This is a genomic window from Thermaerobacter composti, assembly GCF_033582035.1.
GTDB classification, from domain to species: domain Bacteria; phylum Bacillota; class Sulfobacillia; order Thermaerobacterales; family Thermaerobacteraceae; genus Thermaerobacter; species Thermaerobacter composti.
In genome coordinates this window covers 461,372-519,042 of the sequence record NZ_CP132508.1, presented here as the reverse complement: position 1 = coordinate 519,042, position 57,671 = coordinate 461,372, and the positions used below count along the sequence as shown (strand labels likewise).

The window sequence follows — 57,671 nt, the reverse complement described above, 5'->3', positions numbered from 1 at the left end:
TCGAAGAAGGTACGGTACAGGCGGGCGTAGAGCCCGCCCCGGGCCAGGAGCTCGGCGTGGGTGCCCGTCTCCACCACCCGGCCGCCGTCCATGACCACGATGCGGTCCGCCCGCAGGGCGGTGGAGAGCCGGTGGGCGACGACGAGGGTGGTGCAGCCGGTAGCCGCCAGCAGGTCCAGGGCCGCGTGGATCCGTTCCTCCGACGCGGCGTCCTGGAAGGACGTGGCCTCGTCGAGCAGCAGGAGCCGCGGGCGGCGGAGCAACGCCCGGGCGATGGCGATGCGCTGTCGCTGACCACCCGAGAGTTGCACGCCGCGCTCGCCCACCGGGGTGTCGTAGCCCCGGGGCAGGGCCTCGATGAACCCGGCCGCGTCGGCGAGCTCGGCCGCCTGCCGGATCGCCTCCGCCGTCGCGCCGGGACACCCGTAGGCGATGTTCTCGGCCACCGTCCCGGCGAAGAGCACGGGCTCCTGCATCACCCAGGCCACCTGCCGGCGCAGGTCCTCCAGGTCGTAGTCCCGGACGTCACGGCCGTCCAGGTACACCCTGCCCCGCTGGGGATCGTAGAAGCGGGGCACCAGGTGGAGCAGGGTCGTCTTCCCCGCGCCCGAGGGGCCCACGAGGGCGATGCGCTCGCCGGGTTCGACCCGCAGGTCCACGCCCTGGAGGACGGGCGGACCCTCGGATCGGTAGCGGAACCAGACGCCGGCGAACTCGAGCGACGCGCCGCGGGCCGGTCGGGTGCCGTTCCCGACGCCCGGCCCGGCCCCAGCCCCGCCCGGTGCCGGCGTCCCGACGGCTCGTACCCGCACCCCGCCGGCGCCGGACCGCGACCGATCGCCACGGGTGACCATCCACCCGGCGGCGTCCCCAGCGCCGAGAGTCCCCTGGGGGGTGGCGCCGCGGCCCCGGGCCACCGGCACCGAACGGGTCCCCCCGCCATCCGCGGGCTGCGCCGTAACGGTCGGCGCAACCGCCCGGTCCGGCTGGTTCGCCCGCCGCGGACGCGGCCGCAGGCCGTCCCCCTCACGGGTCGGGGCGCCCTCGGGAGCCAAGGTCAGGATCTCCTGGACCCGCTCCATGGCCGCCAGGCCTTCCTGCAAGATCAGGTGGAAGTTGACCAGGCTGCGGACCGGAGCCAGCATCATCCGCAGGTAGAGCACCAGCGCCGCCAGCCGGCCCGGGCTGAGCGCGCCGCGGATCGTCAGGTAGCCGCCGACGAACAACAGCACGAGGAGTCCCAGGTTCCCCAGGAGGTCGGCGCCACTCTCCATCCGCCCGATGAACCGCCGCCGCTCCATGTTGAGGGCCTGGTACCGCCGGCTGGCCGCGGCGAAGCGGGCCTCCTCGAAGGGCTCCCCGCCGTAGGCCTTGACCGTGGCGATGGCGCCCACCACCTCGGTGGCCCGGCCCGCCAGGCGGGCCGCCTGGGCCTGGATCTCCCGGCTCAGGCGCCGGATGCGGACCGTCTGCAGGTAGAACCAGGCCCCGGCCGCAGGCAGCAACAGGGCCAGCCCCACGCCCAGGGCGGGTTGCAAGGCGATGACCGTGGCCACCACCGCCAGCACGCCGCCGAACTCGCCGGCCAGCCGCGCGAACACCGCCTGGACGAACCGCTCGATGGCGCCCACGTCGCTGGTCAGGCGGGAGACCACCGCGCCCTGGCGCTCGCGGTGGAAGTAGGCCAGGGGTAGGGATGCGATGTGGCGGAACAGCCGCACCCGCAGGTCGTGGACCACCCGTTGGGTCAGGTCGAAGGAGACGTAGACGGCGGCGTAGTGCACCCCGGCCCGGCCGGCTACGAGGGCCAGGGAGATCAAGGCCCCCCACCCCAGGAGCGCAAGGTCGCGGGCCGGGATGACCACGTCCAGCAGCCACCGCAGGATCTGGGGGATCCCCAGGTCGAGGCCCGACCGGCCAAGGAGCAGCACCACGGCCAGGGCCGCCTGGGCGCGGTGGGGGCGGAGGAGGCGCCGGTAGGCAGCCCAGGCGCTGGGGACGGCGGCGCGCTCGGGGAGCCCATCCGCTCCTTCCCCGCACGGCGTCCCCCCGGGCCGATCGGGACGGGGACCGGCCGCGCGGGGGCTCGACGGACGCGGGCGCCAGCGAGGGACCATGGCGAATTCATTGTACCGCGGCTGCCGGAGCCGGCGCCCCTCCCGGACGGCCGCTGGCGAGGCCCACGTACGTGATGTCCTGGCCCGGCTCCAGGCGGATGAAGCGGGCCTCACCGTCCCAGGTCAGCTTGAGCCAGATGGGCGTCCGGAGGGCGGCCTCCAGGACCCGGGCGGCGCCGGGGTCCAGCGCCGACGGGTCGGGGACGGCCGTCTGGCGGCCGACCACCAGACCGCGCGGGCTCGCGGTCCCGGGGCCGATGTCCACAGGATGGGCCGCGTCGGACCCGAAGTCGAGCCGGCCGGAGTGGATCCACCGCGCCATGGCCTCGTTCAGTCGGGCCGCGGCGACCACCCCGCGGAGCACCCGTCCGCCCCGCGGCTCGATCCAGATCTCGTAGCGCAATTCACGCCACGGCACCCCGGCTTCGCCCGCGGCGGCCCACGCAGGGTCGGGCGCGGACCGGGTGCGGCCATCTCCCAGCGTCACCGTGGCGCGGATGCGCACCGCATCGGCCACCGTCGCGGTGGAGACGAACCGGTCGCGTGGAGGCCACCCCTCCGTGTCGTGGGGGGGCGACGGGCTCCTCCATGGGCCCGCATCCGGGCAGGACGGCCACCGCGGCGGCCGCCATGAGGAGGAGGGCGATCCAGCGGGCCCCGCGCCTGGCACCTCGCCGCAACCGCCGGGCCCGGCGCCTGGGTCCCTTCCGCGTCCGCTGCGACCCTGCCCCTCCCGGCGACGGCCCCATGCGCCCACACTCCCCTGGCTGACCGGTCCGCGGCGGACGCGAGGCCGGCCGTCCTCGTCTGGTTCCACTCCGACGCGGGCCGCGGGCCGACGCCGGCCACGGGCCATGCCCCGGCGGGGGCCGCGGGCGTCCGCCCCGGCGTCGGGCACGGCCCTCCGCCCTGGCGCGGGCCTACCGCGACAGCTCCCCGAGCCGCACCGCCCGCGTGTGGACGGTGGGCACCCACTGGCGGTTCCGCGGCGTGAGCAGCGCCCACAGGACCACCAGGATCCACGAGTACTGGAAGATCGGCAGCAGGGGCAGGAACCGGTAGGGCCGCAGGGGCAGGCGGTCGAGCACCAGTACCAGCAGCGGCCCGATCACCGCGAACAGCATCGTCAGCCGCAGCGGCCAATCCGGCAAGGGCACCCAGCCCCACCGGCTCAGATCGCCACCCGCCAGCACGGTCAGACTCGAAGCCGCCGCGGTGACCAGGAGGTGCAGCGGCCGCGTCAGGTCGAACACGAACTCGAACTTCACCGGATCCAGCTGGCGCACACCCGCCCAGAGCAGCCGCGGCGCGTGGATCAGCATGACCTGCACGTTGCCGCGCGCCCAGCGCAGCCGCTGACGGCACGAGGCCACGAAGCCCGTGACCTTCTCGTCGTAGATCCGCGTCTCGCGGGCGAAGGTGGTCACGTAGCCGTGCAGCAGGGCCTTGGCGGAGAACTCGAGGTCTTCCGTCAGCGTGCGGGCGTCCCACCCGACCCGCTCCAGGACCTCCCAGGCGATGCACATGCCCGTGCCCGCCAGCGCGCCGCAGAGCCCCCAGTTGTGCCGCGCCTGCAGGCGCCAGCGGTTGCTCATCCAGAAGCTGAAGGCGAAGGCGGCGGCGACCCAGCTGTCGTCGGGGTTCTTGGCGTCCACGTAGGCCTGGATGATCTTCTCGCCGGCCGCCAGGCGGTCGTTCATCACCTGCAGGAAGTTGGGCTCGACCAGGTTGTCGGCGTCGAACATCGCCACCGCGTCGTAGCGCCGGCCGAGGCCCGCCAGCCGCTCCAGGGCGTACGCGATGGCGTACTGCTTGCCTCGCCGCCGGGTGTCGAAGCGCTCCCACACGTGGGCGCCCGCCGCCCGGGCGGCCGCGGCGGTGCCGTCGCTGCAGTTGTCGGCGATGACGAAGACGTCATAGAGGTGGCGGGGGTACTCCTGCCGCCACAGGCTCTCGATCAGCGGGCCGATCACCGCTTCCTCGTTGTGGGCGGGGATCAACACCGCGAACCGCATCCGGGGCGCGGTGCGGGGAACCGGACGCGGGTTGCGCAGCCCGCCGAGGTAGACGGCCAGGTTGTAGACCACCACGAAGACCACGGCCGCCTCGAGGCCACGCAAGAGCCACACCGGCCAGACCGGCGCCCCGATGACGGTGGCCGCCGGATCCAGGTACGTCACGGCTCTCCCTCCCCACCCGGCCGGGATGGCCGGAGCCGTCGCCTCCGGCACGGGCTCCCATCCAGGGAATGGAGCGATCCCTGGATCTCTCCCGAAATTCCAGCATACTCCGCCCACCGCGGTCGTCAACGGGGCGGCCCGAGGGCCCTCACGGCCCCAGGGATGGGCGAACCGCCTCCCCATCTTTCGGACGAACCGGGCCGTGCGTCGGTTCCCGGCTGCGCAGGGCCATGGGCAGAGGGTAGTCCACCCGCAACCGGCACCGGTCGGCGTCGAGCTCGAGCCGCAGGATCAGGGGATCCTCCCCTCCGCCGCCCTCGGCGGCCTCGGCTCCCGCCGCCCGCCGCGGCACCGCCTCGAGCGGCCAGCGGGCGGCCACCCACCCGACGGGGACGCGCTCCAGCGGCCCCGCCTGGCACGACCGCGTCGCGGCCGCCAGGACCTGCGACCCCGCCACCAGTTGCCACGTCCATCGACCGGCCACGGCCTCGCCGCTGTCGTTCACGAGCCACACCGGCAGACGCAACGCCGCACCGGGCCGGCCGCGCCGCAGCCAGGCGCCCAGCACGAGGCGCACCGGCCAGCACGCCTGCCGGTAGGCCCGGGCGGCCTCGCGCGGCCGTCCATCCGCCGTGTAGAGGCCGAAGGCCGGTCCCCCGGGGGCATCGTTCAACGCGTACACGAACCCTCCCCTGGCCGGATGGGGACGCCGGCGGAGGATCTCCATGGCATACCTTACGAATGTTGCCTGGCGGGTTTGGTCGAACGCGGGCGCCCCCATCGACGAGACCACGGCCGCGTGGGGCACCAGGCGCAGGCGCCGCTCGATGGCCACGGGGTCGGGTGGCGTGCCAGCAGGCAGGAAGAGGCGCGCATCCCCGCCGCTGCGGGTCCAGGAGGGGACGCCGACCCGCGCCAGCACGGGCCGCCCGGGGTCCAGGGCGCGCAGCCGTCCCGCCAGCTCCCCCACCCGTCGGCCCTCGGCGGACCAGGGCCACTCGGGTCGTCGCACCGGTGGCACCCGCCTCCGCGAGCGGCCGGTCGGCGTCCCCGGCAGCGCCGCCGGCGGCACGGCGGGCTCCTGGGCCACCGCCCAGGCGATGACCGCCGGCCACCGTCCGACGGCATCGACCCACCCGTCCAACTGGGAGGCCAGCGTGGCCGTCGCCTCCCGCGTCACCGGTTCGACCAGCGGGAGGTCCTGCCACACGGCGATGCCCAGGCGACTGGCGGCCTCGTAGAGGGCCGGGTGGGCGGCATGGGCGTAGACCCGGAGGGCATTCAGCCCCAGGGCCCGCGCCCGCCGGACCCAGGCGCGGGCGCGGCGTGGGGTCACGGCCCCCGGCCAGGGCGCGAGGGGGAGGACGCACGCGCCGCGGAACGCCAGGGGCTCCCCGTTGAGGAACCAAGCCTCGGGGTCGCGGGTGACGAAGCGGATGCCGACCAGCGCCTCCAGCTCGGGCCATGGACGCCCGTCCTCGGCGACGGCCCGCGGCGGCACCCCCGCCCTCTCCGCCGCCAGTCCCCAAGGGGCTTGGCCGCCGCCCGGCGAACCCTCCCCGGATCCCGGCGCGAGCGCCGGTTCGAACCACGCACGCAGGCGATACAGGCAGGGACGACCTCGCTCCCACACGGTCCAGAGGCGCGGCGAGGGCAGGGAGAACCAGACCTCCCACGCCCCGCCCGGGGGCGCGGCCTCCACCTCCCAGGCCACCCGGACACCGGGCGCCGCGAAGCCCTCCGGCGTCAGGTCCAGCCAGCAGCGGCCGCGCACCGGCTCCGTCGCCCAGTAGCGGATACGGGCGCAGCCGTGCACCACCGGCAGGGTCGCGGCGGCCTCCGGCCTGGCGGCGACGGTCCCGTCCTCCGGGCGCAGGAACCAGGACAGGCCGGTCAGCACGACGCCGCGGAAGAACCGAAGCCGCACCGGTCCCGTCAAGCCGGGCGGGAGGTAACCGGGCGGGACGGCCTCGGGCCGCGCCCAGGCTCCCCAGCCGACGGGGCTCTCAGTCCCCGCGACCTCGATCTCCAGCTGGTTCGTCCCCGGTCGCACGGCGTCGGTCACGTCCACCGCGGTCGGCACCTGCCCCGCCGCGGGGACCGGGAACTCGCGGTCGTTGAGCCGGACGCGGACCCGTCCCAGTGCGCCGTCCAACTCGAGGCGCGCCGCCATGCCGGTCCATGCCGGGTCCACCTGGACGGTGCGCCGGTAGACCACCACGGGGGACGGCGGCGTCCCCGGGGGCGACGGCGGGTCCCGCGGGACCCAGAGGGTCTGGGGGCGTGCCGCCGTGTCGGGCCGCGCGACCTCCCAGAGACCGGCCAATTCGATCACCCGCTGCCCCACGGCTCCTCGCCGCTCGGCCCGGGCGCCGGGAAGCGGTCCACCGGGGGCATCGCGGCGCGCGTGGATCGTCGGTTCCACGGCCAACACCTCCCTGTGGGGACCCGTGCGTGCGGCTGTCGAGACCCGTGCATGCGGCTGGGTGGGGGCCCGCGCACCCGGCTGGGTCGGGGCCCGTGCACCCAGCTGGGCGGCGGCGCGGCGCGGTGCGCGGCGGCCTGCCCGGGCCGCCGCGCCGCCGGAGCGCCCCGGGGCCCGCTCCTCCCCGGCCGCGGGAAGACCGTCGCCGGGCCCCGGGGAGCGGGCCGCCGGGGATGCGACCCGCTGGCTCACGGGCCCGGATGCCCTCGGGTCGACCGGGGGCCGCCCCCGCGGGGCCCCGCGGGGACAACCCTATGCGCCGGTCCGCGGGATGATGCGGCCCGGGAAGGAAGTCCCTTCCGTGAGGGAGGAGGAGCTGCCAGACCGGCCGAAGGGGGAACGGGCGGCGAGGCCCATCCTAAGGCAAGAGGCAAGGCCCATCCTGGGCCTGGAGCCCCCGATGGACAGGAGCGGGGGCTGGGGGCCGCGCGCCACCCCGAAGGGAGGCGAGACCATGCCCAAGCGGGTCGAGCTCTACGTCCAGCCCGGGTGAGCCGACTGCCGCCAAGCGGAGGAGTTCCTCCGCCAGCGGGGTTGAGAACAGCTAGTGCGTTTCTTATCGTTTCTCGTCCAATGTCATCAAAGTCTTCGCATCCTCTTCCCTCCTCGGCCGGCTCGTTGTCTGAGAACAGATGTTCTGGTACGATGTCCTTGGATGATCTTGGGGGCTTCCCCATGCGTGTGTTGCAGGCGTACCGCTTCGCCCTCGACCCCACACCCCGCCAGGAACGGGCGTTGGCCTCCCACGTGGGCGCCCGCCGCTTCGCCTTCAACTGGGGCTTGGCCCTGGTAAAGGAGCGCCTGGAAGCCCGCGCCCGGGGCGAGGAGGTGGAGGTGCCCTGGACCCTCCCCGCCTTGCGGCGGGAGTGGAACCGGCAAAAGCACGTCGTCGCGCCCTGGTGGCGGGAGAACTCGAAGGAGGCCTATTCCTCCGGTCTGGACGGACTCGCCCGGGCCCTGCAGAACTGGTCCAAGAGCCGCCAGGGTGAACGCAAGGGCCGCCGGGTGGGGTTCCCCCGGTTCCGGAAGAAGGGCCGGGGCCGGGAGTCGGTGCGGTTCACCACCGGCGCGATCCGGGTGGACGACAAGAGCCACGTCGTGCTGCCCCGGATCGGGCGGGTGAAGACCCACGAGCCGACTACGGCCCTGCGCTGGCGCATCGAAGCGGGAACGGCCCGCATCCTGTCCGCCACGGTCGCCCAGGAGGGGGGCCGGTGGTTCGTCAGCTTCACCTGCGAGGTGGAGCGGCCGCCGGGCCGGCCCCGGTTCCCCTGGAAAGTCGTCGGCGTCGATGCGGGCGTCCAGCACCTGGCGGTCCTTTCGACGGGCGAGAAGTGGCCGAACCCCCGGTCCCTTGAAAAGGCGCTCCGAAAGATCGCCCGGTGGAATCGCGCCCTGGCCCGGCGTCAGAGGGGCAGCCGGGGGTGGCACAAGGCCCGCCGCCGGCTAGCCCGGCTCCATGCGCGGGCCCGGAACCTCCGCCAGGATGCCCTTCACAAGCTGACCCACCACCTGGCGAGCACCTACGGCGTGGTGGTCGTCGAACAGCTGCACGTGGCGGGCATGATGAAGAACCGGCGGCTCGCCCGGGTGCTGGCCGATTCCGCCCTGGCGGCGATCCGCCGCCAGCTCCGCTACAAGTGCCCCTGGCACGGGGCGGTTCTGGTCGAAGCACCGCCCTTTTACCCGAGCAGCAAGCGGTGCTCCCGGTGCGGCGCGGTGAAAACATCGCTGCCGCTTTCGCAGCGCACCTTCCGCTGTGAGGAATGCGGGCTCGTGCTCGACCGGGACGAAAACGCGGCGCGGAATCTCGCGGCCCTGGTGGCCGCCGTCGCCGGGAGTGGCCCGGAGACGCAAAACGCCCGTGGACGGGATGGAAGACCTGCCGCAAGGCAGGCGATCCCGGAGGAAGCGGGAAGCCGGCGCCGGCTCATCGCTGGGTAAGACCGGCACCGCCGATCCGCAAGGATCGGCTGCCTGAAACAGATGACGATGTTTCAGGTAACGGCTGGCGGCGGGAGCCGTTGACCGAGGTCCCCAAGCCCACCGCGCTCCCCAGGGCGGCCAGGGGATCGGGGCCGAAGGCCCTGATCCCCTGGCCGGATCCCCTGGCCGTCCCGGACCCCTACCCTGCGCGGGAGGACCCGGCTGGACCGAATCCGCGGTACGCCCACCGCCATCGCCGCCGCCGATCCGGGTCCCGCCCCGTCGTGCCGGCCCGCGCCGCCCGGCGCCGCCGACCGCCTTCGGGGATCGCTGCGCCCGCGCCCGCACCGCCCGGAGCCAGCCGGCGACACCCTGCGGGGCCTCTGCGCCCCTTGGACCCGGCAACGGCCTTCGAGGCCCCTGCGCCCGCCCCGCGCGGAACCGGCCACGCCCTGTGGGGCCCCCCGCCCGCACCGCCTGCACCCGGCAACGCCCTTCGCGGCCCCCGCGCCCGCACCGCATCGCCGGCGTACCGGCGCCGTCGACCCCCGGCCGGGCCCCAGCGCGCGCACCGGCCTGCGGGGATCCTTGCGCCTGCACCCGCCTGCGGGGACCAGGCCGGGTCAGAATACCGGCAGGTACTGGTCCAGCTCCCATTGGTGGACCTGGACCCGGTAGATGTCCCACTCCATCCGCTTCGCCTCGAGGTAGCGGGTGAAGAGGTACTCGCCCAAGGCGTCCCGCACCACGGCGCTGACGCGCATGTCGTCCAGGGCCTCGCCCAGGCTGCCCGGCAGCGGCTCGATCCCCCGGGCGCCGATCTCCGCCGGGTCCAGCTCGAAGACGTTCTCCTCCAGCGGCGGGGGCGGCTCCAGCCGGCGCTCCAGGCCGTCGGCGCCGGCCCGCAGCAGGACGGCCAGCGCCAGGTACGGGTGGCAACACGGGTCGGGGGCGCGCCACTCCAGCTCGCCCGCCTCCCACCCCGCCACCAGCCGTGCCAGCGGGGCGTGGGTCTCCTGGCCCCAGACCACGTACACCGGGGCCTCGAACCCCGGCACCAGGCGCTTGTACGAGTTCACCAGCGGGTTGGTGATGGCGCAGAGCGGCCGGGCGTGCTGCAGCAGCCCGGCCAACCAGTGGCGGGTCAGCGCGGCGCGGCTCCACGGCGCCCCCGGCAGGGGTCGCAGCCGCATCCGCACGTGCAGCCCGGAGCCGTGGCTACCCGTCCGCGGCTTCGGCAGGAAGGTGGCGTGCATCCCGTGGCGCTCGGCCACGGCGTAGACCGTCCGCTTGGCGACCAGGAGGTGGTCGGCGGCGGTCAGGGGCGGCTGCCAGCCCAGGTCGATCTCGTGCTGGGCGGGCGCCACGGCGTGGTGGACGGACTCCACCACGACGCCCATCCGCTCCAGCGCCAGGGCGACGGCCTGGCGCACCGGCTCCCCCGCATCCCGCACGGATAGGTCCAGGTACCCGGCCCGGTCCGGCACCCGCACCTCCGGCCGGCCGCGGTGCCGCCGCAGCAGGTAGAACTCCATCTCGAAGGCGAACTCCACCGCCACCCCGAGGCCGTCCAGGCGCCCCACCGCCCGCCGCAGGCGCTCCCGGGGGCAGCCCTCGAAGGGCTGCCCCTCCCGGGTGTAGATGGCCGCCGGCACCGCCGCCACCCGTTCGTCCGCCGGCGTCCACGGGAGGACGAACACCGCCTCCCCGCCCGCCCGCAGGCGCATCTCCCGCTCCTCGATCCGCATGAACCCCTCCAGGGAGGCACCGTCGACGCGGACGCCGTCGCCCCACGCGGCCGCCGCCTGGAGGACGGGGAGGGTCAGCCCCTTGTGCACGCCCAACACGTCGGCGTAGACCAGCTGGACGAGCTGCACCCCCTGGGCCTGGAGGCGCCGCGCCGGTTCGTCCGGAGGAACCGGCTCAGCCGGCGGCCGGCGCATCGCGCGGTACCTCCTGTGCGCCCGCGCTCAGCCCGGTGCCGAGCGGCGCCGGGCTGAGCGCATCGCCCGGCATGCGGACCTCCCGCAGGCTGCCCCCACCGCCGGAGGGCTCGCCGGAGGGCCACGCCGGCTGCCCGGCTTGACCGGGTCCGCGCCGCTGCCGGCGACGGGCCTGGTAGAGCACGGCCGGATCCAAGGCCGGGTACAGGCAGCGCGCCGTGCCGACCCCGGGGACCGCAGGCGCCGGGCCCCGGAACAACCGGTCGATGCGACCCAGCCCCGATTCGGGGCCCGCATCGGAGTCCGTACGGGCATGCGGCGGGACGGCAGCCGCCGCGCGGGGCGGGGAGGCCGTGGCCTCACCCGGTCGCCCGGCTCCGGCCGCCCTCCCGGCGCCCGCGGCGGCGACCTCCCCGTGGCCACGGGATCCGCATCCCGTCGGGGGGGCGGCCCGCGCCGCGACTGCGCGCCTGCCGGCCGCACGGCGCACCGTCGCGGCCACCGGCACGGGAAGCGACCAGGGCTCGGCAGCGGCCAGGGCGGCGGGCAGATCCGGCGGCCCCATGGTCTCCTCCCGGCCGCGCCGGTCCAGGAGGCGCCGGCGGATGTCGTCCAGATGCAGCCCCTGCTGCAGGAGCCCCTTGATCTCCAGCAGCCGATCGACGTCCGCCTGGCTGTAGCGCCGCTGATTGCCCGCCGTCCGCGCCGGCCGGATCAGCCCCACCTTCTCGTAGTAGCGGATGCGGCGCTCGCTCAGACCCGTCAGGTTCGACACGGCGCCGATGGAATAGAGGGGCAGGTTGCGGTGCCGGGACACGCCAGCCCCCTCCCGTTGCCGTGGGCTCCTTCATACATATGGCGGAGCGGCGCCGGTGTGCCCCGTCGCCGGCTGCGATCCCCCGTACCCCCAAGCGCCGGGGAGCGTCCTCGTGCCCCGCGGACCCCTGCGGCGCGGGGGACCTCCGGCGGGGGACCCCCGCATCCGGCTCCGCCGGTGGTCGGGCTGGAGCCCGCCACGTCTCCAGGGCGCGGCCCCCTGCCGGCGCCGGGGACCGACGGTACCGTGCAGAGCCGGGGCGGCCGTCCCGCGGCCGGCGGTCGCGCCGTCCCCTCGTCCGCCGCCGGGGGACGCGTCCCGGGCCCTCGCCTTGGGCCGCGTCAGGTTCCCTGACACGGCGGGACGTCGGCCCATCCCCGGACTGGCACCCCCACCCCTCCTGGCCCCATAGCGTGTAGCGTCGCGAATCGGTGGCCGACCCGGGACGCCCATGTCACGCCGTCGACCGGCGTCCGGGCCGGTGCCATGGGGGGCATCGGCATGTCGTCGCGGTATGCACGGGTGCGTCGTCTGTTCGCCAGCGGCAACACCGGCCACGGGTTCCGTTCCTACTTCGATGGGATCCCGTGGCCGGAGCCGCGCCGGGTGTTCGTGCTCAAGGGTGGGCCGGGGACGGGCAAGTCGGCGGTGATCCGCCTGGTGGCCGAGGGCCTCATGGAGCGCGGCGTGGCGGTGGAGCTCTTCCACTGCCCGTCGGACCCCGCATCCCTCGACGCCGTCAACGCGCCCGACCTCGGGCTGGTGGTGCTCGACGGCACCCCACCCCATGCCGTGGAGCCGCCGCTGCCCGGGCTCGTGGGGCGCCTGCTCAGCCTCGAGGCCACGGCCGACCGCGACCTCCTGGCGGCACGCCGGGAACGCATCGCCGCCACCGGCCGGCTGGTTCGTCAGCGGTTCCAGTTGGCCCACCGCTACCTGGCGCTGGCCCGGGACGCGCTGGGCCTCTACGAGGACTTCTATGAGCACGCGGGGGCGTTGGACCAGGCGGCGCTGGAGCAGGCCGCCCACGAGATCGAGGCGGCGATCTTCGACGGCCACCACCGCCTGCGGCGGCCCGGACGCCGCGGCCGCGTGCGGCGGTTGTTCGCCAGCGCCGTCACCCCCGAGGGTCCGCGCCACTTTCTCGACAGCCTGCTGGACCCGCTCCCCAGGCGGGTGTTCGTCCGCGGCAATCCCGGCACCGGCTGCGCCGTCCTGGTCGAGCGGATCGCCGCGGCGGCCCTGCGCCGCGGCTACGACATCGAGGCGTACACCTGCGGGCTCGACGGCCGGCGCCTGGACCACGTGATCATCCCGGCGCTGGGTGCGGCGGTGGTCCACAACGCCTATCCCCACACGTACGAGCCCAAGGCCGGCGACCTGGTGATCGACACCGCCGCCTTCGTCGACGTCGAGTCCCTGGAGCGGTATCGGGAAGAGATGGAGGTGGCCCAGGCCCTGTTCGGCCAGGCCTTCGACCAGGGCATCTGGTACCTGCGCCGGGCCCTGATGGCCCACCAGGAGCTGGAGCAGGTCTACGCCACGCCGGAGCTCAGGACCCAGGTGGAGGCGTACGCCCGGCAGATCCTGGCCGAGGCCGACGCCCTGCGCGCCCGGCTCCCCGCGGCGGACGAAGGCCAGCAGCTGGCGTGAGCTGGCGTGATTCGGCGTGGGCCCGACGGCCGGCAGGGACCGTGCGCAGGCGGGCACCGGCGCGGCCGTCGGGGCGACGGGCCGGCGGCCGGCCCCGCGGGGCGGAGCGGGCGACACCCGCATCGGCGGCAGCGGGCGCCGCCCGTGATACGCTAGGGGTGAGGAGGCCGGCCATGGAGAGCGACCTGCAGGTGACGGGCATCCACCACGTCACGATGATCGCCGGCGACCCCCAGGCCAACGCCGACTTCTACGCCGGCGTCCTGGGCATGCGCCTGGTGAAGCGGACCGTCAACTTCGACGATCCCGGCACGTACCACCTCTACTTCGGCGATGCGATCGGACGGCCGGGCACCCTGCTGACCTTCTTCCCGATCCCCGACGCCGCCCGCGGCCGCCACGGCGCGGGCCAGGTGACGGGGGTCGCCCTGGCCGTGCCGCCCGGCGCCCTGGCCTTCTGGGAGGATCGGCTGCACGACTTCGGGGTGGCGTGCCAGCGCACGACGAGCCCCGTCGGGCAACCGGCCCTGGCCTTCACCGACCCCGACGGGCTGCCCCTGGCCCTGGTGGAAGATCCGTCGGCGGTGGCCTGGCCCGGGTGGGCCGACGGCCCTGTCCCGGGCGAGCACGCCATCCGGGCCGTGGCGGGCGTCACCTTGACGGTGCGCGAGGCGGAGCCCACCAGCCGGGTGCTGCGCGCCCTGGGCTACCGGCCCGCCGCCGCGGCCGCGGCGGCCACCGCCCAGGCCGGCCACGAAGCGGATCCCGCCGGGTCGGCCGGCCGGCGGACGGATCCGCCTGCGCCCCCCGCCGGCGGCCGCCCCCGCACCCTCTGGACGGTGGGGGAGGGCGGGGCCAGCCGATGGCTCGCGGTGATCGCCGACCCCGCGGCGCCCCGCGGCACCCTGGGTGCCGGCACGGTCCACCACGTCGCCTTCCGCACGCCGACCGACGAGCACCAGCGACGCTGGCGACGGCGCCTGGACCTGCTCGGCCTGGCGGTGACGCCGGTCCAGGACCGCCGCTACTTCCGGTCCATCTACTTCCGCGAGCCGGGCGGGGTGCTCTTCGAGATCGCCACGGACCCGCCGGGGTTCCTCGTGGACGAGGACCCCCGCACCCTGGGCACCGCCCTGCGCCTCCCGCCGTGGTACGAGCCGGCGCGCCCCAGCCTGGAGCGGTCGCTGCCGCCGCTGCGGCCGCCTTCCGACTTCGCGACCCTCGGCTTCATCCACCGCTTCGTGCCCGCGCCGGACGAACCGGCCGACGCCGCGTCCGACGGCCGCGGGTCGCGGCCCCCCGTCCTGCTCCTGCTCCACGGCACGGGCGGCGACGAGCACGACCTGCTGCCCCTCGGCCGCTACCTGGCGCCCCGGGCCGCGCTGCTGAGCCCGCGCGGCCGGGTGCTGGAGGACGGGATGCCCCGCTTCTTCCGCCGGTGGGCACCGGGGGTCCTGGACCGCGACGACCTGCTCGCCCGGGCGGAGCAGATGGCCGGCTTCGTGGCCGCGGCCGCACGACGGTACGGGTTCGACCCCCGCGGACTGGTGGCGGTGGGCTACTCCAACGGCGCCAACCTGGCCGCGGCCCTGCTCATGGCTCGCCCCGGCCTGCTCCAGGGGGCGGTGCTCCTCCGGCCCATGGACCTGCCCCTCGACGACCCGCCGCCGGGGGCGCTGGCGGGCACCCCGGTCTTCGTCGCCGCCGGGCGTCAGGATCCGGTGGTGCCGGCGGAACAGACCCGGTCCCTGGCCCAGCGGCTGGAGGCAGCGGGGGCGCGGGTCACCCTGCACTGGGCGCCGACCGGCCATGAGCTGGACCAGGGGGAGCTCGAGGCCGCGCGCCGGTGGCTCGAGGAGGTCGGACGGCGATGAGGGCGCCGCGCGCCGGCGGCGACAGCGGCCAGCCCGGCCCGTGGGACCGCGGCCACAGCGACGTCCCCGACCCGTGGGACGACCTGGTAGCCCTCTGCCGGCTGCCCCATCGCGGCACGGCCACCGCCGAGGAGGGCCGGGCCGCCCGGTGGCTGGCGGCTCGCCTGGCGGAGATGGGCTACCAGGTGGACGTCCAGCCCTTCACCGCGCCACGCCACACCCTCTATCTGGGCCCCGGGTTCATCGGCGTCGCTCTCGCCGCCCTGGGGATCGGGGGTGCCCGGTGGCAGGGCCCGGCCTGGGCCCTGGGCCTGCTGGCGGCGGCCGCAGCCCTGGTCCTCCTCCCCCTGTTGGGGGAGCTGGTGCTCTGGCCCAGGGGTTCGCGCCTGAGCCTCGCCCTGCTCGTGCCCCGGGGCGCCTCGCAGAATGTGGTGGCCCGCCTGCCCCGCAGGGGCGGTCCGGCAGCGGGGGCGGCCCGGGGTGCCGTCGGCGGCGGCGCACCCCACCCGGCGCCCCGCCCGGTGCGGGAGCCGGCCGCCCGGCCGCCAGCCGATGTTGCGGATCCCAGCGCCTCCCGGCCCCCGGCCGCTGCTGGGGGATCCGACGTCACCCGGCGGCCTGCCGATGCTGCGGGAGCCGCGGCCGCCCGGCCCCCGGCCGATGCTGTGGAGCCCGGCGCCGGCCGGCCCCCGGCCGGACCGCCTTGGCCGCTCCACGTGGTGGTCACGGCCCACTACGACACCCAGTGGGGCAGCTGGCTCTTCGCGCCCCGCGTGCTGCCCGGCCTCCAGGCGTTCTTCGTCGTCGGCTACGCAGCCTTCCTCGCCGTGCCGCTGCTCCTGGTGGCCCGTGCCGTGGGCCTCGCCGGATCCACCCCCCTGGCGGTGGCCGCCGCGGCGTCGGCGGCCGTGGCCGCGTTCCTCCTGATCAGTTGGCTGGGAGGCCGCCCGGTCAACGGGGCCAACGACAACGGCTCGGGGGTCGCCGTCGCGCTGGCGCTGGCCCGGCGCTGGGCCCGGCAGCCGTTGCCCGGGATCGAGCTGCTCCTGGCCTTCACCGGGGCGGAGGAGACGGGCATGCGCGGCATGGCCGCGCTGCTGGAGCACCCCTGGTTCCCGCGGACCGCGCCCGGCGGCGTCGCCGTGGTCAACGTGGACAACGTGGGCGCCGGCCGCCTGCACTACCTGACCGCCGAGGGGATGCTGCTGCCCGTGCGCTACGATCCCTGGCTGGTCGCCCAGGCGCGGAGGCTGGCGGAGGAGCTGCCGCCGGGCCTGCTCACCCCGGGCCCACGGCCGCTGCTGCCCACCGACGCGCTGGTCGCGGCGGCCCGCGGGATCCCGGCCATCACCTTCCTCGCCACCGGGCCCGGCGGCCGCATCCCCCACTACCACTGGCACACCGACCGGCTGGAACACGTGGACCGCGGGCATCTGGCCGGCGTGGCCGACCTGCTGTGGCAGTATCTGGCGCAACTGGCCACGGCGGCGGATCGGGCCGCGGGCCGCCGCTGATCCCCTCCCGAACCGGGCGCACAACCCGTGTCAGCCCGCCGGCGAAACGGCCGGCGGGCATGCTACCCGTGTCGGCCCTTCGGCGAACCGGCCGGGCCGCGGCGACCGCGGATCCCCTCCGGGGGTGGGGGCGCCCGCGCCGGCGATCGCCTCCCGGCGCACAACGCGCGTTCGCTGGCGCTGTCCACGGCGGACCCAGGGCGAAGGGCCGCATCGCCGGGCCGACCCCGGAGCCCCGGCGCACGCGGCGCCAACCGGGGGCGCAGCCGCGCCCCGTCCCCGGGGCGATGCCGGAGGGTCCGCGACAGAATCGGTTCGTCATCCGAGTGCGGGTCCGCTGGAGATCGGGTATAAAGGAACGGTGGACGCGATCCCACAAGGAGGGAGCATGCGGGCATGAAGCGCGTACGTCGGTCCCTGCTGGTGCTGGTCGCGCTGATGCTGCTGGCGCTGCCCGTGCTGGCCGCTTGCGGCGGCGGTGGCGGTGAGGGCGGCGGCAACGGGGGCAACGGCGACCAGGCCGCCGGTGGGGGCAACAAGATCACGGTGACGGCCCAGAACATGTCCTTCGACAAGACGGAGATCAACCTGAAGAAGGGCCAGACCTACACCATCGAGCTGGTGAACAACGACTCGGTGCAGCACGACCTGGTGTCGGAGGAGCTGGGCCTGGAGATCGGCCTGACGGATCCGGGGAAGAGCAACTCGGTGGAGTTCACGCCGCAGCAGACCGGCGACTTCGAGTTCATCTGCACGGTGCCCGGCCACTCCGCGACCATGAAGGGCACGATCCACGTCACGGAGTGACGGCCGTGGGCGCGGTCCCACCGCCTGACCTGCGGACGCGACGCGCGTGATGCGCGGATCATCACCCCGCAAGCTCGGGAGGCGGTCCGAGAGACCGCCTCCCCTTTTTGCGCCGACGGCACGCGCACGGCGCCGCATTGCGCCGACGCCCCGCCCCACCGCTCGCGACCCCTTCGCGCCCCCATCCCGGCACGGTCCGGCTGGCCGTTCCCACCCCGGAGGCGGGCGACCGCCCGGACCCGCGGGGACGGCGGGCCTGGGCCCCGGGGTGCGGCGGCGGCCCCCTGCCCGCGTACGTTATATTGTTGGCGGGATCCTGATGGCGTTGACCGGATGGGGTGGACGGCACCGGGGATGCCGTCGCCCGGACGGATCTGGCGGAGGACGGTCGGCAGCGGAAACGAGGTGACGCGGTTGCGGCCCACGCCCAGCATGGAGGACTACCTCGAGACGATCTACGAGCTCATCCGCAGCAAGGGGTACGCGCGGGTGAGCGACATCGCCCTGGCCTTGAACCTGCAGCCGTCGTCGGTGACGCGCATGGTACAGCGGCTGGACGAGCAGAACTACGTGACCTACGAGCGCTACCGCGGGCTGGTGCTCACCGAGCGGGGCGAGGCCATCGGGCGCGCCATGCGCCAGCGCCATGAGACGCTGGCCACCTTCCTGCGGCTGCTGGGCGTCCGCGACGAGGCCGTGGTCCAGCAGGACGTGGAGGGCATCGAGCACCACGTCAGCCGCCAGACCCTCGAGCGCATCGAGCGGTTCGTCGCCTTCGCCCGCGCCAACCCCGCCTGGATGGACCAGCTGCACGCGGCGCTGCACTCCCCTGAGGAGGGGGAGGACCGTCGGTCGGCCGCGCCCGGCCACGGCCAGGCCGGGACGGGCCGCGCGACGGCCGGCGACGCCGACGGCGCCGCGACCCAGGGGGACGAACCGGCGGCGCCCCTGCGGGGCGGAGCCGCCTGAGGCCGGCCGGCCCCGCGAGGCCATCGCCGCCCCTCGGCGCGACCGCACCCGAGGCCGGGGCGGCGGGTTCTAGCCGCCCGCCTCGCAACGCACGTAATCCTTGAAGACGTATCCCGTCTCCCCACCCACCAGCTGGACCTCGGCCCAGAAGCCCTCGAAGGCCATGACGATGACGGGCGTCCCCCGTCCCACCTTGGTCAGGGCTTCCGACTTCCCGCTGGGGCGCTGGCGGACGTTGACGTCGTCGTGGGTGATCACGCCGAAGCAGTGGAAGCGCTCGGGTACCCGGTCTTCGAACAGCTCCAGGCTCTGGAGCTGGAAGCGCTGGTAGTTGTACATCATCTGGGCCAGCCGACGCTCCGTGTCGGTGACGGCGGCATCGACCAACTGCCGGTACCGTTCCAGCAGCGGCCGCTCCTGCTCCCGGAGCTCGGCCGCCAGCTCGGCGATGCGGGACACCGCTTCTCCCCCTTCCCCTGCCGGGTGATCGGAACCGGTATGACCCTATGCGCGGGCCCCGCCGGACATGCAGGCACGGGCAGACAGCGCCCGGGTCGGCCCGGGACGGGTGGGGCGGTGGCGGGAGCCCGATCGGGGCATTCCCGGCGGGAGGTGGAGGAGGCGGGGCGGGCGGCCTCAGCGGGCGTCGGAAGCCGGTCCTGACGGGAGCCGGTCCTGGAAAGGAGGAAGGAGGACGGCCATGCCCATGGCTGGGGCGGCTGGGCCGACGAGCCCCTTCGGCTTCCTCCCCGACCCCACCCCTCCCTACGGGGTGGTGGTCGCGGGCGGCGACCTGGACGAACCGGCCCTGGCCCGGGAGGTGGCGCGCCTCGCCCGCGACGCCAGCCTCTGCGTGGCTGCCGACGGCGGCCTGCGGCTCCTCCGGGCCGTCGGCCTGTGGCCCCACGTCCTGGTCGGCGACTTCGACACCCTGACCGCCGCGGAGGTGGAGGCGGCCCGGGCCGCAGGCGTCGAGGTGCAGACCTTCCCGGCGGCCAAGGACCTCACCGACGCCGAGATCGCCCTCGACGCGGTCCGTCGACGGCTGGGCGGGGCACCGCTCTACCTGGTGGGCGGGGTGGGGGATCGGGTCGACCACACCCTGGCGAACCTCTTGCTGACCGCTCGCTGGGGAACCGAGGGCCGCCCGCTGACCGTCTTGAGCGGCCCGGCCCACGTCCGACCGCTGGTGGCGCCGGGGGAGGTCCGCTTCCGGGGCGCCCCGGGCCAGACGGTCTCCCTGGTCCCCCTGACGCCGCGGATGACCGGCGTGGCGACCGAGGGACTGGCCTATCCGTTGGCCGATGCCACCCTGGCGTGGGGCACCGCCTACACGGTCAGCAACGCCCTGGTCGGCACGGAGGGCGCCTTCCGCGCCCGCACCGGGATCGGGCTGGTGGTGCTGCAGCGGCGCCCGTGACGCCGCCTCAGTCCATCACCGACAGCGGCACCATGCGCAGCGGCGCGTCACTGGCGTCCACGCGGTCGGGGTGCAGCCAGGCCGCGAGGCGCTCCAGGCCGTCGAGCGCCTGCGGACCGGCACCCAGCAGCTGATCCGGGGGAAGGTAGAGGGCGGTCGCCGCCGGCGGTCCCCCCGGTGGCACCATGGGGCGGAGCAGGGGCGTCACCACCCGCGTCGATGCCGGCCAGTGACTGTGGCGCCAGCGCTCCTCGCCAGCCAGCCACGCCCCGGGGCCGGCGAGCCCGGTCCCTCGTCGCAGGAGGTGGACCCAGCCGCCGCGGGATCGCGCAGGGGTTGGGTCGCGCCCGTGACCGGGCGCCATCCGTCCGCCGGCCCGTTCGACCAGCGTCGCCGCCGGGCTGCCCGGGCCCGCCCAGACGGGAGGACGATCCCACGCCAGGACCAGCACCGGCGGCCGCTGGGGCGACGGCACCGTCGCCAACGCGGCCTCGATCCGCGCCAGCCGCCGGGCGTAGGTCGCAGCCAGCTCCTGGCCGCGGTCCCGCCGGTCGACCCAGCCGGCCAGCCGGAGGGCGGCCGCAGGGAGTCCCTCCACGTCCGTCCAGACCAGGGTCGCCGCCGGCCAGCCCCGGGCCCGCAGCCGCCGGGCCAACCCCGGCTGCCGGGTGACGGCGGGCAGCAGCACCAGATCGGCCGCACGCCGCCGCAGGTGCTGCTCCTCCATCCCCGCCGGCAGCTCCGTCACCGCCCCCTCCCCCAGCAGCGCCCGGGCCAGGTCGCACAAGTCCTGGCCGCTACAGGCGATGCGCCGGGGTGGCGCCGGCAGGCGGACCCGCTGGCCGAGGTCGTCACGGAACGCCCAGCCGGCCGGGTCGCGGGCGGAGCCGGCCGACGGGAGGGGCCGTCCGCTCGAGACGACCCCCGCCCACAGGGCGGCCGCCAGCAGTCCGACGAGGGTGGCCACGACGGGCGCCCGCCGCAGCGGGCCGGCACGCCACGGCACCGGCATCGCCCCCGGTGCCCATGGCTATTCCGCCCGCGGGCGGGTATGCCCGGTCCTGGGGGGTGGGCGGCACCGCCGCAAGGAGGCGACCCGCAGCGGGGCGGCCGGCCGCAGGCAGCGCCCGTCCACCCGCCCCGTCGGGCTCGGGCTTGCTCCCGCCCGTCGAGGGGCGCGTCAATCCAGGCAGCGTTCGCCCGCCGCCCACGGCGGGCGCGCGTTTGCATCCCGCCCGTCGGGGGGCGGGCTCATCATCGCAGCCAGCGCCCGTCCGCCGCCCACGGCGGCTGTGGAGTACCCGCGGCGTCGTGCCGCGGCCGGCCGCCCCTTCGCCCCGGCGTCGGCGGCTAGCGTTCCATCCCCGGGGCGGGCAGGGCCGCCAGCCGCTCCTTCAGCCGCTGGATGCTGGCGATGGCCGACGGGTCCAGGCCCCGCAGCAAGGCCGCGTACACGGACACCGCGTCGCCGACGTAGGCCAGGCTGAGCAGCTGCGCCAAGCGCCCCTGTCCCCGCGACGCGACCGTCACCCACTCGGCCCGATCGCCGATCAGATCGGCGGTGATGTCCATCCGCGTCCGGTTCCGCGGGTGATCGGCCGCCGCCTGGAGCAGGACCACCAGCGGCCGGCGACCCCCTTCGGCCGCGCCTTCCCAGCCCATGACCTCGTTGTGGTCCAGCTCGGGGAAGGCATGGCTGTGGGCGAGGAGCTTGGCGTTCTCGTTGAGCTGGCACTGCCACCGGTAGGCGGCGGCCTGGCCGAGGCGGCCGGCCCCGTAGACGAACACGGGGCGGTCCAACAACGCCCGGGCCAGCGCCTGGACCGGCCCGCCGGGGCCGTTGGGCTCGACCTCCCGCGCCTGGCTGCGCAGGACGGCGATGGCTTCCTCCACCTGGGCGGACGGATCGTCGAGGCCGGTCCACGCGCAGGTCAGATACAGCACGGGCAGCATCAGGTACCCCAGCGCCGCCCGCGGCGCCAGCCCCCCGGGCACGACGACGCGCCGTACCGGAGCGCCGGCGGCCTCGTCGGCCGCCGCCCGCTCCAGGAGGGGTCCGCCGCTGGCGACGGCCACCACCGCCGCCCCTCGCCGGCGCGCCTCCGCGTAGGCGCTCAGCGTCTCCTCCGTCGCCCCGGAGTAGCTGACGGTGAACACCAGGTCGTGCGCGCCGACCCAGCCGGGAAGACCGTAGTCGCGGTGGACCACCACCGGCACCGTGGCCTGGGGCTCCACCACGGCCGCCACGAAGTCGCCGCCGATGGCGGAGCCGCCCAGTCCTGCGACGACCACGGCCCGGGGCGGCTCCGCCAGCGGTCGCGGCAGGTTGGCCGCCTCGCGGCCCAGGCGGTAGGCCTCTTCCAACTGGTGGGGGAAGGCGGCGACCACGCCCAGCATCCCCGCCGGGTCGTGCCGGCGCAGCGTCGCCCCGTCGGCTGACGCGCCGATGCCCTCGTGGTCCGCTCCGGGCGCCGGCAACCCGCCTGCTCGCCCGTCCCGGATGTCCATCGCTGCCTTGGCCCTCCCTCGTTGGTGTCGACCCGCGCCTCAGCGGGCGCCCGTTCCGAGTCTGCCACCCTCGCCGTGGGCGGCCGCCTCTGCGCCCCCTCCCCCGCCCAGGGGCGGCACCCTGTACACCGCGGCCACCGGTGGCGAAGGCCATCGGGCGGGCAGGGCGGTGAACACGCCGGCCCGCTCCAGGATCGCCGCGGCCGCCGCCAGGGGCTCCTCGCCATCCGGGAGGCCCGGCAGGCGCAGGCCCGCCGGCGGCACCACGAGCCGGTACGGCATGTAGAGGCGCAGGCGAGTCCCCTCCAGCGCGGGCCACAGTCCCAGCCCGAAGAGCTCTCCCTCCACCTTCGCCGCGTCGGCCGCGAGATCCTGGGAGCGGCACCATTCCAGCAGCGCCTCGAGGTCCACCGCCCTTCCCCGTCCCGACGCGACGGCGTCGGCCAGCACCGCCCACGCCGTCGCCGGGGAGGGGAACCAGGCCGCCGGGACGTGCACCGGCTGCCAGGGCCAGAGGAGCCGGGCCGCCAGGTCCCAGAGGCGCTGGCGGGCCGTGCTGCTGCGCACCCGGGTGGGGCCGGTGCGGGCGGCCGGTTCGTCCCCGGTGGCAGCGCCGGCGTCCGGCGTCCCCCCCGCTGGAGCCGTCGTCGTGCCGGCACCCCCCTCCGCAGCCCCGGGCGGCTCGGCGCCGGGCGCCTCGCCCGCGGGCGCCGAGGCGGTCGTCCTGGCGACCGCAACCGGGAGGGCATCCCGTCCCGGGGCGGCGCCGTCGCCGGTCGCCGCCCCCTCGGCCGGCCCCGGGTCGGCCACGGCGTCGGCTCCAGCGGCGTCTGCCCGTCCGGCCAGCAGCGGCGCCAGCCACGGGTCGAACCAGCCGGTCACCAGCCACTGCCGCCGCAGGCGCAGGAGGAACGCGGGCCCCTCGGTCTCGCCCCGAGCCGCCGCGGCCCGGCGCACGCGCTCGGCCAACCAGCGCGTCGCCAGTTCGGCCGTCAGGATGGGCGTCCCGCCGCCCTGCCCTGCCGCCGGGAGCCCGCCCCCCGCACCGCCGTCCGGCTGGCCCTCCGCCAGGCGACGGAAGGCTTCGTGGAGCACCAGCGCGTGGGCGAAGCCGGGATCGGCCAGGGCCAGCGCCGTCAGCTGCGCCGCCTCGGTCCCGGCCCGCACCCACACGTCGTTGAGGGGCGTGGCCGTCCAGGTGTCATCCACGCCCGTCAGCCAGCCCATCGCCTCCAGGTAGGCGATGGTCGACCGGGCCTGGGATCGCTGCCGCCAGCGCCCCAGGTACGCCGTCAGCTGGGCCGTGTCGTAGACGTGGCCCGCCAGCAGTTCCGCCAGCAGGCCCCGCACTGCGGCCAGGTTGGTCGGCCGCGGGCCGAAGAGGGGAGCGTGGACGGCGCCGGCGGCGCGAGGATCGACGGCCAGCCAGGCCCCAAGGCCGAAGCGGTCGCGGCCGTATCGTACCACGGCCGGGTCTTCGTTCAGGACGCGGGCTACGGTGCGCCGCGGAAAGCGGTGCCGCCGCTGCACGGCTTCGACCACCTGGTCCAGCGTGACCGGCTCGCCGCAGGCGGCCAGCGCATCGCGGCAGAGCTGGGTCACGCCGTGCTCGGGCTGTCGCTGCCAATGGCTCAGGCCGTAGATCCCCCGGTCGAAGCGCCGGAAGGGCTCGCCTGAGGACAGGATGGTCAACACGTGGGTCGGCGGCATCTTGCGCCCTTCCGGCAGGAGGTCGTTGACGAGCCGGGTCAGCTCGGTGTAGTGCAGCGGCCGGCCGTGACGCTCCAGGGCGCGAACCAGGTAGTCCCGCGCCCGGACTCGCCGCCCTCCCCGCCACGCGGCCAGCCCGTAGAGGCCCCCGGGATAGCGGATGAACGCCTCCTGCGTCGTGACCACCGCCTTGGCCATGGCCTCCGCATCGGCGGGCAGGTCGTTCATCCGCTCGGCCAGGTGGGCGGCCAGATCCGCCAGGCTGGCCGGCCGTCCCCGCTCCTCCAGGTATGCCTCCAGCACCCTGGCCGCCTCGGGCAGACGCTGGGCGATCTCCACCGTCGTCCACGTGGACCGGGCGGTGCGCCGGAGTCCGGGCACGACCTGCACCGTGAGGCTCAACAGGCGCACCGCCTGCTCACCGGCCGCGGGCAGCGTCACCGCACCGCCCCGCCGCAGGGCCTCGACCAGCTCCGCCGTGCCCGCCGCCCCGCAGCGCGCGGCGGCCGCCCGCACCGCCGTCACCAGCGGCCGGAACCGCTCCAGCCGGGCGCGGGCCCGCACCCGGCGCAGGGCGCGCCCCTGCACGACGCTGACCCATTGCCGCGTGGTCTGCCAGCGGGCGGCGATGGCACTCAGGTCGTGGGGTTCGGCCCCCAGGAGGCCATAGCGCAGCACCAGGACCTCCCGCTCCCGGTCGGCCAGCGGCTCCACCAGCTCGCGCAGCCAGTCCTCCAGCGCCCGGGGACCCGCCTCCCCCCGGCTGCACTCCTCCCGGTACCGGCCCAGGGCCTCCAGGATCGCGGTCACCCCGCTCTCCCCCAGCCCCCGCAGGCGCCGCAGCCCCTCCTGGGAGAAGCCGGCCACGGCGCCAACGGTGTCCAGACCGGCGCGCTGCAAGGCGGTCGCCACCCGCCGCGGCAGCAGCAGGACGGCGAGGGGGGCCGGATCGTCCATCAGGTCCGGGGCCAGCGGATCCCCGGCACCCCCCGGGGGTGGCAGCGGACGGCCGGACTGCAGGGCGTCGAGGCGCTGGCAGATCTCGGCCAGGGAACGGGGGCCGAGGCCCCGGAGCCGGCGCAGCCCCGCCTCGCCCAGCTCCAGCAGCTGGCCGATGGTCTGGATGCCGGACCGGCGCAGGGCCCGGTAGGCCCGCTGGCTGAGGCCCAGATCCTCGATGGACCGGCGGCGCGCCGCCTCCGGGAACCGCTCCGGGTCGTAGCGACCCACCCGGGCCAGGAGCTGCCGCTGATAGGCCGGGTCGGCCATCACCCGCGCCAGCTCCGTGGCCAGCGCCAGCAGCCCCCGGGTCCCCATCCCCCGGGCGGCCACCAGCCGAGGGTCCGCCCGATCCGCCAGGTCCCCCACCGTCTCGTAGCCCCGCTGCTGCAGGGCCGCGCGGACGCGGGGCGGGATCTCGAGCAGGCTCAGCGGGATGGCGGCCAAGGAGGCGCCGAGGGGGGGAGCGGCCATGGGCGCTCGGTCGGGACCGCCCCCCGCGGCGGAGCCGGCGTCGCGCCCCGCACCGCCGTCGGCGGAACGGGAGGTCGCCGCGTCCGCGGGCCGCGCCGCCACGCCGGCGCGGTTCGGGGACTCGGCCGCAGCGGAATCCGCGGGCTCTAGCGCGGGGATCGTCGGATCGCCGGCCTCGGGGGCTGCCCGAGGGCTCGCGGCCGCAGCCTCCGCAGCCGACTCCGGCGACCCGCCGCCCCGCGCCGCGGGGGACGATGCCGGGGCCGATGCCTCGGGGGACCGTTCCATCCTCTCCCCTCCGCAATGGGTCCCGACCCGATGGCGCGGGAGGGAGGTGCCAACCCGGGTCGGTGCCTGGGTGGTGGGCCCGGTCGCACCCGAATTTCGACAAAAGTCTTGGCAGACTTGTCGAACGTTGGCGAAACCGGGCAGGATCGCGTCAATCAATCGCATTCGATTGTAAACCGTCTTTGACGTTTTCCACCAGGGTGATCCGCTCCACCGTGCGCCATGGCACACGCCGTCACACCGACAATGGCGGGTGACACCGCAGCCTCCCCCCATCGCGAACGCGGCACGTTCGCGTTACGTCACCGCAAAGGCGTGCGACACCGTCCCCGCCTCGCCCCGCCTCGCCCCGCCTCGACCCCCTCGCTTCGCTCCGCCGCGCCGGGCACCCGTCCGCCCTGGCTCCGGCCCGCGGGCATCGAAGGCGCGCGGCAGGGGGGTCGGCCCCTGCCGCGCTTCCAGGACCACCTTGGCCAACGGGCGCCGGCGGGCCGCTCCGCGACCGCGATCGCCGTCCACCCCCAGGGGTACCGCCAGTCGCGGGCCATCCCTGAGCGGGAGCCGCGGGCCGCCTGCCGGCTCTCCCTAACGGGCCGCGTACATCCGCCGCAGCTGCTCGGGCACCTCGGGATCGCGCAGGGTGGTGGTGTCGCCCAGCTCCCGGCCCTCCACGATGTCCCGCAAGAGGCGCCGCATGATCTTGCCGCTGCGGGTCTTGGGCAGGTCGGGCACGAAGAGCACCCGGTCGGGGCGGGCGATGGGGCTGATCACCTTGGCCACGTGCTCCTTGAGCTCCGCCTCGAGCTCGGGGCTCCCCTGGCGGCCCGCCTCCAGGATCACGAACGCTACCGGCACCTGGCCCCTGAGCTCGTGGGGCGCGGCGATCACCGCCGCCTCGGCCACCGCGGGGTGGGAGACCAGGGCGCTCTCGATCTCCATCGTGCTGAGCCGGTGACCGGCGACGTTCATCACGTCGTCCACGCGGCCCAGGACCCAGAAGTAGCCGTCCTCGTCGACCTTGGCGCCGTCCCCCGGGTAGTAGATGTCGCGACCCCACTTGGACCAGTACGTGTTCACGTAGCGCTCCTCGTCGCCCCAGATGCCCCGCAGCATGGACGGCCACGGCCGCAGGATGGCCAGGTAGCCGCCGCCCTGCCCCGGCGGCACCGGGTTGCCCTGGTCGTCCAGCACCGCCGCCTTGATCCCCGGGAAGGGCCGGGTGGCGCTGCCGGGCTTGGTGACCGTCACGCCGGGCAGCGGCGTGATCATGATGGCGCCCGTCTCCGTCTGCCACCAGGTGTCCACGATGGGGCAGCGGCCACCGCCGATGTGCTCGTGATACCACATCCACGCCTCGGGGTTGATGGGCTCGCCCACGCTGCCCAGCAGGCGCAGGCTGGAGAGGTCGTGCCGCCGGGGGTACTCGGGGCCGTCGGCGGCGAAGGCGCGGATCGCTGTGGGCGCCGTGTAGAAGATGGTCACGCCGTACTTCTCGACGATCACCCAGGGCCGGTCCTTGTCCGGCCAATCGGGCGCCCCCTCGTACATCACCACTGTGGCGCCGTTGGCCAGCGGACCGTACACGATGTAGGAGTGGCCGGTGATCCAGCCGATGTCGGCCATGCACCAGTAGACGTCGTCCTCGTGCAGGTCGAAGACCCACTTGGTGGTGGCGTACACGCCGGTCAGGTACCCGCCCGTGGTGTGGACGATGCCCTTGGGCCGGCCGGTGGTCCCGGAGGTGTACATCATGAAGAGCATGTCCTCGGCGTCCATGACCTCGGGCGGGCACAGCCGCTCGGCCTGGTCCATCAGCTCGTGCCACCAGCGGTCCCGGCCCGGGGTGAAGGGCACCTCGTCCCCCGTGCGGCGCACCACCACCACGGCCTCCACGTCCTGCTTGCCCGCCAGCAGCCGCAGGGCCTCGTCGGCCTGGGCCTTGAGGGGCACCACCTTACCCCGGCGGTAGTACCCGTCACACGTGACGAGGAACCGCGAGCCGGCGTCCTCCATGCGCGAGGCCAGGGCCTGCGGGCTGAAGCCGGCGAAGACCACCGAGTGCGGCGCGCCGATGCGGGCGCAGGCCAGCATGGCGATGGGCAGCTCCGGGATCATCGGCAGGTAGAGGGTCACCCGATCGCCCTTCTTCACCCCCAGGCTCTTCAGGACGTTGGCGAACTTGTTGACCTCCCGGTAGAGGTCGAAGTAGGTCAACGTGCGCGTGTCGCCCGGCTCGCCCTCCCAGATGATGGCCGCCTTGTTCCGCCGCGGCCCGCGGATGTGCCGATCGACGCAGTTGACGCTGGCATTCAGCTTGCCGCCCAGGAACCACTTGGCATGGGGCGGGTTCCACTCCAGCACCTTGTCCCACTTGCGGAACCACTCGAGCTCCTCCGCCCACCGCGCCCAGTACGCCTCGGGATCCCGCTCGGCCTCCTCGTACACCGACTCGTCCTTCACGTGGGCGCGGGCGCGGAAGGCCTCCGGCGGCGCGAACCGCCGCTCTTCCTTGAGCAAGGCGTCGATGGGCCGTCCACCGTCGGCCGCCATGATCTCCCCTCCCTCAACGGGCGTTGGACGTCCTCCTCCGACGGGCACCGCTTCGGCCGGCTCCTCGGACCGCGGCACCTGCGCCGGCCGGCAAGGGCCACCGCCGACTCCGGCCGGGACGAACCGGCGGGACGCACCGGCCCACCTGGCCCCCCCCCGAGGAATGCCCGCCGCCGGCCCCGCGGTCTGCGGGGAACGCCCGCCGCCGGCCCCCGACGCGTCGGCGCCGCATGCGCCGCTGCGCAGGGCGCCGGCGGGCCGCCCGGGCGCCATGCCTCCGCCGTGCGGGAAGCGCCCAGCTGCACCGCCCGACGACGGAATCCGCTCCCCATTGCTGTATTTAGAGCGGAACACGGCCAGATCCTGCGACGCCCATCCCTCGGTCCGGCGGCACCGCGGCCTGCTCGAGAACCCCGGCCCCACGACGCGCCCCGCACGGCGCGGCGAGGCGCAGCCTCCCACGCCGCCCCCACCGCAGGAGGGAAGGCACGACGACGGCCCCGCCGGCCGCCGCGCGGCACCGGCAGGGCCGCCATCCGTCGACGGTCAGTCCGCCGTGACCTCGCCGGGGTGGGTCTCCTGCCAGATGGAGATCACGTTGGTCTCCTTGAGGAAGAAGGTCCCCACCAGGAAGGTGATCAGCGCCACCGCGGTCGGGTACCAGACCCCCGCGTAGATGTTGCCCGTGCTGGCCACCAGGCTTGCGGAGATGTAGGGCGTCAGCCCGCCGAACCACCCGTTCCCCAGGTGGTAGGGCAACGACAGGGCGGTATAGCGGATCTTCCCCGGGAAGGTCTCCACCAGGAAGGCCGCGATGGGCCCGTAGACCATGGTGACGTAGATGACCTGGATCCACACCAGGAACGTGAGCATCGCCGGGTTCGCCGCGTACTGGTGCATCAGCTGGTAGAGCGGGTAGTAGGTCAGGGCCGCGATCAGGTTGCCGGCCATCATGATGGGCTTGCGGCCGATGCGGTCGGACAGGTGGCCGAACACGATGAAGAAGGGCGTGCCCAGGGCCAGGGCGACGGCCACGATGGTGTTGGCGGTGACGAAGTCGACCTTGAGGGTGTTCTGCAAGTACACCAGGGAGTAGAACTGGCCGGTGTACCAGACCACCGCCTGGCCGGCCGTGGCGCCCAGCAGCGCCAGGAGCACCAGCTTCCAGTTGCGCAGCGTCTCCCGGATGGGGGCCTGGGAGGTCTTCCCCTGGGCCTTCAGCTGCTGGAACAGCGGCGACTCCTGGAGCCGGACGCGCATCCACGCCGACAGCACCAGCAGGACGGAGGAGAGCAGGAACGGGATGCGCCAGCCCCAGGCATTGAAGGCCTCGGGGCTCATGGACAGGCGCACGGCCAGGATCACGGCCAGGGACACGAAAAGCCCCAGCGTCGCCGTGGTCTGGATGAAGGAGGTGTAGAAGCCACGGCGGCCGTCGGGGGCGTGCTCGGCCACGTAGGTCGCCGCGCCGCCGTACTCGCCGCCCAGCGCCAGCCCCTGCAGCAGGCGCAGCACCAGCACGATGAGCGGCGCCAGGATGCCGATCTGCTCGTAGGTGGGGACCAGCCCGATGGCCGTGGTGGCGCCGCCCATGATCAGCAGGGTCATCAGGAAGGCATACTTCCGCCCGATCAGGTCCCCGAGGCGGCCGAACACCAGGGCGCCGAAGGGCCGCACCAGGAAGCCCGTGGCGAAGACGGCCAGGGTGTTGAGCAGACCGATCACTGCCGGCGGGCGCGCCCGCGGCCCACGCGGCGGACCACGAAGCCCACCGCCGCGTGCACGCCCACGGTCAGCGCCAGGCTCCCCGTGCCCCCGAGCACGTAGGCCGGGCTCGCATACGGCGCCAGCGTCTCGCGGGTGAAGGCCAAGGCCCCCTCCACGGACAGCGCCTGTCGCCATGCCGCGGGGAAGCCGGCCAGCATCCACTGCCCGCCCACCCCGTAGAGGTAGAGGGCCAGGCGCTCCAGGACCAGCGGGCAGACGGCGAAGGTCAGCGGGTAGACCCATCCGCGGCCCCCATCGGTCAACCCCGTATAGAGGCCCGCGACCAGGTAGGGCACCACCGCCAGGGCCACGGCCATCCTGGCCGCCCCGGCCGGACCGGCCCCGAAGAGGGTGCTCCCCTCCGCCGGAACGGCGCTGTACACCGCGGTGAAGGCGTAGGCCAGGGCCACCAGGAACCAGCCCAGCGGCGCCGGATCCGCCGGCGGTGGCAGCGGGCCACCGCTCGTCCCGCCGGCCCGGCGCCCGGCGGCGGTCCGCGGCGCCGGCTCCTCGCCCCCCTCTCGCGCCGCGGGTCGCCCGGCACCGCCGGCGGGCCCAGCCCCCTCGGGACCCCCAGCGGAGCCGGCCTCGCCCTGCCCCGGTCCGGCCGGGATCCGGCGCCGCCGGCGGGATCCACCGCGCCACGGCGGACGCCGGCGCCGCCCTGCCCCTGGGGCGGCGCCATCGCGGGCCCGCGATCCGCCGGACGGCGCTCCCGACGGTGCGGCTCCCTCCGCCCACCGCGGACCCGGGCCGATCAGGAGCAGCTCCCCCTCCGGCCGGCCCGCTGCATCCCCGCCGGCGACCTCGCCCCCCGCGGACCCTCCTGGGCGGCCTCCTCCGCGTCCCGGCGGGTGTGGCGCCGCCGGCTGGTCCTGCCCCCGCTCCACCCGTCCCACCCCTTCCCGGACCCCTGGCCGGGCGACGGTGCCGCGGCCCCTGGGTTGGCCGCCCCCGGCGGCCGCTGGGCCCCTGGGTTGGCGGCCCGAAACGGCCCCTGGGCTCGCGGTCGCGCATCCCACATCGACTTCCCGCTGCGGCCCCGGCGTTCCTCCTGCCACCGCGGCGCGGGAATGCCGACCAGCGCGACAAGACCCAACCCGCCGCGGCATACATCGATGGCGGGATCGTCGATGGCGGGATCGCCGGGCAGGCGCGTCGCCCGCGGGGGGAGAGCGGTGCCGCGGAACGCCTCGCCAGGACCGGCCGCCGGGGGACGGCTCGCCCTGCTGGTGGCGGCGGTGGCCCTGGTCCTGATCGCGTCGAGCCAGCGGGCCCAGACGCCGCCCCCCTCCCAGGGCCAGACGGGGGTGCCGGTCATCGTCCTCGATCCGGGCCACGGCGGGATCGACGGCGGCACCCACCTGGACGGCCGCATCCTGGAGAAGCACCTGACCCTGGAGCTCGCGCGGGCGATGACACCCCTCCTCGAGGCCTCGGGGTTCCGGGCGGTGCTGACCCGCACCGGCGACTACGCCCTGGCCCCCGGTGACGACGACGCCAGCGTGCGCCGCGACCTGCAGGAACGCCTGCGCATCGCCCGCGAGGCCCAGGCGGCCGCGCTGGTGAGCCTGCACGTCAACGCCGCCCGGGACCCGCGCTTGCGCGGCCCCATCGTGTTCTACCAGGTGGGGGACGAACCCAGCCGTCGCCTGGCCCGGGCCGTGCAGGCGCGGCTCAACGCCGCCTTCCCGCCGGCCGCCCGCAACGAAGCGCTGCCCGCGGACTTCTTCCTGCTCGCGCGGGCCGGGCGCCCGGCGATCCTGGTGGAGTTCGGGTTCCTGACCAACCCGGCGGACCGCGCCGTGCTCACGAGCCCGGAGGGCCGCCGGGCGCTGGCCGCCGCGGCCGTCGACGGCCTGGTCCGCGGCCTGGCGGAGCTGGGCATCCGCGGTCGTAGCACCCCCGGCGGCACCGGTCTGCCTCCGGCCCGGGCTCGCACCGCCCCGGGCGGCCCGGCACCGGGCCCCGCGCCCCGCCGGCCCCCTCCCGCGCCGCCGGACGGGCGGGCGCATGGTCGCCGATGCCGTCGGTGACACTGCGGGCGGAGGGATGAACCGTGACCACCCTGCCCCCGCAGTGCCCCGAACGCCCCTCTTGCCGCCCGGGCCGCGGCCGCCGGGCCCGGAGGCGGCCGTCGGTCATCCGGCTCGTCGCCCTCGCCCTCGGCGCGGCCCTCTTCCTCGGCGCCTGCGCCGGCGGGCCCGCCGCCCGCCCCCCGGCCAAGCCGGGCGACGGCCAGCGCCCCGGCCCGCCGTCCAACCGGGCCGCCGGCATCGTCGGCAACGACCCGGTGGTGTACGGCTTCTACACCGAGCCCGAGCCGGAGGCCGGGCTGCCGGGCTCCTTCCCGACCATGGTCCGTCACGCCCGGGACCTGGACGTCGTCGTGCCCTTCTGGTTCCGACTGGCGGAGTCCGGCGACGGCACCATCGAGGCCTACGGGGCGCCCCCGCCCCCGCGGCGCCGCCAGGTGATCGCCGACGCCCACCGGCGCGGGCTCAAGGTCGAGCTCATCCTCCACAACCTGCTCTACGGCTCGGGCGACCGCAGCGCCGCCACCGCGCGCCGGTTCCTCCGCGATCCCCGGGCCCAGGACCGGGCCATCCGCGGCATGCTGGACCTGATGCGGCAGGAGGGCTACGACGGCGTCCACCTGGACCTGGAGACCGTGCCGCCCGAAGAGCGCCCCCGACTGACGGCCTTCGTGCGCAAGGTGCGGGAGGCGCTGCCGGAGGGGAAGCTGCTGAGCATCGCCGTCTTCCCCCGGGACCGGGACGACCCCACCGATCCCAACGCCGGCGCCTACGACTACGCCGCCCTCGGCCGCGCCGTGGACTTCTTCATCCTGATGACCTACTCCGAGCACCGCGCCGACACGCCGCCGGGCCCCCTGGCGTCCCTGGACTACGTCGACCGCATGGTCCGCTACGCCCTGCGCCACGTACCCCGAGAGAAGGTGATCGTGGGGCTGGGCGCCTTCGGGTTCGACTGGGGTGGGGACGGACTGCCCCGCTACCTCGACCACGCCCAGGCGGTGCGGCTCGCCCGCGAGCGCGGCGTCGAGGTGCGGTGGGACGACCGCGCCCGCGTGCCCTTCTTCACCTACACCGGCGACGACGGCTCGAGCCACGCGGTCTACTTCGAGAACGGCCGCAGCTGGGCGGAGAAGCTGGATCTGGTCCGCCGGCACCGGGTCCGGGGCGTCGCCATCTGGCGGCTGGGCATGGAAGACCCCGCCGGCTGGCGCGAGATCGCACGCCGCCTGCGTTGAGGCCGCCGGCCGCTCCCCGGGGCCCCGCCGCGTCCGGCGGCCGCCGCGACGGACCGGGGCTCACGCGTAGATCATCTTGACGGTCATGCCGCCGTCGACCACCAGGTTCTGGCCGGTGATGAACCCGGCTTCGGGCGAGACCAGGAAGGCGCAGGCTGCGGCCACGTCCTCGGGGCGGCCGACCCGGCCGACCGGGTGCTGGGCGTGGTCCGCCTCGGTCACGGGCTCGTGACCGGTGTCGATCCACCCCGGGCTGACGGCGTTGACGCGGATCCCGTAGCGTCCCAGGCTGATGGCCAGGGCATGGGTGAGCGCCAGCAGCCCGCCCTTGGCGGCGGCGTACGGCTCGCCGTCGGGCTCGGACATCAGCGCCCGCGTCGAGGCGATCTGGACGATGGCGCCCCGGCCGGCCCGCTTCATGTAGGGCACCGCATGGCGCGCGCAGAGATAGGCCCCGGTGAGGTCGACCGCCAGCACGCGGTGCCAGGTGGCCTCGGCCTCCGGGTGATCCAGGGGGACGAACCCGCCGATGCCCGCGTTGTTGATCAGGATGGTCGGCGGGCCGAGCTCCTCGGCCACCCGGGCCATGGCTCGGGCCACGGCCGGGCTGTCGGCCACGTCGGCCGCCAGCGCCACCGCCCGTCCTCCCTGCCGGCGGATGGCCGCCGTCGTCGCCTCGGCGGCCGCGGCGTCGACGTCCAGCACGCCGACGGCCGCTCCCTCCGCGGCCAGACGCAGCGCCACCGCGCGGCCGATGCCGCGGCCGGCGCCCGTCACCACGGCCACCTCGTCCTGGAGCCGCATGGAGGTCACCTCCTTGCTATGATGGGGGCGAGCGCCACCGGCGAGGTCCCTGCCCATGCCGGTGGGCCCCACCGCCGGCCGGACGGGTAAGCGCCCGGCCGGTTCGTCCGAGGAGCATCGCCCGTGCGCCTGGTCGAACAGTGGCGTCGCGCCCTGGAGCGGGCCCGTCGCGGCCAGCTGGCGGTGCTGCGCCAGCCCTGGCACCGTCCGGTGCCCGGCGGCCAGGTGGCGCCCTACCTGGTCAAGGTCCTCTGCGCCGACGAACGCCGGCTGGCCGCGTGGGGAACCCGCTTCGGCCTGCCGGCCCGGGGCATCTGCCGCCACGGTCGCATCCCCCACTACGACCTGTGGGGACCCCTGGCGGAACGGGCGTGGGCGGAGCTGGCGCCGGCGACCCTGGGGCAAGGCGCGGCCCCCCTCCCGGTGGACCGGGAGCAGGGCGCCGTCCCGCGGCGCCCGCGTGCACGAGGAGGCGTTCCGACCATGCCGTCCTCTCCCCGCTCGACCCCCGTCGTGGCCGTCCACCGCGGACCGTGGCACGCGGGCGACGTCGCCGCCCGCCTCGTGCGGGTCGGCTGGCCCGGTGCCGTCGCCCTCCACGGCCGCTGGCACCACGTCTTCGAGATCGCCCCCTTGCCGCCGGACCTGGCCCGCCGCCTGGCCCACGACGCGGCGGCGCGGACGGGCTTCGCCACCTGGCGGCCCTACGCCGGCGCGGCGAGCCTCGTGGTGGCCGGTGCCGTCGCCGCGCTGTGGGAGCTGGCCGGTCGCTGGGTCCTGGCGGGGTCTCCGCCCAGCCGGCCCCTGCAGGCCGGTTCGTCCCGCCCGACGGGCGAGCTGCCGGCCGGGGGTGCCGGCGACGGCCGCGCCGACGGCCCGCCTCCGCCCTCCGGGGCGGAGGGAGCCGGTCGCGCCCTGGCGCGGGCTCTTCGTTCCCTGCCCTTCGCGTCGCCGGCGCCTCCCCCGGAAGGGCTCGCCGGGCCCACGGGCCGCGGCGACGGCGCCGGTTGGTCCGCGGCGGTGGCCGCCGCCCTGCGGGCGGCCGGCGAGGTGCCCCTGGCCAGCGTCCCGCGACGGGTCGACTTCCGCGGGCGCAGCTTGGTGTTCGGGCGGCGCACCCTGATCATGGGCGTGCTCAACGTCACCCCCGACTCCTTCTCCGACGGCGGCCGCTACGACGCGCCCGATCGGGCGGTGCGGCGCGCGCTGGAGATGGTGGCCGAGGGGGCCGACCTCATCGACGTGGGCGCCGAGAGCGCCAACATCGCCGCCTCCAAGCCGGAGCTCGAGGAGGAGCTGGCCCGGCTGATGCCCGTGGTCGAGCGCCTGGTGCGGGAGCTGGACGTGCCCATCTCCATCGACACCTACAAGGCGCCGGTGGCCGAGGCCGCCCTCCAGGCCGGCGCCCACATCATCAACGACATCAGCGGCCTGCACGCGGACCCCGAGCTGGCCGCCGTCTGCGCGCGGTACGGGGCAGGGGTCGTCGTCATGCACCTGCAGGGACACCCCCGCAACCTGGCGCGGCAGCCGCGGTACGACGACGTGGTGCTGGACATCGCCCGCTACCTGCAGGAGGGCGTGGACCGCGCCCTGGCGGCGGGGGTGCGACCCGAGGCCATCGTGGTCGACCCCGGCATCGGCGTGGGCAAGCGCACCCGCCACAACCTGGAGATCCTTGAGCACCTGGGCGCCTTCCGCAGCCTGGGCTACCCGGTGCTCCTGGGGGCCTCGCGGACGTCCGTGATCGGCAACGTCCTCGAGACGCCCGTCCACCAGCGGCTGGAGGGCACCCTGGCCACCACCGTCCTGGCGGTGGTCCACGGTGCCGACATGGTGCGGGTCCACGACGTGCGGGCCAACGCGCGGGCCGCGCGCATGGCCGACGCCCTAGTCCGCGGGTGGGACGAGCCGGCGGACGGCTGGCCCTTCGACGCCGTCACGGGGCGACAGCGCCGCCCCCTGCGGGAGCTGGGTCGCCTTCCCGTCCCGGCGGCGGCCGACCCGGACGCGGCCAACCCCCACGGGGCCGCCGGCCGTCAGACCCCGGCACCGCAGGCGGGGCCGGAACGTCCCCACGGATCCCCGTGAAGGCGGGGCCGCCTTGGCACCGCCGAGGGCGGCGGCGGCCGCCGCCCCGGGGGCTCGCGTCAGTCCAGCACGTGGTAGCGGAGGAAGAGCTCGCCCTCGTGGAAGAAGGCGCTGACCAGGCGCAGGCGGACCCGCGGCTCCAGGGGCCGGGACCCCATGACCATGGTCTTGTCCTCCGCATAGCCGACGATCTTCGGCGCCACGGTCCAGAAGAGCTCGTCCACCACGCCGGCCTCCAGCATGGCGAAGTTCACCGTCGGACCGCCCTCGCTGAGGAGGCGCCGGATCCCGTAGCGCTCCCGCAACAGGGCCAGGGCCGCCCGCATCTGCACCCGGTCCTCCCCCGCGAAGGCCACGTCGGCGACGCGGCGGACGGCCTCGATCCGCTCGCCGGGCGCGGCCCGGCGGGTGATGACCAGGGGACGGCGCGGAGCGTCCCGGAAGAACCGGGCGTCCAGGGGCAGGTCGCACGAGCCGGTGATCACCACCGGCAGCGGCTGGGCGGGGAGGCCGCGGGCCTGGCGCCGTTCGGCGTACTCGTCGGGCACCCGGGGGGGTACGTCGTAGGCGCGCACCGTGCCCGCCCCCCGCAGCACGGCGTCGACGGGCGCCCGCAGCCGGGCCATCAGGGCGTGGTCCACCTTGCTGCCGATGGCCTCCTTGATGGCGCCGCGCCCCATGGTCACCTTGCCGTCCACCGTGGTGACCATGTTCACCAGGACGTAGGGGCGATGGGGCGGCCCCTCGGGCAGATCCAGGTCGTCGTAGATGGTCAGGGGATCGGGCCAGGGGCGCGCCTCGGGGTAGAGCTGCTGCACCAGGGGTTCACCTGCCCTCATCCGGATTGCCGGTGGGTGTGCCGGTCGACGTTTCCAGCGCACCCCGGCTCGATCTTATCCTTGCCCGGGAGGGGTTGCCTACCGTTGCCTGACACGTCGTCTCGAGCCACTCCCGGCGACGGCGGCCACCAAGGCCGCGAGATCCCGGGCCGCGTTCTCGCCCCGGTCGAGCACGAGCCCGCATTCCTCCCAGGGGGAGGTTCCCCATGCCCGGCGCGTGCAGCTCCTTGCGCGGGGCGGGCCCGCCAGCGATCGGCTCCGCGGCGTGAAAAAACGGGCCGGGCGGCGTGGCCCGGGGCCACGCCGCCCGGCGAACCGGTGCGAGGGGCGGGACTCGAACCCGCACGGGATAAACCCACACGCCCCTCAAACGTGCCTGTCTGCCAATTCCAGCACCCTCGCACGTCGCGCCCGCACGGACGGGGCGGGACGGGAAAGGCGGACAGGAACGTCACGCCCTGTCCGCCGGTGCCGAAGGTGGGATTCGAACCCACACGGGCTTACGCCCACGGCGCCCTGAACACCGCGTGTCTGCCAGTTCCACCACTTCGGCATGGATGCGCTGCCGCTCGGATCGGCCGCGCACTGGTAATATAGCACCCCGCCCGGCGGCGCGCAAGCCGTCTTCGGGTCCTCACCCCGCGGCGCCAAGCCCGCGGCCGGCGGCCGCGCCGGCCTGGCGCACCGCGTGCCACAGCGCCGGCAGGCGCCGGTACAGCCATACGTACACCCGATAGTCGCGCAACACTCCGGTGACGAACCGGCGCGTCTCTGGGTAGGGGATGGCCTCGGCGCCGCGCCGGGGGTGCCAGCGACCCCGGGCGATCCAGTCGTCCACCGTCCCCTCCCCGCCGTTGTAGGCCGCCAGGGCCGCCACGGCATCGCCCCCGAAGCGCTCGAGCAGGTAGGCGAGGTACGCGCACCCCAACCGAAGGTTGTACGCCGGCTCGAAGAGCCGGTCCGGATGATACCCCCTGAGCGCCAAGCGCCCCGCCACCCAGGCCCCGGTCTCCGGCATGACCTGCATCAGCCCCCGGGCGCCCCGCTCCGAGACGGCGCGGGGCTCGAATCCACTCTCCCGCCGGACCACCGCCGCGACCAGCAACGGGTCGAGCCCGCACGCGGCCGCCTCCCGGTGGACGAGGTCGGCCATCGGGATGGGATAGGCGGCATACAGGGCCGCCAGGACGGCGAGGAGCCCGAGCAGCCCCGCGGCTCCCCAGGGCAGCCAGCGTCCGCGGCGGACGACAGGCGGACCCCATCGCCCGCCGGTCTCCACCGCTGCGCCCGCTCCGCTGCCGGCCGCGCCCAGCCGCACGAGGCTGGGACTCCGCTCCGGCAGGACGGGATCCCCGACGGCGGGCGGCTCCGCCCGCCCGGCGGGGCGCCGCACCCCCGCGCCCAGCCGGCGGCTCACGCGCCGTCGCCCTCCCCGTCCGGCGCCGCGCCCCGCAGCACGTGCCGACGCCACGCCGCCTCCACCTGCCGGCGGGTCGCCTCCAGGTCGCCGCCGTTGTCGATCACCACGTGGGCGCGGGCTGCCTTCTCCTCCAGGGGCCACTGCGCGGCCATCCGACGCGCCAGCTCCTCGGCGGAGAGGTCGGGATCCCGGCGCCGAAGCCGCGCCAGCCGCACCTCCCGCGGTGCGGTGACCACCCAGATCTGGTCCACCCGGTGCTCCGCGCCGACCTCGAAGAGGAGGGGCACGTCCCAGACCACCGCAGGATGGCGCCCGCCGGCCAGCAGGGCGCCGATGCGCTCCCACGTCCGCCGGTGGATGGCCGGGTGCAGGATGCGCTCCAGCTCCTGGCGCGCCCGCTCGTCTTGGAAGACGATGCGACCCAGGGCGCGCCGGTCGAGCTCGCCGGCGGGGGTGAGCACCGCCGGTCCGAAGACCTGGACCACCCGGTCCAGGGCGGGCTCGCCCGGCCGCACCACCTCGCGGGCGATGGCGTCGGCGTCGACGACGGCCGCGCCCAGGGCCTCCAGCATGCGCGCGACGACGCTCTTGCCGCTGCCGATGCCGCCGGTGAGGCCGATCAGCAAGGGGCGGACCCGCGCGGAGGCCGGCCGCGCCCCCTCCCCGCCGGTCCCCGGGTCGCCCGCGTCGCCGCGGCCCGGCGGCAGGGGGCCGTCAGCCGGCCTCACAGGTCGACCCGCTGGCCGCCCAACCGCTCCAGGGACGCCTCCCGCAGCGTCTTCTCGGAGGTGATGGTCAGCCGCCAGCGGCCTCCCTCCAGGGGCTTGATGGCCAGCTCGCCGGTCACGCCCAGGTTCTTGCGCAGGCGCTGGACCGCCGCCTCCAGCTTCTTCGGGTCGTCGAACTCCAACGCCACCACCATCATGTCGGACCGACCCCCTCAAACCCTGCCGACGACGCCGCTGCGCCACCGGTCCGGCGCTGCGACCGCGTCCCGCCTCCCGTTCGGACCGCAGCCGTCGCGATTATACCGCGCGCCCGGGGCCCTCGCGATGACAGGCGCTGTCGGCCGGACGGCGCGTCGGCCGGGCCACCGCCCGCCGGAACCGGCGATTTCCTGTTCTGTCGATCTCCGTCCTCATGACCATGGATTGAACGATGTCGAGAAATCTACGACTTCTTATAATTTACGCGTAAAAAGTTGAAATAGCCTATTTCCATACACAAACGTGGCGAACGCCGTGCGGCGGGGACGCCACGGCGGACGACGGTTCACGACATACGGTTGGAGGAGGGGCTCCCATGCAGGCTGCTGCCAAGGAGCAGGTCACCCCGGCCAGCCCGCAGCCGCCCGGCCGGTCGGCTGGAGGCGCGTCGCCCGGCGGGCCGATCCTGGCCGTCGCCCTGGCCCTGGCCTTCGTCCTCGCGGGGCCGGTGGCGGCCGTGGCCGGCGAGGCGCACCCCGGGCTGACGGGCGGTGCCCCCGTCCTGGCCCGCGCCCACGACGCCGACGAAGGCGGTCCGGGCGGCTCATCCGGCCGGGGCATCCAGGACGCGGACGGGATCGCGACCCAGGGCGCGCCCCGGCCCGGGGCCGCCACGCTGCGCGCGGACGGTGCCACCGGATGGCGTCGGGACGCACCCACCGGACCCCACAAGGGCGGATCGGACGTAGGGCATCGGCATCTCCGCGGCGGGAGAGAGGGTCGCCCAGCCGAGCGCGAGGGTCGCCCAGCCGCCCGTGGGCCCCAGCGTCGGCACCCGCCCATGGCCCTGAGCCCCTGGGAGCTGCGCCTCCTGGCCCAGATGATCGAGGCCGAGGCGGGCGCCGAGCCGTACGCGGGCAAGGTGGCCGTAGGGGCGGTGATCCTCAACCGGGTGCGCAGCCCCCTCTTCCCGGACACCGTGGAAGCGGTGATCTTCCAGCCCTGGCAGTTCGAACCCATCCTGAACGGCTGGTTCTGGCGCGAGCCGAGCCCCGCGTCCTGGCGGGCCGCCCGGGATGCCGCCCGCGGCGAGGATCCCACGGGCGGGGCCCTCTACTTCTGGAACCCGGCCAAGAGCGGCCATCAGCCCCATCTGGAGGCGCGGCCCAGTGCGGGGTGGATCGGCAACCACCGCTTCGCGTACTGAGGGCGGACCGGCGGGCGGCCGCCGGCGCCCGCCGGTTGCACACCTCGCGGATTGCAGCTGCCAAGCGCGCTTCCATCGAGTCCCGTCTCACCTGTTGACGCGTCTCTCCCCACCCGAACAGGAAACATTTTGCTAATGATCGCAATTGTTGCGCGTCCCTATAATTCATTGCGTCAATGTTACATCACCATTTCACCCGGGGAGGGACGCGATGGTGCAGCGGCGTTGGCAGCGGACGCTGGCAAGCCTCGTGGCGGGGTTCGGCCTGGCCGGCCTGACCCTGCTGGGTACCGCGGCCCCGGCGGCCGCCCACGGCGGTCCGGCCTTCGTCACCCACTACGTGCGCTGGGGCGAGACCATCTGGAAGATCAGCCAGCGCTACGGGGTGCCGATGGCCGACATCGTCGAGCTGAACCGGCTGCCGTCGGCCGACGTGGTGTGGGCCGGCACGTATCTGGCGATCCCCAAGGTGGAGCGGTATGACATCTACACCGTGCGACCCGGGGACACGCTCTTCAAGATCGCCCGCAAGTACGGGCTGACGGCGGCGGCCCTGCAGCGGGCCAATGCCCTGGGGACCGACGAGATCGTGCCCGGCCAGCGCCTGATCGTGCCCCTCGGCGGCTGGAGCGGCGGATCGGGGAGCGGCGACTCGGGACGCCCGGCCGCGCCGGCCGCGCCGGAGCGGGGCGGTCGCACCGGGTCCGGGGTGCACGTCAGCGACTACGAGCTGCGCCTCCTGGCCCAGATGGTCGAGGCCGAGGCGGCCGGCGAGCCGTACGTGGGCAAGGTGGCCGTCGCCGCCGTGATCCTCAACCGCGTCAAGAGCCCCCTGTTCCCGGACACGGTGGCCGGGGTGCTCTTCGAGCCCTATCAGTTCGAACCCGTGCTCAACGGGACCTTCTGGCAGGAACCCAGCGCCGAGTCGTGGCAGGCGGCCATCGACGCCGTCAACGGCTGGGATCCGACCGGCGGCGCCCTCTACTTCTGGAACCCGATGAAGTCCGGCTACCAGCCCTTCTTGGAGAGCCGGCCCAGCGCGGGCTGGATCGGCAACCACCGGTTCGCCTACTGAGCCGGCGGCGGGACCCCGGTGCGGCGCGGGGTGGGCGCGAGGGCCCGGCGCCGCGGAGCGGGCGGTCCCCGGCGCCGCCTGCGGCGGTGCCCCGCTGCGGTGAGGGGTGAGGCGATCCGCCGGCGCGCTGCCGGCGGATCGCCCTTGCCCCACGGCGCATGACGGGCCGGCCGCCGGGCGTCGCCCCGGCATGATGGCCGCCGGCCCTGGGACGGCCGGGATGCGGCCGGGGGCGCTGGGAACGGCCCGCGATGGGGCGCACGGCTTGGGATGGGGTGCGCGGCGCGCCGTCGGCGCCGCGCCGGCCATGGCATCGGCCGCCGCCGGGCCACGGCATCGGGTGCTGCCCGCGAGGGGGCGGGGAGCTGCGGCTCCCCGCCCCCTCGCGTCCACGGTTGCTCGGCCGCCGGGGTGGCCACGCTACAGGAGCCGGGTCCTTCCGCCCACTCCGGGCCCGGCAGAGGAGCGAGGGCCATGTCGCCGCGCGATGGGCGACCTGACGCGACCGAGGAGGGGACCGGGAGGCCGCCGGTCAGGGGCCGGGTTCGTCCCGAACCCGGCGCCCCGGCGCCCGATCGACCCGTGACCTCCGGCGCCCCGTCCTCCTTCACCGACGACGACCGCTGGATCGACGAGCTGGAGGAACTGGCCGACGCCCAGGCCCGGGCCATCGGCGTGCGTCCCCAGGTGGAATTCGAGGTCCCCGGACTGCGGGTGACGGCGGACATCGGCGGTCCGGAACCCGACGCCACGGCCTACGGGGCCCCGGAGGCCACGCGGCCCGCCCCCGGGGCGGGCGGTCCCGCCGCCCCGTCCCCCGGCGGCGCCGCCTCGCCGACGCGTCCCGGCCCCAGCCGGCGCCCGCGGGATCGCCGCGAAGACGACGCCTAGCGGGCGAGAGGGCCGGCACCCCGGCGAGGGCAGGCCGCGCCCCGGCCGACCTCGCCGCCGGCGGCGTCGGGCGGGGGTTGGCAACGGGGGCAGAAGTGAGCGGTGCGCCCGGCCAGGGGCAGGGCGGCGATCGGCGTGCCGCACCGGGGACAGGGCTCGCCCGCGCGGCCGTAGACGGCCAGGCGCTGGGCGAAGCGCCCGCGGCGCCCAAGGCCGTCGCGGTAGTCGGAGAAGGTCGTGCCGCCGGCGGCCAGGGCCTCGCGGAGGACGCGGCGGACCGCCCGCACCAGCCGGCGCAAGGCGGTCGGCGACAGGCTCCCCGCGGGATGGGCCGGGTGCAGACGGGCGCGGAAGAGGGCCTCGTCGGCGTAGATGTTCCCGAGGCCGGCCACCACCCGCTGGTCCAGGAGCACGGCCTTGATGGGCGCCCGCCGCCCGGCCAGCCGCCGGGCCAGCTCCGAGGCCGTGAAGCGGCGGCCCAGGGGTTCGGGCCCCAGGCTGCGCAGCCCCGGTGGTATGGGGTCCGGTCGGCCGGGGTCGCCGCGCCACTCCGGCGGCCTGGGGCCCGGCTGGTCCGGGTCGCCGCGCCGCTCCGGCGGCGTGGGGTCCGGCCGGCCCGGGTCGCCGCCCGCAGCCTGGAGGCTGCGGGCGCCGGCACCCGCGCTGCGAGCCGTCGGCGGCATCCCGGCATCGCGCTGACGGCGGGCGCCGTCGCCGGCCCTCAGCCCGGGCCCCCGGCCCAGGGGGCTCCGCCCCAGCAGGTACACCCGGCCGAAGCGCCGCGGGTCGGAGAGGCGCAGCTCCTCCCACGGCCCGGCGTCGGCCAGCTCCCACACCACGTGGGTGTGGGGCGGCAGGGGCTCGTGGCGGCGCGCCAGGGTGAGCCGGCCGGTCATGCGCAGGTGGATCGCCAGCCACCGCCGCCGCGGCCGCCGCGCCGCGCCGAGGGGAGCCGATGCCGCCGGCTCGCGCCCCCCGGGAACGCATCCCTTCGCGGACGCAACCGAGGGCGTGCCGTGCAGGGCGGCGTCCGCCGCCCCTGAGCCCGCTCGGCCCTGGCGGGCCCCTCGGCCCCGGCGGAGCGCCGCGGCGGCCGCTTCGTCGGGGACCTCCACCTCGAAGAGCAGGTACTTGCCGCGGCGCGCGAACCGGAGGAACCGGCCCCCGCGGAGGAGGCGGTCGAACTCCGCCGGCGACGCCCCCACCACCACCTCGGGGCGCAGGACCCGCACCCCCGCGACCCGCGCCCCCCGCAGGTGGCGCTCCAGATCGCGGCGGATGGTCTCCACCTCGGGCAGCTCAGGCACCGGCGTCGACGGCCTCCATCTCGTACCAGTTGGCGCCGGCCTTGACCTCCACCACCAGCGGCACCGCCAGGGTGAAGGCACCCTCCATCTCCCGCCGCAGCAGGGCGGCCACGGCGGGCACCTCGTCCTCCGGCGCCTCGAGCAGGAGCTCGTCGTGGACCTGCAGGACGATCCGTGCCCGCAGCCCCTCCTCGGCCAGCGCCCGGTACACCCGGATCATCGCCAGCTTCATGATGTCGGCGGCGGTCCCCTGGATCGGCGTGTTGATCGCCACCCGCTCGGCGTTCTGGCGGATGTGGTAGACGCGGTGGCGGATCTCCGGCACCGGTCGGCGCCGGCCCAGCAGGGTGCTCACCTCGCCCTCCTGGCGGGCGCGTCGGACGGTCTCCTCCATGTAGCGCTTGACCCCGGGGTAGCGCTCGAAGTAGCGATCGATGAAGCGCCGGGCGTCGGCCCGGTCGATGCGCAGGGCGCGGGCCAGGCCGAAGTCCGTCTGCCCGTAGGCCAGGCCGAAGTTCACCGCCTTGGCCACCCGCCGCTGCTCGGGCGTGACCCGCTCCAGGGGTACGCCGAAGATCTCGCTGGCCGTGCGGGCGTGGACGTCCTGCCCGCGGGCGAAGGCCTCCAGCAGCCCGGGGTCGCCGCTGTAGTGGGCCAGCACCCGCAGCTCGATCTGCGAGTAGTCGGCCGCCACCAGGCGGTGGCCCGGCGGCGCCACGAAGGCGCGCCGCAGGGAGCGGCCGGGTTCGTCCCGGATCGGGATGTTCTGCAGATTGGGCTGGGTGCTGGAGAGCCGGCCCGTCGCCGCCACCGTCTGCTGGAAGGTGGTGTGGATGCGACCGTCGGGGCCGATGTGCTCCGCCAGCCCGTCCACGTAGGTGCCCTGCAGCTTGACCAGGGACCGGTACTCCAGCACCAGCTCGGCGATGGGGTGCTTGGCCGCCAGGGTCTCGAGCACCTCGGCGTCGGTGGAGAAGCCGGTCTTGGTCTTCTTCACCACCGGCAGGCCCAGGCGTTCGAACAGGATCTGCCCCAGCTGCTGGGTGGAGTTGATGTTGAAGCGCTCGCCCGCCAGCTCGTAGATCTGCTCGGCCAGCTCCTGGCTGCGCCGGGTGAAGAGCCGGCCCAGCTCCTCCAGCTGGCGGCGGTCCACCGCGATGCCGGCCTCCTCCATGGCGGCCAACACCGGCACCAGCGGCAGCTCGATCTCCCGATACACCCGCTCCAGGCCGCGGGCGGCGATCTCCGCCTCCACCGCGGGGCGCAGCCGGGCGCAGAGGGCGGCGTCGCGCCCCAAGAGCGCCACGGTGCGGCAGGCCGGGTCGGCGGGACGGTCGGCGGGCCCCTCCTCCAGGTCCCAGCCGAAGAACTGCCGGGCGGTATCCACCAGGTGGTAGCGGTTGCGCACGGGGTCGAGCAGGTACGCAGCCAGCTTGAGGTCGGCCACCGGCGGCGGCAGGAGCGCCTGGCCCGAGGCCGATCCCGCGCCGTCGCCCCTGGCCGCTCCCGAGGGCGCGGGCGCTCGCTCCCCGGTCGCCTGGCGCAGCAGAAGCCGGTACAGCGGCTTGAGGTCGAACCCGGCCAGCGGCCGGCCGCGCAGGGCGCGCAGCACCGCCTGCACGCCGGGACCGGCGGTCCCGGCCCCTCCCGCGTCGCCGCGGACGCCTGCCGCCGCGGGGGAGGGATCGTCCGCGGAGCCGGCGCCGGCCCCCGGCGGGGGGGTCCGGCCCGCCGCACCGGGCTGGGCGCCCGCGCCACCGCCTGCGGTGGACCCAGCCGTCCACGCCGCGACCCGCCCCCCCGCCGCCAGGCCGAGGCCGGCCAGGACGGCCCCGGCTCCACCCCGGGGCTCGTCCCCCTCCCCCTCCCACGACGCCACGACGGCGACGGCGAACCGCTGCCCCACCGCCGGCGAAACCGGCTCGGTCGCCGGGTCGGCGTCCTCGGGCGCCGCGCCGGCATCGGCCCCCGCCGCCGCGTCCAGCCAGGACGCCACCGCCTCCGCGGTCAGCTCCTCCACCGCGCCCGGCCAGCCGGCGCCCGCGTCCGCGGTGCCGGGGGCGAGCCCGTCGGCTCCGGCGAGCCCGGTGGGCGTCCCCGCCTCGGGGCCGCGGGCGGAAGCCGGTTCGTCCGTCGCACCCCGTCCGCCCGTCGCCCCGTCGTCGCCTGCACGGCGCGGGTCCGCATCGGCCCTGGCCCCGGACGGGCCGGCCCGATCCCCGTCCCGGGGTGCCCCGCTGGGCGGTCCCCCGGCCTGGTGGCGCGGGGCGCCCTGGATTCCGCCGGCCGCCGGCGCCGTCAGCCCCAGCCGCTCCACCAGGCTGCGGAACTCCAGCCGCATGAGCAGCGGGCGCAGCACGCCGGGATCGGCCGGCCGGCGGATCCAGCGCTCGGGGTCGAAGTCCACCGGGGCGTCGGTGCGGATGCGGGCCAGCTCCCGGCTCATGCGCGCCTGATCGGCGTATTCGCGCAGGGCGGCCGGCAGCTTCTTGCCGCCCGCCTCCTCGGGGTTGGCCAGCACGGACTCCAGGTCGCCCAGGCGCTGGATCAGCTTGAGCGCCGTCTTCTCGCCGATCCCCGGCACTCCGGGGATGTTGTCCGAGGCGTCGCCCATCAGCGCCTTGACGTCCAGGTACTGGGCGGGCTCGATCCCCATCTCCTGGCGGATGCGCCGGCGGTCGTAGCGCTGGACGTCGCTGATCCCCCGCCGGGTCAGCAGCACCTCGATGCCCTCGTCCAGCAGCTGCAGCACGTCCCGGTCGCCGGTGACCAGCAACACCCTGGGTACCCCGGCCGCCCGGGCCCGACGGGCCAGGGTGCCCAGCAGGTCGTCGGCCTCGAAGCCGTCGTGCTCCACCATGGGGACGCCCATGGCGGCCAGCACGTCCTTGAGGATCGGGAACTGGCTCCGCAGGTCGTCCGGCGTCTCCGGGCGGTGTCCCTTGTAGTCGGGGTACCGCTCCACGCGGAAGGTCGGCAGGCCGCGGTCGAAGGCGACGGCCAGGTAGCGGGGTCGCTCCTCCTCCAGCAGGCGCAGCAGCATGGTGAGGAAGCCGTACACCGCGTTGGTCGGCAGGCCGTCGGCCGTGGCCAGGGGTGGCAGGGCGAAGAAGGCCCGGTACATCAGGCTGTGGCCGTCGATCAGGACCAGTTTGTCTTCGAGATGCTCCGGGTCGGGCGCCAGCAGGTCCTGGGGGCGGGATGGGACACCGCTACCCCGTCCCTGGGAGCGCCCCGTCCCTCCCCGACGCCCGCCGGCCGTACTGCCCTCCTGCCCCGCCGGCGGGGTCTTCGACCCCCCGGCCACCGGCCGGGGCCAGGTTCCTCCTGACCAAGTCGCGCCCGGCGACCCGGCTACCTGTTGCTGGCGATCGGCGTCCATCGACGTGCTGCCCCCTCCCCGCGACAACCGCGCCGGGCGGCTCCCATGCCTCCGTACCCGTCGCGCCCCCATGGGGTGACGGGATTTGTCCCGTTCATTGTAGCATCGGCCACCGCCGCACCGGTCCCGCCACAGCCTCCACGAAGAGCCGGGCCCCCCAGCCGTCTGGCCGGAGGGCCCATGGCACCGCCCCCTTGGCGGGTCAGTAGACAAACCGGGCCGGCCCCGCGGCCGGGCCCTTAAGCTGCCATCCGCGACCACGGTGACCGGCATCCGGCACCGGCATGCGCCACCCCACGCTTACAGGCATCCGCCACCCGTATCCGCCACCGGCGTCACCGGTAGCTGGCGTCGAGGTGGTAGCTTCCCGAGCCGGCGTAGCTGTAGACCTCCACAAGGTAGGTGCCCGTGGCCGTCGGCTGGTAGAGGATCCGCTCCTCCCGGGCCGTCCCCTCCGACCGCGCCACCAGGCGCCCGGCCGGATCGTACAGGTAGAGGTCGAAGTCCGGGCTGCAGCTCCAGATGCCGCAGCTGGGGTTGGAGGCCATGTTCATCGTCAGGCCCAGGGGCCGGCTGGAGTCGGTGACGGTCACGCTGTAGACGTCGCTGTCACCGCTGCCCGACAGGGACCCCGCCCAGTAGGCGTGCTGCAGGCCGTCGCTGAAGCTGCCGCTGTACCCACCTGCGGCCTTGACCGCGTTGTAGGCGATGCTGATGCCGGCGCCCCAGTCGATGTCCTTGCCGCCCGGGCCGAAATCCTTCACGTTGCCCGAGGCGGTGAGCAGGCTCTTCACCTGGGACGGCGTGAGCCCGTAGTTGGCGTCCAGCATCAAAGCCGCCGTGCCGGCGATGAAGGGCGTGGCCATGGACGTTCCGCTGTAGGTCACGTACCCGCTGGTCGAACCGGCCTTCGCCGCGGTGATGTTGCGGCCCGGGGCGGTCACGTCGGGCTTGATGCGACCGTCGGCCGTCGGCCCGCGGCTGGAGAACTCGGCCAGCACCCAGCCCCGCTCGCCGGGGTCGTACACGGCCCCCACGGTGACGGCGCTGGCCGCCGCCCCCGGGGCCCCGATGGTGCAGCGGTTGGGCCCCTCGTTGCCCGCCGCCACCATCATGACGATCCCCGCGGTCACGGCATTGTTCACCGCCGTCGACAGCGAGTCGGTACCGTCGGAGCAGCCGGCGGCCCCCAGGGACATGTTGCCGATGCGGATGCCCCCGGCGACCACGCAGGCGGCAACGCGGCGCCGCCAGGACGGGCGCTCCGGACCAAACCCTGTGGGTACGGAATCCCGGCGCCACGCACCCGTAACGCATCCCCTCCTTGCAGGATCTGGGGATACCATATACGAGGTGGTTCCCCGGTCGCCTCAGTGCCGCAAGCCCAACTTCGCAGGTCTCAGGTCCCGCTTCGCAAGCCTTGGGTTCTGCCGGCGCCCAAGGGCTCGGCCTGTCAGCGTCCTCGCCACCGGCGCCCGATGCGCCAGGCCAGCACGACGGCGCCGGCCAGGGCGGCATACGGCAGCACGATCGCCGCCCCGACCAGGGCCAGGGTGGCCAGGGTGGCCAGGGACCGCAGGGAGGCCTGCCAGGCCAAGCGGACCCGGGTGAACCGGTCGCCGGCGGGAGGGGCAGGCTGGGGGGCCAGGGCCTCGATGGCCACCTCGATCCGGGCTAGGCGCATGGCCTGTTGCCAGTAGCGGACCTGGCCCTCCAGCTGCTCGATCTCCCCCCGCACCCGCCAGAGCTCCTGTTCCACCTTGAGCAGGTCCTCCACGCTGCCTGAGCGCCCAGCCAACTGCCGCAGCCGCTCCTCCTGTGCCCGGAGGTTGGCCAGACGCGCCTGCGTGTCCACCCACTGCTGGGAGATGTCTTCGGCGCTCAGGGCCCTCAGGTCGACCCGGCCGTCACCGGCCAGGCCCGCCAGCCGGTCCATGGCCTCCTCCAGCCGGTCGTCGGGCACGCGGAGCACCAGGTAGGCGAATCGGGTCGGTCCTCCGCCCTCCAGCTGCGCCTGCTCGGTGAAGCCTCCCAGGCGCTGGGCCACGGCCTGCGCCTCCCGAAAGGCCGGCTCCACGTCTGGCACGGTCAGCTCCAGGCGGCCGGAGCGGATCAGCCACTGGCCCTGCTGGTCTCGACCCGGAACCGTGGCCAGGAGGCCGGCTGCGGCGGCGTCACCGGCCCGGGATCCGGGAGCCGGCCGGCCGGCGGGGTCCGCAAGGACGGCTCCTACAGCCGCTCCCGGCCCGTCCCCGAATCCCTCCCCTCCGGCCCCTGCGGCCTCCCCCACGCCGCCCCGGTTCGCCGCCACGGCCCCGGCGTCCGAGGGCCCGTGGCCGTCGGTCGCCACGGCCGGGCCGCCGGTGCTGGTGCCCGCCGTTTCCAGCGCAGGCACGCCCTGCCAACCCGGGGGGATGCCTCGCGAGCCGCCCGGATCGTCTCCGGTCCCACCGAACCGGCCGGCAAGGAGGACCAGGGCCACCATCGCCGCGGCCGCCAGCACCGCCGGCAGGGGCCCGCGCCCCGGCCCGCGCCCCTGAACCCGGCGGCGCCCTGGGCCGTGGCGGCCCCCGTGGCGGTCCCCTTGCTCCGGGCCGGGCCTTGCCGCCGGTTCGGCCCTTTCCCCGGGTGCGGGCCCCACCACCGCCCGTCCCGCTTCCAGCCGGTCAGCTGGTGCGGACGCGACCGTTGCGGGGGAGGGGACGCCGGTCGGCATCCCGGTCCGGGCCAGGATGGCCTCCATCAGGCCGGGCGGCGGCTCCACCGTCTCCAGGGCCGCCAGGGCCATGCGAGCCTGGGCTTCGGCTTCCGCCAGGGTCCGGCACCGAGGGCAGCGGGCCAGGTGGCGCTCGATGGCCTGCCGCCGCTGCGGCGGCAGCTGGGCCCGAGCGTCGCCGTCAAGCCAGCGGGACGGGTGGAGTCCCGGGCCCGGGAAACCGGCCAGGAAGTCGATCCAGGACCATCTCATGACGTCTCGCCTCCGGTTCCCGGCGCCCAGCCGGCGCGGATCAAGGCGTCCCGCAGCAGCAGGCGGCCGCGGTGAATCCGGGACCGCACCGTTCCCGGGCGCAAACCCAGGACGGCGCCGATCTCCTCATAGGACAGGTCGTGCAGGTCACGGAGGACGACCGCCACCCGGAACGGCTCGGGCAAGCCGGCCAGGGCGGCGGCAACGGCCTGGCGGATCTCCCCCGCCAGCACCGCCGCTTCCGGACTGGATCCCGGCGCGAAGGGATCGGGCAACCGGACAGGGGGTCGCGCCGCACCTGCCGCGCGGCTCCCGCTCCCGCCCCGGAGGGCGCTGGTACCGGTGCGGGTGCCCCCGCCGCCAGGATCCGGCGTGGCCCCGGCCACCGCGGTCCCGGCTGCCGCGGCACCGGCGCCGTCGCCGGTGCCGCCGGCTCCGGCCGGTGCGGCGGTTCCCCCCTCGCCGGTGGGCGGCCGGTCGGGTTCGCCGGCCGGGCCGGGTTCGTCCCCGACCCCGCCTGCGGAGAGCCCGGCACCGGACCCACCGGCGGGATCCGGAGCGGACCCCAGGGCTGCACCCCTCCTGCGGGTGGAAGCCGGGTGAAGGTCGCCGTGGAGGTCGCCCCACGGCCAGGGTCGCCGTCGGCGCCGGCGCAGCTCGTCCTGGCAGGTGTTGACGGCGATCCGGTAGAGCCACGTCCGGAACCGGGCCTGGCCGCGGAAGCGGGCCAACCGGGTGAACACCCGGAGAAAGACCTCCTGCGTGGCGTCGGCCGCGTCCGCCGGCTGCCCCACCAGCCTGAGACAGAGGTTGTAGACCAGCCCGTGGTGCCGTCGGACCAGTTCCGCAAAGGCCTCGTGGTCCCCCTGGCAGGCCCGCTGGACCAGGTCCTCGTCAGAGACCGGGTCGCCGGCCGGAACCGGGGGGTCGACGGCCTCGCCGCCGGGCGGGGTCCCTGCGGCCGCAGGCCCAGAAGCCAGCCGCCCGCCCTCGCCGAGGTGCATCGCCGTCCTCCTCTCTGCACCGCCTTGGACGCCAGGATCCCGGCGCCGGTTCCTGGGGACCGACACCAACGCCAGCGCATAGGTACCAGGCAATGGGAGGGATGGCACCTTGCATGTCCTGATGCTCACGGCGGCATTCTTCCCGTCCGGACAGACGGCCCACGTCCTGGACCTGGCCCGGGGGCTGGTGCGGCGGGGCCACCGGGTGGACCTGTGGGTCACCCACTCCCGCGGCGGTGGCCAAGCCCACGCCGGTACGGTGGCCGCCCTGGAAGAGGCGGGGGTGGTGGTGCGTTTCCTTCCCGCCCCTGTGGTGGGCGAGCGGGCCGGTCTGCCGGTCGAGCGGTACGACGTGGTGCACGCCCAGTCGTCCTGGTCCTTCGAGCTGGGCCGCCGCCTTGCCGAGATGCTGGGCGTTCCCCTGGTGCTGACCTGCCACGGTCTCGGGCTCGACCAGCCGGCCTACCGGCGCGCCCTGGCAGCGGCCAGCCGGCTCATCTGCGTGGGCCCCCGCGTAGCCGGTGACCTGGGAGCCTACCGGTCGAAGATCGCCGTGGTGGGCAACGGCGTGGATCTGGAACGGTTTCGCCCCGGTATTCGCGAGCCGCGCTGGACCCTCCTGTACGCCGGTCGGGTGGATCGCGGGAAGCGCCCCGCCCTGGCCGCGTTCCGGCGAGCGGTACAGGGACTTCCTCGGGACGCCCAGGTGTGGGCGGCCAGCACCCGCCGCCTGGGAGGGGGGCGAATCCAGAACCTGGGCTGGGTTTCCGAACTGGAGCGGTTGATGGGACGGGTGCACGTAGTCGCTGGCACGGGCCGGGTCATCCGCGAGGGGCTGGCCTCGGGCGCCGCCTGCCTGATCCTGGGGCGGGAGTACCACGGCCCGGTGACCCCGGACCTGGTGGAACGAATGGACTTCCCCGACTTCAGCGGCACCGGCCGCGGCCTGGGACCGCCGGATCCGGCGGCCATCCTCCAGGACCTCTTGCGGCTCTACCGGGACCGGAGGTGGCTGGCGGAGCTGATGGCCTTTGGCCGGCGCTACGCGGAGGCCCACCTCGGGCTCGACGCGATGGTCGAGGCGACGGTGGCGGTCTACAGGGCGGCAGGCGCGGGGGCGCCGGGAGCGGGGCCAGGCCCGGGTCCTTCCGGGGCTGGACCTGAGGCTCCGGGCGCCGAGGGAGGCGGGCCGTCAGGCAACGGGGGTCGGCCGGCCACCGGCGCGGGATGAAGCACCGGAGCAGGCCCAACAGGAACGAAGGAGGGGCGCCGATGGAAACCGGCGAGGGAAAACGCGCAAGGGGCCGGGCCACCTCGCCCGGCCCCTTTTCCTTCAGCTCTTGACCGTGACCGGCCGGTCCGGGATCAGCCGTCCCCTTCCGCGGCCTCCAGGGCCTCCCAGTACCGGAGATAAGGGTACGGGTTGACCGGCCCCGGCTGCCTGCCCTGCCGGCGCAACTCGAAGTGCAGGTGGGGCCAGAACTTGCCCCGGGTCCCCGGTGGGCCGTAGCCCGTGTTGCCCACGTACCCCAGGACCTGTCCCGCTCGCACCCGCTGTCCCACCCGGACCTCGGGAGCGTAGCGGTCCAGATGGGAGTAGTAGGCGAAATAGCCCGTCCCGGCCAGCTCCACGAGGATGAACCAGCCCCCGTAGGGGCTCCAGCCGCGGGCCAGGACCCGGCCCGGCCCCACCGAGCGGACGGGCGTCCCCCTGGCCGCCAGCAGGTCGTTGCCCTGATGCGGCCTGGGCCGCGGGCCCGAAGGGGTCCAGTGCCGCGGATCCCCGAAGGTGTCCCGGTCCAACCGGTAGCTGCCCCGGGGCAGCGGGAAGCGATAATCGGGGCGCAGCAACCGGGGGTCGAGATGGGGGTACCGCGGCCGTACCGTGGCCTCCCACCGGCGCAGGGCCTGGCCGGCGGCTGGGGACAGGAGAATGCGGCGCAGCCGGTCCCGCACCCCCTGTGCGGCCGGAGCGGGAACCCGGGGCGTGCCGCTTGCCCCACCCAGTGATGAACGGGGCCGCCCGCCGCGGTCCCCCTGGGTGTGGGGGCGGGCCGGACCGGGGACCGCGTCGGACACCGGGTCAGGGGGCCCGGCGCCGGGACCATGGCCTGGGGCGGCTTGTCCGGCACCCGGACCTCCGGCCTCAATCGCTCCGGCTCCGGGCCCGGCGGGGTCGGAGCCGGAGCACCGAGCGGCTGGCCGTCCCATGCGGCCACCCTCCTTTCGCCTTACCACCTGCTCGCCTCCCCTGGCAGACGGCGCAGAAGCTGCAGGGGCCGCACCGCCAGGCGGTGCGGCCCCTTGCGCCGGTGCCGCCGGTTCGTCAGGTCGTGGGCGGCACGCACTGCGGGGGGAACAGGTTCTCCGGCGGGCAGACCAGGGGCGGCTTGGGAAGGGTGACGCAGGGCGCCGGCACGCAGAAGCCGTAGGCCGGCACCAGCAGCTTGACCAGCGCCTTGGACTGGATCAGCAGGCACAGGTCGACCTCGCAGCAGACCTGGCCGTTGATGATCACGCACGGGCCGCAGCGCGAGCCGGCCGAGTCGCACTGGATCACCGTCCCCTCCGGCGCGCAGAGCAACACCGTCTTGAGGAAGCCAAAGGAATCCTCGAACTGGGCGACCACGCTGTCATTGCGCCGGATGGTGAACTGCATGGTCACGGTGACCAGCAGGGTCACGTCGGCAAAGCCGGGGTTGTTGGGGTCCTCCTCCCGCGAGACCTCCTGGCAGGTGACCTGCACGATCTCACAGGTCACCAGGTCGGAGGGCAGGATCCCCTGGAAGGCGGCGGGGATGGGGAAGCACACGTTCTCCCGCCGGTCCGTCTGGAAACAGAAGTCGTACACCTTGACCGTCTCGATGCAGACGATCTCGGTGGGATCGGGGCACCCGTACACCGGGTCGCATGGCCCGGGCACCACCTGATCGACCTGCTGCGCCCGCACTCCGTCGCTCACGACGATCCCTCCTGCCCCGTGGGCCGGTGTGTTCAGCCTGTCCCGGCAGTCCTGCCGGACCACCGGGCACCCGGCGTGTTACGTGCGGCGGGGGCTCGCGCCCCTGCTTGCCTCCCGGCACCCGCCCATGGGTCAACCCGGCGGACCCACAAGGCCCGGCCGGTCGTCCCGCCTCGCCTGCTACCGCTATATGAGCCGCCCTCCAGGGTGGCCACGGCCTAGCGCCAAGATTGGGTTCGTGTCCCCGGGGCGAGGCCGGTTGCACCACCCCCTTGGGCGGTCGCCGCGCCCTGCCATGGGCTTGGGTGGGCTGGGGCGCAGTCACGTGACCCGCTCCGCTGGGTGGCCATCCCGTGACACATGGTGGCATAGCCCGGCCAGGATCGCCGTAGAAGCTTGCAGGGCCTGTGGGAGAGGGTGCGTCCCATGGACGCCAAGCGCCCCTGGGGCTGTGGTCCAGGGCAGGATCCCGCTGGTGAAGGCAACGGGCCGTCCCTGCCGCTGGATGAGGGGGTGGCTCCCGCCACCCCAAAGCCTGCGCCGCCCTTGGCCGGACCACCGGTGCCGGATCGCCCCGATGCGGAGCCTCATGTGCGGACCGGGCAGGTCCCAGCGGACCCGGACCCTGCCGCCGGCCTGGTCTTCCTTGGCCTTGGGCCGAATGGGGAACCGTGGAGCTGGCAGCCCCTGCCCGGACAACCTCTTCTAGTGGCGGGTGCCGGTGCCGCCGGAACCCCCTGGCTGGCACGAGCCGGCCCCGTGCCGCGCCGGGCAGCGGGCGAGCCGCTGGTCTGGGCCGGATGGGGTCCTGCTGCCCGGGAGATCCGGTTCCCGCACCCAGGAGCGGGGGTGACGGGAGACGCCCCGACCGTACCCTGGGTGGTTCTCACCCGGTGGGCACGGGGATCCGATCCAGGTGACGTGGATGTGTGGATCGATCCTGGGGGCAGCCCGGCCGGCGGGGGCCGGGTAAGGCCCCTCTGGGGCGAGCGGGTGTTGATGGCCGTTCCCTGCAGCGACCCGCGGGGACGGGCCGTGTTCGTCCCCTGGTTCCGGGCGGGACCGGCCCAGGGTATGGCCGGGATCGCGGGGGAGTGGCGCGTCCTCTGGTTTCGGCAACGGTGGCGCGACGAGCCGGTGGTGCCCTGTCCCGCCGGGCGGGGCAATCCGGGCCCGGCCTCCCGCCCTTCCCTCCCGGGCGCGGGAAGCAAGGGGACCGGCTTCATGGCTGCCGGTGCGGGCCCGGTGGGCCTCGTGGGGGTCCGGGACCTTCTTCCAGGACCAACGATCCCGGCCGCCCATGCCTCCACCGGCGCCGCCCGTGCCTCCGCCGGAGTCCGGAGCGGCCCGCTCCCCCGGCCGGCTTCGGCCGGCTGGTGCGGGGGCGCGTCGCCCGTGGTGCTCCTGGTTCTGCCGCGGGGAAGGTGGCCGGTGCCCGCAGGGGCGACCTCCGGCCCTTGCGGGGACTGGCGTGACGCCCGGGAAACCGCCCCGCAGCCTGGGCCGGCGGTTCGGAAGGGTGGGCAACCTGAAAGCGCGCCTCCGGCCCGTCCTGGCGGTCCCGGGCTCTGGCTGGGTATCTGGCGGCGTCACGGGGACGGTTACTGGCTCGCCGAGTGGGTCGACCTCGACCTTTCCTCGCTTTGCCCCCCCACCGGCCGGCCGGCCTCGCCCGGTGCAGGACCCGCCACCAGGCTCTCCGCCCGTCGCCCCCCTGCCGCCTGGGCCATGGTGCGGTTGCTTGTGGCTCCCGCCGGGGGCGCCGCCCTGGTTCTGGCCGGTCGCGGCGGAACCGGGTCTGGCGGGGTGCGGCTCCTCGCCCGGATCACCCCGGAGGGGGAGCTGCGCCGGAAAGCCTGCGGCCGGCAGCCGGACGAACCGGCCCCCGCTAAGGCGGAGGCCGGCCAGGCTCCGGAACCGCCGCCGCCGGTCCAGGCTGGAACCACCGTGGACATCGGCTGGCTGGCGGACCTGGGGGTGACTGCACCCCTCGGGGAGACCTCCCAGGGGACACCGCCCGCCGAGGTGGAGGCGCCCCGGATGCAGCCGTTCCCGCCCGCAGGACCTTCCGGGGAACCTGCGCCGGAACCCGTCCAGGGCGATCTGAGGCCTCCAGGGACAGTGCCGGCGGTGGGGCACGTCGCCAGGCCGGGCAGAAGCCCGTTCCCCCATGGCTCCCGCCCCTAGCCGGATTCTTCCATGGACTTCAAAAGCGACCTGGCCGTACGGACAGGCCTCCCCGGCGGCGTCTGATCTCTCTGCTGGCGGTATCCTGCGGGCTCAAGCGTTTGCTCCTCGGGGGGCAGACCTGAACAATGGGTGTTGGGTTCCACTCAAAAGGGGAGGGATTTTATGGCAATTACATCTCTTTGGCGGCGCCCCGCCGCGACGGCGGCGGCCCTGTTCCTCCTGATGGGCGTTACCGCAAGCCCCGCCCACGCATCCTGGTATCGGGTCTCGTCTCCCGCGGTACCGACCGCGGTCCGGACCGCCGGCCCACCGGCTCCCACCCCGGACCGACAGCCCCAGCGAACTGCGGGCGTACCCGGCGCAGGTCAGCAGGCCCTGGACCCGGCCCGCCCGGTCGCCGCCGGGTCCGCGTCCTGGCACTACCCCTGGAAGCTGGCCCTCCTCCACCAGCATTCGGCCGGCGGGAGGGCACGATCCGCCGCCCGGCCGGCCCGGGCCGGCGGCAGCGCTCCGGTGGCCGCGGTGGCCCCGGCGGCCGCGGTGGGCGCAGCGCCCCGCGACGCTGCGGACGGTGCGCCGGACTCCGCGCCGGCCACCCCGGTCCCGGCGGCACCGTCCCCCCCGAGCCCCACAGCACGTCCGGCCCTGTCGCTGACGGTCGCGGAACAACACCTGGTGGACCTGGTGAACGGCGCCCGCCGTGACCAGGGGCTCCCGCCCCTGGCCGTCGACCCGGATCTGGTGCGGCTGGCCCGGCTGAAAGCCGAGGACCTCCGCGCCGGCGGGTATTTCGACCACACATCCCCAACCTACGGCTCGCCCTACGAGATGGAACGGCGCGCGGGCATCTCCGCCCGGGTCATGGGCGCGGAGAACCTGGCCATGTCGCGGGACGTAGACCGGGCCCATCTGCAGCTCATGGCAAGCGAGGGTCACCGGGCCAACCTGCTCAACCCCGCCCACGACGCCATCGGCGTGGCCGTAGTGCCCGTTCCCTACGGCGTCCTGGTGGTCCAGCTGTTCCTGGGCGGTCGTCACCGGTAGGTGGGTCCCAGAGCCCGACCGGGGCCGGGCCAGGGCGGCCACCCGAGGCGGCTGGCGTCAAAGGGGCGGGCGGTGCCCCAGGGCACTGCCCGCCCGCTCTCTGCTCCCTCTCTACTTCCGCCTCGCGGACTCCGCCCCGCCTCTTCGCCGGTGCCGCCTCCGCTCCACCTCCCCGGCCGCTGCTCGCCTTGCCCGGCCCTCCGTGCACCCATCCCGAGCCAGCCCGCGCCGCCAAAGGGCCCGCGCCGCCAAAGCGCTAGGGCCGGCCGGTCTGCCGGTCCCGCTC

41 protein-coding genes and 2 tRNA genes (2 of these 43 running past the window's edge) are annotated in these 57,671 nt (G+C 75.4%); 15 read left to right on the top strand and 28 right to left on the bottom strand.

All coding sequences use genetic code 11. From position 1 onward, the window contains the following. From Q5761_RS02115 to Q5761_RS02100, 4 genes are all read right to left on the bottom strand, one after another. Nucleotides 1-1,934 carry the 5' portion of an ABC transporter ATP-binding protein gene (locus Q5761_RS02115; protein ID WP_318751007.1) on the bottom strand. The gene continues 58 nt to the left of window position 1, outside the view, so only the first 1,934 of its 1,992 coding nucleotides appear in the window; it begins with the start codon at nucleotides 1,932-1,934; its stop codon lies beyond the left edge, outside the window. 190 nt (nucleotides 1,935-2,124) lie between these two features. Next, nucleotides 2,125-2,622 carry a hypothetical protein gene (locus Q5761_RS02110; RefSeq protein WP_318751006.1) on the bottom strand — a complete coding sequence of 166 codons (498 nt, stop codon included), beginning with the start codon at nucleotides 2,620-2,622 and terminating at the stop codon, nucleotides 2,125-2,127. A 415-nt stretch (nucleotides 2,623-3,037) separates the two neighbouring features. After that, nucleotides 3,038-4,297, bottom strand: coding sequence for a glycosyltransferase family 2 protein (locus Q5761_RS02105; RefSeq protein WP_318751005.1), 1,260 nt, complete (start codon nucleotides 4,295-4,297; stop codon nucleotides 3,038-3,040). Nucleotides 4,298-4,445: 148 nt separating this feature from the next. Next, entirely contained in the window at nucleotides 4,446-6,722 is a 2,277-nt protein-coding gene (locus tag Q5761_RS02100; RefSeq protein ID WP_318751004.1) for a hypothetical protein, read from the bottom strand. Nucleotides 6,723-7,457: 735 nt separating this feature from the next. Here Q5761_RS02100 and tnpB point away from each other — a divergent pair. Further along, nucleotides 7,458-8,726, top strand: coding sequence for an IS607 family element RNA-guided endonuclease TnpB (gene tnpB / locus Q5761_RS02095; RefSeq protein ID WP_318751003.1), 1,269 nt, complete (start codon nucleotides 7,458-7,460; stop codon nucleotides 8,724-8,726). 605 nt (nucleotides 8,727-9,331) lie between these two features. Here the strand turns inward: tnpB and Q5761_RS02090 are convergent. Together Q5761_RS02090 and Q5761_RS02085 are read right to left on the bottom strand one after the other, a co-directional pair. After that, nucleotides 9,332-10,651, bottom strand: a complete 1,320-nt coding sequence (locus Q5761_RS02090) for a glutamine synthetase family protein (protein ID WP_135224935.1) — start codon at nucleotides 10,649-10,651, stop codon at nucleotides 9,332-9,334. Continuing rightward, the gene (locus Q5761_RS02085; RefSeq protein ID WP_318751002.1) at nucleotides 10,632-11,468 is read right to left on the bottom strand and encodes a MerR family transcriptional regulator; all 837 of its coding nucleotides are present in this window, start codon (nucleotides 11,466-11,468) and stop codon (nucleotides 10,632-10,634) included. Before Q5761_RS02085 ends, Q5761_RS02090 begins: the two co-directional genes overlap by 20 nt. A 501-nt stretch (nucleotides 11,469-11,969) precedes the next feature. Between Q5761_RS02085 and Q5761_RS02080 the strand changes: the two genes are divergently transcribed. The 5 genes from Q5761_RS02080 (at nucleotide 11,970) to mntR (ending at nucleotide 18,285) form a co-directional block, all read left to right on the top strand. Continuing rightward, nucleotides 11,970-13,121 (top strand): AAA family ATPase, encoded by a 1,152-nt coding sequence (locus Q5761_RS02080; protein WP_318751001.1) that lies wholly within the window; start codon nucleotides 11,970-11,972, stop codon nucleotides 13,119-13,121. Nucleotides 13,122-13,294: 173 nt separating this feature from the next. Beyond that, the gene (locus Q5761_RS02075; protein ID WP_318751000.1) at nucleotides 13,295-14,995 is read left to right on the top strand and encodes a VOC family protein; all 1,701 of its coding nucleotides are present in this window, start codon (nucleotides 13,295-13,297) and stop codon (nucleotides 14,993-14,995) included. Beyond that, complete coding sequence (locus Q5761_RS02070) at nucleotides 14,992-16,509, top strand: M28 family metallopeptidase (protein ID WP_318750999.1); 1,518 nt, start codon at nucleotides 14,992-14,994, stop codon at nucleotides 16,507-16,509. The genes Q5761_RS02075 and Q5761_RS02070 overlap by 4 nt, the downstream gene beginning before the upstream one ends. A gap of 396 nt (nucleotides 16,510-16,905) precedes the next feature. After that, entirely contained in the window at nucleotides 16,906-17,316 is a 411-nt protein-coding gene (locus Q5761_RS02065; RefSeq protein ID WP_318750998.1) for a cupredoxin domain-containing protein, read from the top strand. 414 nt (nucleotides 17,317-17,730) lie between these two features. Further along, nucleotides 17,731-18,285 (top strand): transcriptional regulator MntR, encoded by a 555-nt coding sequence (gene mntR / locus Q5761_RS02060; RefSeq protein WP_318750997.1) that lies wholly within the window; start codon nucleotides 17,731-17,733, stop codon nucleotides 18,283-18,285. A gap of 69 nt (nucleotides 18,286-18,354) precedes the next feature. Here mntR and Q5761_RS02055 read toward each other — a convergent pair whose 3' ends face one another. Continuing rightward, nucleotides 18,355-18,744 carry an SH3 domain-containing protein gene (locus Q5761_RS02055; protein ID WP_135224929.1) on the bottom strand — a complete coding sequence of 130 codons (390 nt, stop codon included), beginning with the start codon at nucleotides 18,742-18,744 and terminating at the stop codon, nucleotides 18,355-18,357. A gap of 241 nt (nucleotides 18,745-18,985) precedes the next feature. On the opposite strand from Q5761_RS02055, the gene Q5761_RS02050 reads away from it, so the two are divergent. Then, on the top strand, nucleotides 18,986-19,705 hold the full coding sequence (locus Q5761_RS02050) for a thiamine diphosphokinase (RefSeq protein ID WP_318750996.1): 720 nt from the start codon (nucleotides 18,986-18,988) through the stop codon (nucleotides 19,703-19,705). Nucleotides 19,706-19,712: 7 nt separating this feature from the next. Here the strand turns inward: Q5761_RS02050 and Q5761_RS02045 are convergent, their stop codons facing one another. From Q5761_RS02045 to Q5761_RS02020, 6 genes are all read right to left on the bottom strand, one after another. Then, nucleotides 19,713-20,717 carry an ABC transporter substrate-binding protein gene (locus Q5761_RS02045; RefSeq protein ID WP_413084550.1) on the bottom strand — a complete coding sequence of 335 codons (1,005 nt, stop codon included), beginning with the start codon at nucleotides 20,715-20,717 and terminating at the stop codon, nucleotides 19,713-19,715. 338 nt (nucleotides 20,718-21,055) lie between these two features. Further along, nucleotides 21,056-22,213, bottom strand: coding sequence for a bifunctional phosphoglucose/phosphomannose isomerase (locus tag Q5761_RS02040; protein WP_318750994.1), 1,158 nt, complete (start codon nucleotides 22,211-22,213; stop codon nucleotides 21,056-21,058). 39 nt (nucleotides 22,214-22,252) lie between these two features. Beyond that, complete coding sequence (locus Q5761_RS02035; protein ID WP_318750993.1) at nucleotides 22,253-25,684, bottom strand: DNA-directed RNA polymerase subunit alpha C-terminal domain-containing protein; 3,432 nt, start codon at nucleotides 25,682-25,684, stop codon at nucleotides 22,253-22,255. Between the two features lie 585 nt (nucleotides 25,685-26,269). After that, a complete protein-coding gene (acs, locus tag Q5761_RS02030; protein WP_318750992.1) occupies nucleotides 26,270-28,234 on the bottom strand; it encodes an acetate--CoA ligase in 1,965 nt (654 codons plus the stop codon). A gap of 546 nt (nucleotides 28,235-28,780) precedes the next feature. Continuing rightward, nucleotides 28,781-29,959 carry an MFS transporter gene (locus tag Q5761_RS02025; protein ID WP_318750991.1) on the bottom strand — a complete coding sequence of 393 codons (1,179 nt, stop codon included), beginning with the start codon at nucleotides 29,957-29,959 and terminating at the stop codon, nucleotides 28,781-28,783. Next, nucleotides 29,956-30,411 (bottom strand): hypothetical protein, encoded by a 456-nt coding sequence (locus tag Q5761_RS02020; RefSeq protein ID WP_207669927.1) that lies wholly within the window; start codon nucleotides 30,409-30,411, stop codon nucleotides 29,956-29,958. Before Q5761_RS02020 ends, Q5761_RS02025 begins: the two co-directional genes overlap by 4 nt. 768 nt (nucleotides 30,412-31,179) lie before the next feature. Between Q5761_RS02020 and Q5761_RS02015 the strand changes: the two genes are divergently transcribed. Together Q5761_RS02015 and Q5761_RS02010 are read left to right on the top strand one after the other, a co-directional pair. Continuing rightward, nucleotides 31,180-32,037 carry an N-acetylmuramoyl-L-alanine amidase gene (locus tag Q5761_RS02015; RefSeq protein WP_318750990.1) on the top strand — a complete coding sequence of 286 codons (858 nt, stop codon included), beginning with the start codon at nucleotides 31,180-31,182 and terminating at the stop codon, nucleotides 32,035-32,037. Nucleotides 32,038-32,060: 23 nt separating this feature from the next. Next, nucleotides 32,061-33,275, top strand: a complete 1,215-nt coding sequence (locus Q5761_RS02010; protein WP_318750989.1) for a glycosyl hydrolase family 18 protein — start codon at nucleotides 32,061-32,063, stop codon at nucleotides 33,273-33,275. Between the two features lie 60 nt (nucleotides 33,276-33,335). On the opposite strand, the gene Q5761_RS02005 is transcribed toward Q5761_RS02010, so the two are convergent. Then, on the bottom strand, nucleotides 33,336-34,079 hold the full coding sequence (locus Q5761_RS02005) for a glucose 1-dehydrogenase (protein ID WP_318750988.1): 744 nt from the start codon (nucleotides 34,077-34,079) through the stop codon (nucleotides 33,336-33,338). A gap of 123 nt (nucleotides 34,080-34,202) precedes the next feature. Between Q5761_RS02005 and folP the strand changes: the two genes are divergently transcribed. Further along, on the top strand, nucleotides 34,203-36,170 hold the full coding sequence (gene folP / locus Q5761_RS02000; RefSeq protein WP_318750987.1) for a dihydropteroate synthase: 1,968 nt from the start codon (nucleotides 34,203-34,205) through the stop codon (nucleotides 36,168-36,170). Nucleotides 36,171-36,229: 59 nt separating this feature from the next. On the opposite strand, the gene Q5761_RS01995 is transcribed toward folP, so the two are convergent. The 6 genes from Q5761_RS01995 to Q5761_RS01970 all read right to left on the bottom strand — a co-directional run bounded on the left by Q5761_RS01995 (nucleotide 36,230) and on the right by Q5761_RS01970 (nucleotide 39,354). Further along, on the bottom strand, nucleotides 36,230-36,988 hold the full coding sequence (locus tag Q5761_RS01995; protein ID WP_135224919.1) for a RibD family protein: 759 nt from the start codon (nucleotides 36,986-36,988) through the stop codon (nucleotides 36,230-36,232). Between the two features lie 340 nt (nucleotides 36,989-37,328). Beyond that, nucleotides 37,329-37,411: transfer RNA gene (locus tag Q5761_RS01990), tRNA-Leu, on the bottom strand. 67 nt (nucleotides 37,412-37,478) lie between these two features. Next, nucleotides 37,479-37,562: transfer RNA gene (locus tag Q5761_RS01985), tRNA-Leu, on the bottom strand. Between the two features lie 81 nt (nucleotides 37,563-37,643). Beyond that, on the bottom strand, nucleotides 37,644-38,426 hold the full coding sequence (locus Q5761_RS01980) for a lytic transglycosylase domain-containing protein (protein WP_318750986.1): 783 nt from the start codon (nucleotides 38,424-38,426) through the stop codon (nucleotides 37,644-37,646). Further along, nucleotides 38,423-39,157 (bottom strand): dephospho-CoA kinase, encoded by a 735-nt coding sequence (gene coaE / locus Q5761_RS01975; RefSeq protein WP_318750985.1) that lies wholly within the window; start codon nucleotides 39,155-39,157, stop codon nucleotides 38,423-38,425. Before coaE ends, Q5761_RS01980 begins: the two co-directional genes overlap by 4 nt. Beyond that, nucleotides 39,154-39,354, bottom strand: coding sequence for a hypothetical protein (locus Q5761_RS01970; protein ID WP_135224918.1), 201 nt, complete (start codon nucleotides 39,352-39,354; stop codon nucleotides 39,154-39,156). The genes coaE and Q5761_RS01970 overlap by 4 nt, the downstream gene beginning before the upstream one ends. A 377-nt stretch (nucleotides 39,355-39,731) precedes the next feature. On the opposite strand from Q5761_RS01970, the gene Q5761_RS01965 reads away from it, so the two are divergent. The 3 genes from Q5761_RS01965 (at nucleotide 39,732) to Q5761_RS01955 (ending at nucleotide 42,528) form a co-directional block, all read left to right on the top strand. Beyond that, complete coding sequence (locus Q5761_RS01965; RefSeq protein WP_318750984.1) at nucleotides 39,732-40,562, top strand: cell wall hydrolase; 831 nt, start codon at nucleotides 39,732-39,734, stop codon at nucleotides 40,560-40,562. 211 nt (nucleotides 40,563-40,773) lie between these two features. After that, nucleotides 40,774-41,637, top strand: coding sequence for a cell wall hydrolase (locus Q5761_RS01960; RefSeq protein ID WP_135224916.1), 864 nt, complete (start codon nucleotides 40,774-40,776; stop codon nucleotides 41,635-41,637). Nucleotides 41,638-42,111: 474 nt separating this feature from the next. Continuing rightward, a complete protein-coding gene (locus Q5761_RS01955; protein ID WP_318750983.1) occupies nucleotides 42,112-42,528 on the top strand; it encodes a translation initiation factor 2 in 417 nt (138 codons plus the stop codon). Here Q5761_RS01955 and Q5761_RS01950 read toward each other — a convergent pair. From Q5761_RS01950 to Q5761_RS01930, 5 genes are all read right to left on the bottom strand, one after another. Further along, nucleotides 42,525-43,835: a DNA-formamidopyrimidine glycosylase family protein gene (locus Q5761_RS01950; protein ID WP_318750982.1), complete on the bottom strand. Its 1,311-nt coding sequence runs from the start codon at nucleotides 43,833-43,835 to the stop codon at nucleotides 42,525-42,527. The two genes, Q5761_RS01955 and Q5761_RS01950, sit on opposite strands and share 4 nt — an antisense overlap. After that, nucleotides 43,828-47,217 carry a DNA polymerase I gene (gene polA, locus Q5761_RS01945; protein ID WP_318750981.1) on the bottom strand — a complete coding sequence of 1,130 codons (3,390 nt, stop codon included), beginning with the start codon at nucleotides 47,215-47,217 and terminating at the stop codon, nucleotides 43,828-43,830. Before polA ends, Q5761_RS01950 begins: the two co-directional genes overlap by 8 nt. Nucleotides 47,218-47,552: 335 nt before the next feature. Beyond that, nucleotides 47,553-48,446 carry a S8 family serine peptidase gene (locus tag Q5761_RS01940; RefSeq protein ID WP_318750980.1) on the bottom strand — a complete coding sequence of 298 codons (894 nt, stop codon included), beginning with the start codon at nucleotides 48,444-48,446 and terminating at the stop codon, nucleotides 47,553-47,555. 224 nt (nucleotides 48,447-48,670) lie between these two features. Further along, entirely contained in the window at nucleotides 48,671-50,185 is a 1,515-nt protein-coding gene (locus tag Q5761_RS01935) for a DUF4349 domain-containing protein (RefSeq protein WP_318750979.1), read from the bottom strand. After that, nucleotides 50,182-51,189, bottom strand: a complete 1,008-nt coding sequence (locus Q5761_RS01930) for an RNA polymerase sigma factor (protein WP_135224911.1) — start codon at nucleotides 51,187-51,189, stop codon at nucleotides 50,182-50,184. The genes Q5761_RS01935 and Q5761_RS01930 overlap by 4 nt, the downstream gene beginning before the upstream one ends. A 109-nt stretch (nucleotides 51,190-51,298) precedes the next feature. On the opposite strand from Q5761_RS01930, the gene Q5761_RS01925 reads away from it, so the two are divergent. Next, nucleotides 51,299-52,420 (top strand): glycosyltransferase family 4 protein, encoded by a 1,122-nt coding sequence (locus Q5761_RS01925; protein ID WP_135224910.1) that lies wholly within the window; start codon nucleotides 51,299-51,301, stop codon nucleotides 52,418-52,420. Nucleotides 52,421-52,554: 134 nt separating this feature from the next. On the opposite strand, the gene Q5761_RS01920 is transcribed toward Q5761_RS01925, so the two are convergent. Next, on the bottom strand, nucleotides 52,555-53,145 hold the full coding sequence (locus tag Q5761_RS01920; protein WP_167758855.1) for a M23 family metallopeptidase: 591 nt from the start codon (nucleotides 53,143-53,145) through the stop codon (nucleotides 52,555-52,557). A gap of 370 nt (nucleotides 53,146-53,515) precedes the next feature. Next, entirely contained in the window at nucleotides 53,516-54,151 is a 636-nt protein-coding gene (locus tag Q5761_RS01915) for a hypothetical protein (protein WP_135224908.1), read from the bottom strand. A 2,865-nt stretch (nucleotides 54,152-57,016) separates the two neighbouring features. On the opposite strand from Q5761_RS01915, the gene Q5761_RS01910 reads away from it, so the two are divergent. After that, the gene (locus Q5761_RS01910; protein WP_318750978.1) at nucleotides 57,017-57,385 is read left to right on the top strand and encodes a CAP domain-containing protein; all 369 of its coding nucleotides are present in this window, start codon (nucleotides 57,017-57,019) and stop codon (nucleotides 57,383-57,385) included. Nucleotides 57,386-57,641: 256 nt separating this feature from the next. On the opposite strand, the gene Q5761_RS01905 is transcribed toward Q5761_RS01910, so the two are convergent. After that, nucleotides 57,642-57,671, bottom strand: the end of a protein-coding gene (locus tag Q5761_RS01905; protein ID WP_318750977.1) for a type IV secretion protein Rhs. Its footprint extends 180 nt past the window's final position; the window shows 30 of its 210 coding nt (coding positions 181-210); the start codon falls outside the window, past its right edge; the stop codon is at nucleotides 57,642-57,644.

Coding starts and splice junctions, on each gene's coding strand:
- Q5761_RS02040 (WP_318750994.1), bottom strand. CDS start 22,213: ATGGACATCCGGGACGGGCGAGCAGGCGGGTTGCCGGCGCCCGGAGCG.
- polA (WP_318750981.1), bottom strand. CDS start 47,217: ATGGACGCCGATCGCCAGCAACAGGTAGCCGGGTCGCCGGGCGCGACT.
- Q5761_RS01955 (WP_318750983.1), top strand. CDS start 42,112: ATGTCGCCGCGCGATGGGCGACCTGACGCGACCGAGGAGGGGACCGGG.
- Q5761_RS02035 (WP_318750993.1), bottom strand. CDS start 25,684: ATGGAACGGTCCCCCGAGGCATCGGCCCCGGCATCGTCCCCCGCGGCG.
- Q5761_RS02075 (WP_318751000.1), top strand. CDS start 13,295: ATGGAGAGCGACCTGCAGGTGACGGGCATCCACCACGTCACGATGATC.
- Q5761_RS02065 (WP_318750998.1), top strand. CDS start 16,906: ATGAAGCGCGTACGTCGGTCCCTGCTGGTGCTGGTCGCGCTGATGCTG.
- Q5761_RS02080 (WP_318751001.1), top strand. CDS start 11,970: ATGTCGTCGCGGTATGCACGGGTGCGTCGTCTGTTCGCCAGCGGCAAC.
- Q5761_RS02050 (WP_318750996.1), top strand. CDS start 18,986: ATGCCCATGGCTGGGGCGGCTGGGCCGACGAGCCCCTTCGGCTTCCTC.
- Q5761_RS02090 (WP_135224935.1), bottom strand. CDS start 10,651: ATGCGCCGGCCGCCGGCTGAGCCGGTTCCTCCGGACGAACCGGCGCGG.
- Q5761_RS02045 (WP_413084550.1), bottom strand. CDS start 20,717: ATGCCGGTGCCGTGGCGTGCCGGCCCGCTGCGGCGGGCGCCCGTCGTG.
- acs (WP_318750992.1), bottom strand. CDS start 28,234: ATGGCGGCCGACGGTGGACGGCCCATCGACGCCTTGCTCAAGGAAGAG.
- Q5761_RS01935 (WP_318750979.1), bottom strand. CDS start 50,185: ATGAGATGGTCCTGGATCGACTTCCTGGCCGGTTTCCCGGGCCCGGGA.
- Q5761_RS02070 (WP_318750999.1), top strand. CDS start 14,992: ATGAGGGCGCCGCGCGCCGGCGGCGACAGCGGCCAGCCCGGCCCGTGG.
- Q5761_RS01930 (WP_135224911.1), bottom strand. CDS start 51,189: ATGCACCTCGGCGAGGGCGGGCGGCTGGCTTCTGGGCCTGCGGCCGCA.
- Q5761_RS01965 (WP_318750984.1), top strand. CDS start 39,732: ATGCAGGCTGCTGCCAAGGAGCAGGTCACCCCGGCCAGCCCGCAGCCG.
- Q5761_RS02005 (WP_318750988.1), bottom strand. CDS start 34,079: ATGCGGCTCCAGGACGAGGTGGCCGTGGTGACGGGCGCCGGCCGCGGC.
- tnpB (WP_318751003.1), top strand. CDS start 7,458: ATGCGTGTGTTGCAGGCGTACCGCTTCGCCCTCGACCCCACACCCCGC.
- Q5761_RS01960 (WP_135224916.1), top strand. CDS start 40,774: ATGGTGCAGCGGCGTTGGCAGCGGACGCTGGCAAGCCTCGTGGCGGGG.
- Q5761_RS01970 (WP_135224918.1), bottom strand. CDS start 39,354: ATGATGGTGGTGGCGTTGGAGTTCGACGACCCGAAGAAGCTGGAGGCG.